Origin of the sequence: Halomonas icarae, from assembly GCF_009901955.1 — a bacterium.
Taxonomy (GTDB): Bacteria; Pseudomonadota; Gammaproteobacteria; order Pseudomonadales; family Halomonadaceae; genus Halomonas; species Halomonas icarae.
The window spans coordinates 2289530-2345890 of the sequence record NZ_WUTS01000001.1; the positions used below are offsets into that span (position 1 = coordinate 2289530).

The window sequence follows — 56361 nt, forward strand, 5'->3', positions numbered from 1 at the left end:
CAGCACCTGGCCGGCATGAAGGACTCCAAGGTGATCGTGGCGATCAACAAGGACGAGGAGGCGCCGATCTTCCAGGTAGCCGACTATGGCCTGGTGGCGGATCTCTTCGACGCCCTGCCGGAGCTCGAGCAGAAGCTATAATTGTCTGCTTTTTCAGGCTTGAAATCGGAAGCCGGCTCCTTGTGGAGCCGGCTTTCTGCTATTGGGCAGGGCTCCTGCTGGACGGCTTCGTATCGTCTAGAGTAGGGTGAGTCGACGCACTGGAGCTGCTGCTCAAGAAAAATCTGGCCGGGGTGGTTGAAGTTACCGACCGATGGCCGCACCTCTAGTCATTGCAGGACAAGAATTGCAGTGTCTGCAAAGCCACCAAAAGGAGATGATCAACATGGCACATACCCTCCCTGACCTTCCGTATGCCTACGATGCGCTCGAGCCGCATATCGATGCGCTGACCATGGAGATCCACCATTCCCGTCACCATCAGACCTACGTCAACAACCTGAACGCTGCCCTCGAAGGCACCGGCCTGGAAGATGTGCCGGTCGACGAGCTGCTTGCCGATCTGGACAAGGTGCCAGCCGAGAAGCGTCAGGCGGTCATCAACAACGGTGGCGGTCACTCGAACCACTCCATGTTCTGGCAGATGATGTCACCCAATGGTGGCGGTCAGCCCAAGGGCAAGGTGGGCGAGGCCATCGAGAGCGAGCTGGGTGGCTTCGAGGCGTTCAAGGATGCCTTTACCAAGGCCGCACTGGGTCGTTTCGGCAGCGGCTGGGCCTGGCTCAGCGTGACCCCCGAGAAGAAGCTGGTGGTGGAAAACTCCCTCAACCAGGACAGCCCGATCTCCAACGGCAACACGCCGGTGCTGGGGCTGGACGTGTGGGAGCATGCCTACTACCTGAAGTTCCAGAACAAGCGTCCGGACTATATCGCTGCGTTTTTCAACGTGGTGGATTGGGATGAAGTCGAGCGTCGCTACCAGGCTGCCACTGCCTGATCGACCACTTCCCGGTCTGACAAACAGCGCCGCGGCCCCTGGGGCCGCGGCGCTGTTGTATGGGTACCCCCCGGGCAGAATCGCATTGCCTCTCTGCTGTACTGCTTGCACCTCGCCCCTCGCACCTCGCGCCTTGCCCCTCGCTCTTCGCTACTCGCCCCAAAGGCGCTATCTAGGCTGTCAAACTCTTGTGTTTGAAGGGTCTATATAACACAACATGTGGTATTTCAAGGGTGACAGTTTCTATATATGGTGTATCCTTGCCTCCGTAGTCACCATATATAGTTTCTTTCCTCAGGGAGTATCGCCATGGAGATCAAGGTCTATACCCGTCCGGCCTGCCCGCAGTGCACGGCTACCTGTCGCACCCTGGAGCGCCAGGGGATCGATTACCGCCTGATCGACCTGGATCGTGATCCAGAGGCTCGAGATCGCGTCATGGCGCTGGGGCACCGCCAGCTGCCGGTCGTGGTAGCCGGTGATGAGCACTGGTCCGGTTTTCGCCCAGACCGACTCGGCGGCCTGACGCCGGCATGAGCGAGGCGCCGTTGAGGAGTGTGCCGCCGGAACTGATCTATTTTTCGACACGCTCCGGCAACACCCATCGCTTTATTCAGAAGCTGGAGCTGCCGGCCCGGCGTATTCCCCTTGAGCGTGGTGCTCGGGCTCTGTTGGCAACACGTCCCTTCGTGCTGGTGACGCCTACCTATGGCGGTGGTGGGGCGAAGGGGGCGGTGCCGGCGCCGGTGATCCGTTTTCTCAATGATTCCGACAATCGGGCGCTGCTGAAGGGCGTGATCGCCGCCGGCAATACCTGTTTTGGCGCCGCCTACGGCCTGGCAGGGCGCATCATCGCCAACAAGTGCGGTGTTCCCCTGCTCTATCGATTCGAGTTGCTGGGCACGGACGATGACGTGACCCGGGTTCGCAAGGGAGTGAGAGAGTTTTGGACACGACAATCCTGACCCAGCCGCCTCGCCAGGCGGAGAGTGATGCGGGGCGCAAGCTGGATTACCACGCCTTGAACGCCATGCTCAACCTGTATGACGATGAAGGACGGCTGCAGTTGGCGCGCGACCGCGAAGCGGTACGCGAGTACTTTCTTCAGCACGTCAATCAGAACACGGTGTTCTTCCACTCGCTGAAGGAGAAGCTCGACTACCTGGTGGAGAACCAGTACTACGAGCCTCAGGTGTTGGCGCAGTACGATGCCGACTTTATCAAGGCGCTTTTCGAGCAGGCCTATGCCTGGAAGTTTCGCTTCCCGAGCTTTCTCGGCGCCTTCAAGTACTACACCAGTTATACGCTGAAGACCTTCGACGGCCGCCGCTACCTGGAACGCTTCGAGGATCGGGTCTGCATGGTGGCCCTGGCCCTGGCTCGTGGTGATGAGACGCTGGCCCGGTCGCTGGTGGATGAGATCATCGCCGGTCGCTTCCAGCCGGCTACCCCGACCTTCCTCAACGCCGGCAAGCGTCAACGTGGTGAGCTGGTGTCGTGCTTCCTGCTGCGCATCGAGGACAATATGGAGTCCATCGGCCGGGCCATCAATTCGGCCCTGCAGCTCTCCAAGCGTGGGGGAGGGGTGGCGCTGCTGTTGAGCAATATCCGTGAGGCAGGCGCGCCGATCAAGCATATCGAGAACCAGTCGTCGGGCATTATCCCGATCATGAAGCTGCTCGAGGATGCGTTCTCCTATGCCAACCAGCTTGGTGCACGCCAGGGGGCCGGGGCGGTCTATCTCAATGCCCACCATCCCGATATCCTGCGTTTTCTCGACACCAAGCGCGAGAATGCCGATGAGAAGATCCGCATCAAGACGCTGTCATTGGGGGTGACGATTCCCGATATCACCTTCGAGTTGGCCAAGCGCAATGAGCCGATGTACCTCTTCTCGCCCTATGATGTGGAGCGGGTCTACGGCATGCCCTTCGGTGACATTTCTGTGACCGAGAAGTACCGCGAGATGGTCGACGATTCCCGTATTCGCAAGACCAAGATCAATGCCCGGGCTTTCTTCCAGACCCTGGCCGAGGTGCAGTTCGAATCCGGCTATCCCTACGTGATGTTCGAGGATAACGTCAACCGCGCCAACCCCATCGCCGGGCGCATCAATATGAGCAACCTCTGCTCGGAGATCCTGCAGGTCAATACGCCCAGCGAGTTCAACGACGACCTCGGCTACCGTCGGGTGGGGGAGGATATCTCATGCAACCTGGGGTCGCTGAATATTGCCCGGGTGATGGATTCAGGTGATATCGGCAGCAGTGTCGAGGTCGCCGTACGTGGCCTCACCGCGGTGGCCGAGATGACGGAGATCGCCTCGGTGCCCTCGATCGCCAACGGCAATGCTCTGTCCCGGGCGATTGGTCTTGGGCAGATGAACCTGCACGGCTTCCTGGCCAGGGAGCATGTCCACTACGGCTCGCCAGAGGCGCTGGATTTCACCAGCGTCTACTTCGCCTGTGTGGCCTATCACGCCCTGCGCGCATCCAACCGGCTTGCCATTGAGCGCGGTGAAAGTTTTTCCGGTTTCGCGGCGTCGGAATACGCCAGCGGAGTCTTCTTCGACAAGTACACCGAACGCGACTGGCTGCCGCGGACCGAGCGCGGCCAGGCACTCTTCGCGAGTGCCGGCATCGCGCTGCCGACACGCGACGACTGGGCGGCGCTCAAGGCGTCGGTCATGGCCCATGGGCTCTATAACCGCAACCTTCAGGCGGTGCCGCCCACCGGCTCGATCTCCTACATCAATCACGCCACCTCCAGCATTCACCCGGTGGCCTCGCCCATCGAGATTCGCAAGGAGGGCAAGCTCGGACGCGTCTACTACCCGGCCCCCTATCTCGATGACGACAATCTGGCCTACTACCGAGACGCCTACGAGATCGGCCCCGAGGCGATCATCGATACCTACGCCGCCGCCTCCGAGCACGTTGACCAGGGGTTGTCGCTGACGCTGTTCTTCCCCGATACCGCGACGACCCGGGATATCAACCGGGCCCAGATCACCGCCTGGCGCAAGGGTATCAAGACCCTCTACTACGTGCGCCTACGCCAGAGTGCCCTGGAGGGCACCGAGGTAGAAGGCTGTGTCTCCTGCACACTCTAAGGGATTGCTTAACATGTCGATGACTGCCAAACGACTCACCCGCGTGGATGCCATCAACTGGAACCGCCTGCAGGACGACAAGGACCTGGAGGTGTGGAACCGTCTGACCAGCAACTTCTGGTTGCCGGAAAAGGTGCCGCTCTCCAATGATATCCCGTCCTGGAACACCCTGAGCGAGCCCGAGCGTCGGCTTACCATCCGTGTCTTCACCGGCCTGACCCTGCTCGATACCATCCAGAGCAGCGTGGGCGCGCCGATGCTGATGCCTGACTCCCGCACCCCCCACGAGGAGGCGGTTTACGCCAATATCACCTTCATGGAGGCGGTTCATGCGCGCTCCTACAGCTCGATCTTCTCCACGCTTTGCACCACTCGGGAGGTAGACGATGCCTTCCGCTGGAGCGAGGAGAATTCGGCGCTGCAGCGCAAGGCCGAACTGGTGCTGGAGCGCTACTGGGCCGAGGACCCGCTGATGCGCAAGGTGGCCAGTGTCTTCCTGGAGTCGTTCCTGTTCTACTCGGGCTTCTACCTGCCGATGTACTGGTCCAGCCACGCCAAGCTGACCAATACCGCGGACCTGATTCGCCTCATCATTCGCGACGAGGCGGTGCACGGCTATTACATCGGTTACAAGTTCCAGCAGGCCATTGCCGAGGCGACGCCTGAGCGCCAGGAGGAGGTCAAGGCCTACGCCTATGAGCTGATGCTGGCCCTCTATGAGAACGAGGTGGCCTATACCGAGCTGCTCTACGACGAGGTCGGGCTTACCGAGGACGTCAAGAAGTTCCTTCACTACAACGCCAACAAGGCGCTGATGAACCTGGGCTTCGATGGGCTCTTTCCCCAGGAGGTGTGTGACGTCGACCCGACCATTCTCGCCGCACTCTCCCCGGGTGCCGACGAGAATCACGACTTCTTCTCCGGTTCGGGCTCCTCCTATGTGGTCGGCCGCACCGAGGCCACCGAAGACGAGGACTGGGCCTTCTAGCGCGACTGCCTCGCTCTTCCTGGGGTGGAGGGGTGGGGCTATCTCCCGCGGTTGGCCGGATAACGGAGTGCTTCGGATCTCTATTCGAGACGCGACTTACTCGGCGCTTAGCCAGTAGCGCAGCCGCTGCATGGGGCCTGGCTGTGAGCGGGCCTGGCGCCCCTCCAGCCTGGCAATTGTCTCCTGCAGTGGCGTTCGGATGGCCTGCAGGTGATGTAGACAGAGGCGTTTTCCGAGGGCGCCGGGGCATTGCGCCAACAGCAGTCCGGCATGATAGACCGCCGTGCCCAGTGACTCGGCCATCTCGGGTACCCCCTGGGCATCTCGGCGGCAGCGCTCCAGTTCGCTGGTGAGCAGGGTGAGGGTACGGGCATCCAGCCAGCAGGGCGTATCATCACCCTGTGTCTGCGCATTCACTCGTTCCTGGAGCTCCCGAAAGGAGACCTCGAGGAAGATGCAGTGGTAGCGGAGCTGGGGAGAGGATGACATGATGGGTAACTCTTATTTGATATTAATTATTATTCTCTTTGGGTGTGAGGGACCTGTCAAGGTAGCGTCAGGCTGGATTATCTCTTGTGCGCGACTCTCGCAGGTTCCAGCAAAGCCAGCGTTTGCCATGGAGGTCGGTCTAGCGAGGCGGCGCTACAGCCGTCGCAGCCCCCACATGAAGTAGGCGCCGCCGAGCAGCGAGGCGACGAGCCCCGCGGGGATCTCCTCCGGGAACAGCAGCTGGCGGCCCAGGGCATCGGCCAGCACCATCAGCAGGGCGCCGGTGAGGGCGGCCCCGAGAAGGTGCGCCCGGGCCCGGGCGAAGCCCAGCAGGCGGGCCATGTGCGGGGCCAGCAGGCCGACGAAGGAGAGCGGTCCCACCACCAGGGTGGCCCCGGCGGTGAGCAGCGCCACCATCAGCAGCAGCGCCAGTCGCGCGCGGGCCAGGGGCAGCCCCAGGGCCGCGGCGGTGGCGCCGCCCAGCGGCAGTATGTCGAGCCAGCGCGCCAGCGGCGCGGCGACCAGGACCAGCAGCAGGGCCGCGCCGGCCACCATCACTGCACTGATCGGGTCGACGTAGTAGGTGGAGCCGGAGAGCCAGGCGATCACCTGCTGGCCGCGGGGATCGCCGCCGGCCTGCACCACGCCCTTGACTGCCTCGAACAGGGCGGTGATCGCCACCCCGGTCAGCAGCAGCCGTTCCGGCTGGAAGCCGCTCTTTCGGTTGAGGCCCACCAGCACCGCCAGGCTGGCCAGCGCCCCCAGGGTGCCGGCGGCCACCAGGGTCAGGTTGCCGGGGGCGGGCAGCAGAAAGATGGCGCCCATCAGGGCGATGGCGCTGCCGCCGCTGATGCCCAGCACCTCGGGGCTGGCCATGGGGTTGGCGGTGAGCCGCTGGATCAGGGTGCCGGCCAAGGCCAGCATCACCCCGCAGCCGGCGGCGGCCAGCGCCCGGGGCGCGCGCCACTGCAGCACGCCCCAGTCGGTCGGCGCGGCCCACTGCCAGCCGTCGGGCCCCTGGCCGGCGAGCACCGCGACCGCCCCCACGCCCACTAGGGCGATGGCGAGCCCGCCGGCCAGCCGCCCGGGCGCCGGATGGCGATGGCCGAGGGCCCGCGCCTCGCGGGGAGGCGTCGCGCCGCCGAGGCGCAGTCGCGGGATCAGCCACAGCAGCAGCGGCGCCCCCAGGGCCGCGGTGGTGGCGCCGGTGGGGATCAGGGTCGGCAGGTGCCCCGAGACGCGCTGCAGCGCCAGGTCGGTGGCGGCCAGCAGCAGGGCGCCGAGCAGCGTCGACCAGGCGAGCCGCGCGCCCAGGCGTCGTGCGCCGGCCAGGCGCACGATATTGGGCGCGGCCAGGCCGATGAAGCCGACGATCCCCACCGCGCTCACCACGCAGCCGGTGAGAAAGACCGCGAGTCCGAGGCCGGCGAGACGCAGATGCTTGAGGGAGACGCCGAGGCTCCGGGCGCCTGCCTCGTCGAGGGCGAGGACCGCCAGGGGGCGCAGCAGCAGCCAGGCGAGCAGGGCGCCGACCGCCAGGCGCGGCGCCAGGAAGGCGACGTCCTGCCAGCCGTTCTGGTTAAGCGACCCCGCCCCCCAGATCAGCAGCCCCTTGAGCGCCTCCTGATGGAAGAGCAGCAGCACCATGGAGAGGGCCCCGAAGTAGAGGTTCACCACCAGTCCGCCGAGCACCACCACCACCGGCGCCAGGCCCCGCCGCCAGGCCAGGGCGAAGACCAGGCCCATGGCCAGGCCGCCGCCGGCCAGCGCCACCCACTCCCGCCCGAGCCCCAGCAGGCCCGGGGCCATCAGCGAGGCGGCCATCAGCGCCAGGTTGGCGCCGCTCGCCACGCCCAGGGTGGTGGGGGCGGCCAGCGGGTTGCGCAGCACCTGCTGCATCAGCACCCCGGCGAGCGCCAGGCCGCCGCCGGCGAGCAGCGCCATGGCGAGGCGCGGCCACCAGGCGTAGTGCAGCACCAGCGTCTCGGCCGTTTCAGCAGGCAGCGAGGCGCGGAGCAGCGCGGCGAACCCGGCGCCCAGGCCGGGGCCGGCGAGCAGGTGGTCGAGGGCGAGGGCCAGCACGCCGAGGGCCAGCGGCAGGCAGAGCCAGGCCGACGTCAGCCGGGGGCGGCAGGGAGGGCGAGAGGCGAGGGCATCAGGCGGCATCGTCGGGCTCCATGGCGTTCACCAGCTGCTCGGCGAAGCGCTCGGCCGAGGGCAGGGCGCCGAAGCTCCAGATCGGCGGCAGCACGATGGGCGACCCGCGGCTCGCCTCGACCAGGTGGCCCCAGAGGCCGCCGGCGTTCAGGCGCTCGCGGACCCCGGCGGGATAGGGCTTCACCACCACCAGGCGGGCGTCGAGGCCGGCCAACGCCTCGATGCCCACCAGCGAGAAGCCCCAGGCGTTGGTGGAGCCGGTCCAGGCGTTCTCCAGCCCCAGCCGATCGAGCACCGCCTGGTAGAGTCCGTTCTCGCCGAAGACCCGCACGTGGCGGCCATCCATAAACTGCACCACCAGCAAGGGAAGCGCCTCGTCATCCAGCCGTCCTTGCAGGGCGTCGAGCCGGGCCTCGGTGTCGGCGATCAGTCGCGTCGCCGCCACGGGGCGCTCGACCATCTCGCCGAGCGAGCGGGTTAGCTCGCGCATCTCCGACCAGGTGTCGCGTCCGGGACTGTAGAGCGGCAGCGACGTGACCGGGGCGATGTGCGCGAGACGCGGCGCGAGGTTGGCGAACATCGGCGAGATCAGGATGCGCTTCGGCGCGAGGCTCGCCAGAAGTTCCAGGTTGGGCTGGCTGCGTAGCCCCAGGTCGACGGTCGAGCTGGGCAGGGCCGGCTCGCCGACCCAGGCGTGGTAGGCCTCGACCTGGGCGACGGCGGCGGGGGGCGCGTCGAGCGCGACCAGCGTCTCGGCCAGGGTCCAGTCGAGGGTGGCGAGGCGCGGCGCATCGGCCGGGGTCGCGGCGGCGACCAGCGCGGCCATCAGGCCGGCGAGCCACGTCAGGGCGCGTCGAGGGCGGGGCACGGGCGTCTCCAGGGGGGGCAAGGGCGGTTTCCAGGGCGGTTTCAAGGGCAATGGAGAGCGGGGCTAGTGGGCGATGGCGACGCGGTGCTCGCCGGACGGGTGGGCCATGACGTGCATGGGGATGCCGTAGATGGCCTTCAGGGTCTCGCCGTTCATCATCTCCTCGGGCGTGCCCTGGGCCAGCAGGCGGCCGCCGTGCAGGGCCACCAGGCGGTCGCAGTAGCGCGAGGCCATGTTGATGTCGTGCAGCACGATGATCACGCCGAGGCCGAGCTCCCGACACAGCCGACGGGTCACTGCCAGCACCTCCACCTGATGGGCGACGTCCAGCGCCGCCAGGGGCTCGTCGAGGAGCAGGAAGCGGCTGCCCTGGGCGAGCAGCATGGCCAGCCAGACCCGCTGGCGCTCGCCGCCGGAGAGGGTGTCCACCTGGCGCTCGGCGAAGGGCTCGGTATGGGTCAGGGCCAGGGCCCGGTCGATGGCCGCCTCGTCCTCGCGGCCGCGGCGGCCCAGCAGCCCGCGCCAGGGGTAGCGGCCGAAGCCCACGAGCTCGCGGACGGTGAGGTTGTCGGCGGCGGGCAGATGCTGGGGCAGGTAGGCGACCCGTCGCGCGAAGGCGCGATGTCCCCAGGCGGTCATCGGCTCGCCGTTCAGACGAAGCTCGCCGCGAGTGGCGGCCTGCTGGCGGGCCAACAGCTTGAGCAGGGTCGACTTGCCCGAGCCGTTGTGGCCGATCAGGCCGTGGATACGACCCTCCGCGAAGCTCAGGTCGATGGGATGCAGCAGGCACTGGCCGTTGATCTCGAAGGAGGCGGCGCGCGTTTCGATCATGGGAACATCTCCTCCTCGTTTGGACCGGTGATCGTGAATGAGAGTCGCGGTGGCCGGGTCAGAAGTTGTAGCTGACCGTCGCCTTGACGCTGCGCTCGGCGCCGAAGTAGCAGAAGTCGAGGTCGCTGCAGCCGGCGACATACTCCTCGTCGAGCAGGTTGCTGACGTGGACTTGCGCGGAGACGCCTTCGAGGCCCAGGTCGTAGCCCAGGGTGGCGTCGACCAGGGTGTAGTCGGGCACCTTCTCGGTGTTGGCCTCGTCGGCGTAGATGTCGCCGTAGTAGCGAACCCCGAGCCCCGCCTCCAGGCCGGCGAGCATGCCCTGGCGGAAGGCGTACTGCCCCCACACCGAGGCCTGGTGGCGCGGCACCCAGTTGTCAGTATTGCCCTCGTTGGCATCGCCGGTCTTTTCGAGGGTCACGTTGGTGTAGCTGTAGCCGGCCTGCAGGCGCAGGTTATCGGTCAGCCGGCTATGCGCCTCCAGTTCGATGCCCTGGGATTCGATCTCCCCGGTGGCCCGGAAGAAGTTCTCGCTGGCGCGCTTGGTGGCCAGGTTCTCCTGGGTGATATGGAAGAGCGCCACGCTGTAGCGATCCTGCGAGTCGGCCGGCTGGTACTTCAGGCCCGTTTCCACCTGCTCGCCCTGGGAGGGTTCGATCAGGTCGCCGTTCCGGTCGACGGCGGCATTGGGGCTGAAGGAGGTGGTGTAGCTGGCGTAGGGCGCCAGGCCGTTGTCGAACAGGTAGAGCACTCCAGCGCGACCGCTGAACTGGGTGTCGTCCAGTTCACTCTCGGAGCCGCTATCGCGGTCGGTGTTGCTGACATCGACCCAGTCATGGCGGCCGCCCAGGTTCAGTCGCCAGTTCCCCAACGCCAGCTGGTCCTGGAGATAGACGCCGGTCTGCTCCAGCTCGCGTTTCTGGCGCACGTCCGGGTAGAAGGCGGTGGGTTCGGCGCCGTACTCAGGGGCGAAGGCATCGATGGTTGGGAACATGGCCGAGCCCCAGACGACGTCATTGTCGCGTTGCTGGTAGTCGACGCCGGCCAGCAGGGTGTGTTCGGCGGTCCCGGTGGTGAGATGGGCCTCGAGCTGGTTGTCCACCGCCAGGGCCTCGAGCGACTCGTCGCCGCTGGAGAAGTAGCGGTTGAGCTCGGTGTCGCTGGCCCAGCCGAAGGCATAGACCTGCTCCAGCTCGACATCGGACTCGGTGTAGCGCAGCGTCTGGCGGCCAGTCAGGGCGTCGTTGAAGCGGTGCTCCAGCTCGTAGCCCACCATGGTCTGCTCGCGCTCGAACGAATCGTAGTCTTCTTCGCCCTCGAAGAAGGTATTGGCGATGCGACGGCCATTGCGATCTTCCACCGTGCCCTCGAAGGGCAGCCCGGCGTGATAGCCGCCTTCCGGGTCCTTGTGCAGGTAGGCGTGCAGGGTGAGGCTGGTAGCGTCGGTGACGTCCCAGCTCAGCTGGGGAGCGAAGGCGTAGCGCTCCTCTTCCACCGGGCCGAACTGGGTGTCGGCGGCGCGGGCCAGGCCGGTCAGGCGGAAGGCGACGCGGCGCGCGTCATCCAGCGGGCCGGTGAGGTCGAAGGCGGCGCTGCGCTGGGCGTTGTTGCCCGCGCCCAGGCGCAGCTCGCCGCTCTCCTCGAATTCGGGGCGCTTGCTGGTCTGGGCCACCAGGCCGCCCGGGGAGGCGCGACCGTAGAGCACCGAGGCGGGGCCCTTGACCACCTCGATCCGTTCCAGGAACCAAGGATCGATGACCAGCGAGCTGAAGGAGCCGCCGTCGCTCATCACCTTGAGGCCGTCGAGGAAGGTGTTGCTGACGCTGCCGTCGGTGAAGCCACGCAGCACCAGATAGTCGTAGCGGTTGGAGGCGCCGATCTGATTGGTATAGACGCCTGGCGTGTAGTCGGCGGCGCGCTGCACGGTCTCGGCGCCGCGGGCCTCCCACTCCTCGTTCTCGATCACCGAGATCGACTGCGGCGTCTCGTTGAACGGCGTCTCGGTTTTGGTGGCGGCCTGGGCGGTGACGGTCAGGGTGGAGAGCAGCTCGGCCTCTTCGGCGTGGGCCGTCAGGGCAATGCTTGCGGCGGTGAGCGACACCGCCAGCACCAAGGGACGTGGAGTCGGCATGAAGGATTCCTGTGATAAGACCAAGTGACTTCAGGTAATGAGAATTATTACCTTTTGACTGGTGCCTGAGGTATGCGCGGTGATCACCCTGTTATGCGGGATGCTCAGCTCGTTTCGTGAAGGGAACTCGGCGGGTAGCCGAAGCGACGGCGGAAGGCGGTGGCGAAGTTGCTGGCGTGACGATAGCCGCAGAAGTGGGCCGCCTGCTGCACGCTGAAGCCTTGCTCCAGGTAGTCGTGGGCCAGCGCCAGCCGGCACTCGCGCAGGTAGTCGAACACCGAGCGGCCGTAGGCGGCGCGGAACTTTCGCCTGAGGCTTGCCGGGCTCATGGCGGCCAGCTCGGCCAGCGTCTCCAGACGATGTTCGCCGGCGGGGTCGTGACGCAGGGTGTCGCGGACCCGCTCCAGGCGCTGACGTTCCTGAGGTGACAGCGTGGGAGCGGGGGGCGGCGTCGGATCGTCGACGCGGCCTCCGTGGGCCAGCAGTTGCAGGCTCAGTCCCTCGAGCAGCAGACGCTGAGCCTCGCCCGGCAGCGGCGTGGTCAGCTCCTGCTCCAGGCCCTGGCGCAGTGGCTCGGGTAGTTGCCAGGCACGCAGGTGGGAAGCGGCAGGCGCCGGGGCGCTCATGCCCAGCCGCGCCAGGCAGGCGTCGTCGAGGCTCAGGGTCAGGGCACGCAGGCGCTGGCCGGCGGGCTGGGAGGCGGCCAGGCCACAGTCGGCCTCCAGCCGCAGGCTTAGTGCCATGCCGGCGGTCAGCGTCAGGGTGCGGTGCGCGAGGCTGACGTCGGCACGGCCCTCCAGCATGACCACGATCGACAGCGGCGAGGCTGCCCGGGAGTAGGATTCATAGCGGTGCAGCACCTCCACGTCGGAGGCGACCAGCTGCATGCCCGGGCGTGGCGCGAACTCGCGCACCACCCCACGCACCACCGGCGCCTCGGCTCGGGGGGAGAGGTCGGGGGTCCGATAGTCGAGCCCGTAGCGCCGGCCATAGGCCTGCAGGTCGCGCGCGGTGTGCTGGCGCACCTGAGATGTGATGACGCTCATCCGGCCGCCTTGGCGGCGCTGGCGGTGCGCCGGCATCCCAGCGGGCAGTTGGCGCAGTAGCCCAGCTCGTCGATCAGGTAGCGGATGCAGCACAGTCGGCGCACCCGGGCGGGCTGGTCCGATTTGGTCGGTGTGACGTAGCGCACCGGTCGATAGAGCGGGTTGCGGCGGCCGTCGGTCAGTGTTCGGCTCTCCATCAGCGCCCGGGCGGGCTTGGCCACCCCCGACGACGCCATGGGGTGATCGGCCAGGGCGCCGGCAAAGTACTCGAAGTAGTTGCCGGCGTTGCTCCAGAACACCCTGGGCGAGGCTCCGGTGGCTGAGGCCAGGGCATCGACCAGCGGCGTCAGATGGCCGTCAAGCAGGGTGGCGAAGCGGAAGCTGGGAGCCCGTGTGGTCAGGGGGCGGCCGGCATTGCGCAGAATCAGGCCGGTGGTCTGTCCCTCGGGCGACTGCTCGAGGTGCAAGTCATCCAGCCCCAGCGGCAGGTCGCGCTCCAGCAGCAGGTTGGCGGCCAGGCCGTGGGCCGCCAGGGCGCTGAAGTGCCACTTGGACCACAGCGAGGCCACCGCGCGGCGGTCGCCGTGACCGTACCGGGCGCCAAAACGCGTGAACAGCGCGTCCAGGTAGGCTGGGTCAAGCAGGTTACGGGCGGGCAGGGTGTCGGCCTCGGGAGCCATTGAGACCCGCGGAGGAGGAAAACTCCTCAACGGGCCAATATAGAGCGGCGAGAGGGTGTGAGGCATGGTGTCCATCGGAAAGGTTATCGACCATGTCAGGGGTGTCTCGACCCTGATAGTCGTAGCGAGGCAGTGATACATTTGAGACTTATTATCATTAATTTTTTAAGGGTTTTCAATGATTGATAACTATTATCACTTGTGAGAGCATCCGCTCGCCATTCGTCACGGAACCAGGGAGCCTGACGTGAAGAGGATTCGATCAACTCTGATAGGGGGGGCGGCCGCCCTGCTGCTTGTTACCCCCCCGTTGATGGGGCAGGAGCTGGTAGAGGAAGCCAGCGAGGCCCAGCGTGCTCAGGCCGAGTTGCAGGTGCGCATCGATGCCGCCGATGACGCCAGTCGCGAGATGCTGGTCGAGCTGCGTCGCCTGGAAGCCGAGACGCGACGCCTCCGGGCGGACAGCGAGAGCCTGGCGCCGCGTCTCGAGCGCCAGGCCGAGCGTCTGGCGACCCGCGAAGCGGCCCTGGACGCCCTGGCCGAGACGCGTGAAGCCTTGCCGGCGGTCGAGCAGGGGTTGTTGTCGCGGTTGAGGGCCTGGGTGGAGGCCGACCTGCCCTTCCTGAAACAGGAGCGTCTGGCTCGGGTCGAGGGGCTCGTGAATGGCATGGCAGACCCCGATCTCTCCACGGTGGAGCGCCTGGACCGCACCCTGGCCGCCTGGCGCGCCGAGCTGGACTATGGCCGCGAGCTCGATGCCTGGCGCGGCATCCTGAAGGAGGGGGAGGTGCGCCGAGAGGTGGACTTTTTCCGCCTGGGACGCGTAGGGCTCTATTATCTGACGCCCGATGGACATCAAGGCGCCGTCTGGCGCTCGGACGAGCAGCGCTGGCAACCGTTGGCTGAGGCCGAGCGTGTCGAACTGCGCCACGGGCTGCGTATCGCTCGCGAACAGCGGGCGCCGGAGCTGCTTACCCTGCCGGTCTCCCACCCGGTGACGCCGGTCGACGCGGAGCACGCCTTATGAACACCTGGAGCAAGAGCAAGACCAGCCTGAGGGGCGTCGCGGCACTGATTCTGGGAGCCATGCTGGTAACGACGGTGCTGCCCGCCGCGGCGCAGAGTGATCCTCTCGCTACCCTGCGCGCCGAGCGAGAAGCAGCAGAAGCCCGGGATGCCGCGCGGCTGGCCGAGCTGGTCGAGGACCGTGATGCACTGGAAGCGGCCCTGGAGGAGGCCCGACAGCTTCATGCCGAGGCCGAGTCGCGCCATGTCGAGCTCGAATCTCGTCAGGCCGAGTTGGAGTCTCGTCGAGAGGCCCTCGATAGCCGCCAGGCCGAGCAGGGCGACGACCTGACGGCGGTGTTGGCCGTACTGGCTCGCCATAGCGGAGAGCTGCGTGATGCCCTCGCCGAGAGCTGGCTTACCGTGGGCGGCGCCGAGCTGCCGCCGCGACTGAATGACGTCGAGGTGTTGCGCCCCGAGCACCTCGAGAGGCTTGCCGACTCCCTTATCGCCCTGACGGTCGAGACCGGCCGCATACGCGCCTTCGAGGCGCCGGTGGCCGCCAGCAGTGGTGAGATCGCACCCCGCGAGGTCGTGCGCCTGGGGAATCTGGCAGCCTTCGGCGCCGGGGAGCTGCTCGAACGCGGCGCCGAAGAGGGCGTATTGGCCACGGTGACGCGTACCCCCAATGAGGTGGCCCAGCAGCTTGTCGCCTTCCAGGCAGGCGAGGGCGAGCGCATTGCCCTGGACCCGACCGGCGGGCAGGTGATCGAGGCCCTGGCGCAGCGCCCCAGCCTGCAGGAGCGCTTCCAGCAGGGGGGCGTCGTCGGCTATGTGGTGGTGGGCCTGGGCGCCTTTGGCCTGCTGGTGGCGCTGTTGCAGTATGGCTACCTGCTCAGCGTCACCGTGGCACTACGTCGTCAACTGATGACGCTGGATGAACTGCGTGATGACAATCCCCTGGGCCGTGTTTTGCTGCGCTTCCGGGCGCTTTCCGATGCCCCCATGCCCGAAGCGCTGGAGGCACGTCTCGACGAGGCGGTGCTGGCCGAGCTGCCGCGGCTCGAGCGAGGACAGCCACTGGTCAAGCTGCTGGCCGCGGTGGCTCCTCTGCTGGGGTTGCTGGGCACCGTCACCGGGATGATCGTGACCTTCCAGGCCATCACCGTCTTCGGCACCGGCGACCCACAGCTGATGGCGGGCGGCATCAGTCAGGCACTGGTGACGACCGTGCTGGGGCTGATCACCGCGGTGCCCCTGCTGTTTGCCCACACCGCCCTGGCCGGCCGCAGTCGTCAGCTGGCCGGCGTGGTGGAGGGGCAGGCCAGTGCCGCCCTGGCCGAGCGACTGGAGCATCGCCGACCCGCCATTACCGCCAAGGAGAAAGGGTCGCATGCTGCCGCTATGGCTTGAGCCCCTGACACGGCTGATTGACGCCGGTGGCGTCGTGTTGGTGGGCATCGCCTCCGTGGCGGCGCTGCTGTTCAGCCTGGCGCTGGAGCGGGTGCTGTTCTTTCGATTCACCTATCGGCGTGCTCGGCGCAGGCTGGTTCGGCGCTGGGCGCAGCGCGCCGACCACCATAGCTGGAGTGCCCTGACCGTTCGCGAGGTGTGGGCCCGCGAACTGATCACCCGGCTGCGCCGGCCACTGCCCTGGCTCAAGTTGCTGGTGGCGCTCTGCCCGCTGTTGGGTCTGCTGGGCACCGTCACCGGGATGATTGCCGTCTTCGATAGCCTGGCGCTGAGTGATACCAGCCAGGCGCGCGCCATGGCCGACGGCGTGGCTCGGGCCACGCTGCCGACCCTGGCGGGCATGGCGGTGGCGGTGGTGGGGCTGCTGTTTACCACTCGGCTGGAACAGGTCATTCGGCGCGAGGATCAGCGGCTGCATGACCGACTGGCCCGTGCCGTGGAGGAGAACGATGCGTAGACGACGTACGCTTGCCGGTGATGCCGGGGATAGCGGTGAGATCAATCTGACCCCGATGCTCGACGTGGTCTTTATCATGTTGATCTTCTTTATCGTGACCACCAGCTTCATCAAGGAGAGCGGGGTGGAGATCGACCGCCCCGAGTCCAGCGCCGCCTCGCCCCGGCCGGATGCCCAGCTGATGGTGGCCATCACTCCCGAGGGGGCGGTGTGGGTCGATGGCGAGCCGGTAGATGTCCATCGCGTCGGCAACGCCGTGGCGGCGCTGGTCAGTGATGAAGGGGGCGTGGTGATCCAGGCCGACCGGGAGTCGACCACCGGGCTGCTGATCGAGGTGATGGATCGTATCCGTCAGGCCGGTGTGGACAATGTCGCCGTGGCGGCGACCAGAGGGGCGTCATGAGGCGAGCCTTACTCTCGGTGCTGGCCGGTGCCGGCATGGCGCTGTTGCTGTTCTGGCTGCTGGCGTTGCTGGTCTCGCCCCCTGAGCCGGATATCGAGGTACAGGAGATGCGCCTGACGATGACAGAGCTGGCACCGGCACCGGAGCCCGAAGCGGCTGAATCTGTCAGCGAGCCCCCTCCCGCGATGCCGCCTGCCGCCACGCCACCGCCACTGCCGGAGCCGTCCCCCTTGCCGAACACCGCACTGGCTCTGCCCGAACCGGAGCTGCCGGCCGAGGAGCCGGCGCCGGTCGAGCTGGACAGCTCACTTCCCGAGCTGGCCGAGGCCCCCCCCGATCCGGCGCCTGAACCGCCGCCGCCCGAGCCGCGCCAGCAGCCCCGAGCGGAGCCGACCCCGACACCGGCCCCCGCGCCTGCGCCCACTTCGTCCCCTTCCTCGGCGGCAAGGAGTCCCGCCGAGACGGTGGCCAAGCCCGTCAGCCGCGAGCCGGTCGACGTGGGCCAGATCGCCCCCACCAGTCGTGTGCCACCCGAGTATCCGTCTCGGGCCCAGCGCCGTGGTCTCGAGGGGTATGTCGAGCTGCAGTTCGTCATTCGTTCTGACGGCAGCGTGGATCCGGGCAGCATTCAGGTGCTCTCGGCGCGACCCACCAATGTCTTCGACAAGGCGGCGCGCCGGTCGGTGTCGCGCTGGCGCTTCGAGCCGGCCCAGGGGCTGCGGCGAGCGCGCCAGCGCCTGGAATTTCAGCTGAGATGAGTCGCGAGGAGTCTCCCATGCGCCACACCCTGCTCTCTGTTTCCGCTCTGCTGCTCTGTTGGCTGGTGGGCGTTTCGCTGGCTCAGGCTGCCCCTCCACTCAAGGCCAGCTTTATCGACGACCTCCAGCAGCTTGAGGCGGCACTCCAGGAGGGGGAGGCCGCGGCGGTGGAGGCGCGTGCCCTGGCGCAGGCGCGGCGTTTGGCCGGTGGCAATGCCGGCGACCGCTGGGCGCGGGCTCTCTATCTGCAGCTGGCCGCCGGCGCCGCGTCGCGGCAGGATGAGCCGGCCCGAGCGGCCGAGCTTCTCGCCGAGGCACGCGGTGTCGAGGGCATCGAGGCAGAGCACCATGATCGCTGGCTGCGCGACGAGGCACGTCTGCGGCTGGCCGCCGGCGATCGCGAGCGGGGGAGTGAGCTGCTGGCGGGGTGGCTGGGTCGTCATGCAGGCGAGCCTCGCGATCACTGGCAATTGGTGCGTTCCCTGGCACAGCTCGAGCGCTGGGAGGAGGCCGCCGAACGAGTGCAACAGGCGCGGAAGCTGGCGCCGCAGCTCGACGATCGCCAGCGTGCCCTGGCCGGTGCCGTGCTGCGACGCGCCGGCCGGGGCAAGGCGGCGCTCTCCCTGCTCGGAGCCGGGCTGACCGAAAGCCGCGACCCGGCGCACTGGCGCGAGGCGGCGGCTCTGGCTCAGCGGCTTGGGGAGGCCGGGGGAGCGGCCGCCATCTGGGAAGCGGGCTGGCGTGCCGGTGTGCTGAGCGGTGAAGAGGATCTGCGCCGATTGATCGAGTTGCACCTCGCCGGCGGCACCCCGGCGCGTGCCGCCGAACATCTCGAGGCGGCCCTGGCGTCGGACGAGCTGATGGATAACGAGGCGAATCGACGCCTGCTGGCCCAGGCCTGGGAGCGCGCTCGCGATCGCGGGCGCGCACTGAAAGCCTGGCGAGATGTGGCGCAGCGCAGTGGTAAGGCCGATGACTGGTCGCGGCTCGACCGGCTGGCTAATGCCTGGGGGCGTGACGAGGCGGCGGAAGAGTCCTTACGGCTCCTGCTGCACCCCGTCGATCTCGCGCACAAAGGGCGGTAGCGAGTCGAGCAGCGCCCGGCCGTAGCGGCGCGTCAGCACGCGTCGGTCGAGCAGGGTGATGCGGCCGTGGTCCGCCTCCTTGCGGATCAGGCGGCCACAGGCCTGTACCAGCTTGATGGAGGCGTCGGGCACGCTGATGCGCATGAAGGAGTTGCCGCCCCGGCTCTCGATCCACTCCGCCAGGGTGGCACCCACCGGATCATCGGGCACCGCGAAGGGCAGCCGGGTGATCACCACATGGGTAAGATAGTCCCCCGGTAGGTCGATGCCCTCGGCGAAGCTGGCCAGCCCGAAGATGATGCTGCCTTCACCGGCATCCACGCGCTTGCGATGACGGTTGATCAGTTCGCGCTTGGGGAGGCGGTCCTGGGCCAGTACCCGTTTGGCCAGATCCTTGGGCAGTGCCTTTTCCACGGCGCGGAGTTGGGCCCGGGACGAGAACAGCATCAGCACCGCCTCCTGGCGTTCGAGTCCGTTGACGAAGTCGACGATGGCCCGCTCGTGTCCCTCGCGGTCGGCCGGGTCGACGGCCTCCCTGGGGACGCTGAGCACCGCCTTCGAGTAGTCGAAGGGGCTTGGGAGTCGCTGGTAGCGGTAACGATTGGCGAGGCCGGCGCGCTCCTGCAGGCGCTCGAAACGCCCCAGGGCAGTAAGCGTCGCGGAGGTGACCACGGCGCCGAAGGTGGTGCCCCACAGGCTCTTGGCCAGGGTGTGGGCGGCCGAGACGGGACTCGCCGAGAAGGTCAGCTCGGGTTCGCCGCCGACATGCTCCAGGGTCAGCCAGCGGGCCCGTGGTGGCTCACCCTCGGGGTCCACCTCGGTAAAGGCCTGCCACAAGGCGTGGGCCTCCAGGGCGCGGCCATGCAGCAGCGCCACCAGCGGTAGCCACGCCTCGGCTGCCTCTCGCGGCAGCCCGGTGTGCTTGTCGGGGTCGAGGCTCTCGCGCAGGATATCGGCCATGCTCTCGAGGATGCGGGAGAGCTCGGCAAACAGCGTGACCAGTGCCGCGGCATGATCGCGCAATGCCTCGGGAGCTCGCCCCATCTCGAAACGGTGCTGGTGAATCTCCTCGCCGTCACCAAGCCCCTGAGGGCGTCCGGCGAGCTGGTGGCCCAGCGCGAAGGCCTCCCCCAGCCGGGGTTCGGCGGCATCCATCGCCTGGGGGAGGCTGGCCAGCAGCCGCGCCAGGGTGGCTTGCCCCCCCAGGGCGGCATTGAGCTCGGTGAGCGACTTCCTGAGATTGCGGAGCCAGCGCAGGCCCGCGTTCACGCCGAAGCGATAGGTAAAGTGGTTGAGGGCCTTGTCGGGCAGATGGTGGCCTTCGTCGAACACATGGATGCAGTCACCCGGGTCGGGCAGCACCACACCGCCCCCCAGGGAGAGGTCGGCCAGCACCAGGTCATGATTGGCGACGATGATGTCGGCCTGCTCCATATCGCGGCGGGCGCGGAAGAAGGCGCAGGCCCCGAAGTGGCCGCAGCGACGATTGGTGCATTGCCGGTGGTCCACGGTGAGGCGACGCCAGTGCTCGTCCTTGATCGCCTCGGGCCAGCTGTCGCGGTCACCCTCCCAGCGGCCATTGCCGTAGGCATCGCCCATCGCCTTGACCAGCGCCTGGAAGTCGTCGCCACCGCTGTCGAGCGCCTGCTCGAACATCGACAGGGTAGGGTTCTCCTCGCCGCCGTCGAGCGCCTGGTCGAGTCGTGCCACGCAGACATAGCGGCCACGCCCCTTGGCCAGGGCGTAGCGGAAGTCGATACCGCTATGGGCCTTGAGTGCCGGCAGATCCTGGTGCAATACCTGCTCCTGCAGCGCCACGGTGGCGGTGGAGAGCACCAGTCGCTTGCCGCGGGCCTTGGCCACCGGCAGGGCGGCCAGCAGGTAGGCGAGGGTCTTGCCGGTGCCGGTGCCGGCCTCGAGCACACAGACATGCTCATCGCTGACGCGCTTGCCGGTCTCATCGGCCTCGATGCCCCCCAGGGTGCGGGCGATCTCGGCGATCATCAGTCGCTGACCGTAGCGGGGCGTGAGACCCAGGCCCTCCAGCGCATGGCGGTAGGCGGTCTGAATCTCGCCTTTCAAGGCCTCGTCAAGCATATCTGTCCAAGCGTTTAAAGCAGCCCTTCGGGCGGATGCTCGCAGGGCAGCTTGTCGTCGATATAGCGCTCGATCTCGGGGAGCGAGAAGGCGTCCTCTTCGCCCACGAAGCTGATGGATACCCCCTTGGCGCCGGCGCGGCCGGTGCGACCGATGCGGTGGACGTAGTCCTCCGGGTCCTCCGGCAGGGTGTAGTTGATGACGTGGCTGACATCCTCGATATGGATGCCACGGCCGGCCACATCGGTGGCCACCAGTACCTGGATCTCACCGGCACGGAACTTCTCGAGGGTCTCGATGCGCTGATTCTGGGGAACATCGCCGGAGAGCATGGCCACGTCGATGCCTGCCTTGCGCAGCAGATCATCGAGCTTGCGAACCAGGTCGCGGCGGTTGCCGAACACCATCACCCGGTCAAAGCTCTCCTGCTGGAGCAACTTGACCAGCAGGCGTTGCTTCTCCGCATCGCCGACCATATAGACCCGCTGGTCGATGTCGGCGGCGTTGTCGACGGTGACGGCGATCTCGACATGGGCCGGCTCATGGGTCCACTGGCTGGCCAGCTGAAGGATATCCTCGGTGAAGGTGGCCGAGAACAGGAAGGTCTGGCGCTCCTCCTTCTTCGGCGTATGGCGGATGATCCGCTTGACGTCGGGGATGAAGCCCATGGAGAGCATGCGGTCGGCTTCATCGAGGACCAGCACCTCGACCTGGGTGAGGTCGACATCGCGCTTCTGATGGAAGTCGAGCAGACGACCCGGGGTGGCCACCAGGATATCGAGCTTGCCTTCGAGGGCCTCGCGCTGCTTCTGGTAGTCCATGCCACCCACGACGCTGGCCACCTTGAGGTCGGTAAAGCGTGCCAGGGCCTTGGCGTCCTTCTCGATCTGCAGGGCGAGCTCGCGGGTCGGGGCCACGACCAGCGCGCGGGGTGCGCCCGGCTTCTGGCCATTGGGGCGCTCCTCCTCGAGGAAGTAGGCCAGGATCGAGATCAGGAAGGCGGCGGTCTTGCCGGTGCCGGTCTGGGCCTTGCCGACGATATCACCGCCGAGCAGGGTGTGGTCGAGGGCCTCGGCCTGGATCGGGGTGCAGTACTCGAAGCCCAGCGCGTGGATGGCGCGCATCAGTGGCAGGGGCAGGTCGAAGTCGTGAAAGCGCCACTTGCCGGCCACCGGGGTGACCTGGAACTGGCGCAGATCCCAGTTCGACTGGCGACGGCGTGGCTTGCGACGACGACGCTTGGGCTTGTGGTTCTCGGCCGGGGCCGTGGTCTGTTCCGACTCGCTCATAGGCTTGCTGTCTTTCCGTGTCGATAGGGTAGTCATGTCATGCAAACGGGTATTGTACCAGTCTATGCGACGAAGGGCGCGTCTCACCGCGCAGGGCTGATAGAATGCGCGTCACAGCAGAGGAGTATGCCCATGACACGTCGCAAGAAGACCCGTTCGCTGGCCGACAAGGTGCAGATTCGTACCGGTCGGCGCAAGGACTACAAGAAGTGGCGCCACGAGAATCCCGACCAGGTCACCTCGTCGACGCGCTACACCCAGAAGAAACGTCAGCAGCGCAAGCTTCAGGCCGCCCGCAAGCAGGCTCGTCAGGAAACGGGGCAGGCCATTGATATCCATCCGCAACGCGATGCGCAGCAGGCGGACAGCGAAGAGTCCGAGCGGGGAGGCACGCCGAGCTGATGCGTCTGGTTTCATTCAATATCAATGGCATTCGTGCGCGACTTCATCAGCTGGAGGCGTTGGTCACGGCCCACCGGCCGGCGCTGATCGGCCTGCAGGAGACCAAGGTCCAGGACGCCGAGTTTCCCCGCGAGGCGGTGGAGGCGCTGGGCTATCGCGTCGTCTATCACGGCCAGAAGGGGCACTACGGCGTCGCGATGATGCTCGATACTGCCCAGTGTGGCGAGCCCGAGGCGGTCCACTACGGCTTTCCCGATGACGGGGATGAGGCTCAGCGGCGCATGATCGGCGTGACCCTGCGGCTGTCAGACGGTGAGCCGCTGACGGTATGGAATGGTTATTTCCCCCAGGGCGAGAGTGTCGAGCATCCGACGAAGTTTCCCCACAAGCGGGCGTTCTACGCCCAGCTGGGGTCGCTGCTCGAACTCCATCACCGCCCCGACGAGCGCCTGGCGGTGATGGGCGATTTCAATATTTCGCCCGAGGATATCGATATCGGTATCGGCGAGGCCAATCGCAAGCGCTGGCTGCGCGAAGGCAAGACCAGCTTCCAGCCGGTGGAGCGTGAGTGGCTGGCGGGTATCAAGGCCTGGGGTCTCACGGACAGCTACCGGCTGCATTATCCCGAGGTGGCCGACCGCTATAGTTGGTTCGACTATCGCTCCAGGGGGTTCGATCGCGAGCCGAAGCGGGGCCTGCGCATCGACCATATCCTGGTGACCGCACCGCTGGCGGAGAAGGTGGTCGACGCCGGCATCGATTATGAGCTGCGCGGTATGCAGAAGCCCTCCGACCATGCCCCCGTATGGACCGAGCTTTCGCTGCCGCAAGTGTGACGGCATAACATGAAAGCCCACGCCGCGGAGGAGCGTGGGCTTGCCGAGGAGGGGCGGGGGCTTGTGTGGTAGGTGCCTGTCGGCGCTATCGGTAGTGTCGATCAGCGCTCGATACGCTTGACCAGGACCGGTGCCAGCTTCTCGTTCATCTCCTTGAAGGCCTGCTCGGTAGTCTCCCAGTCGATGCAGGCATCGGTGATGGAAACGCCGTACTGAAGCTGGTCGAGATCCTCCGGCAACTTCTGGTTGCCCCAGCCGATATTGGACTCGACCATCAGGCCGATGATCGAACGGTTGCCGTCGAGCAGCTGGTTGGTGACGTTCTCCAGCACCAGCGGCTGCAGCGCCGCATCCTTGTTGGAGTTGGCGTGAGAGCAGTCGATCATGATGTTGGGCTTGATGCCGGCCTTGTTGAGCTCCTGCTCTGCCAGTGCCACGCTGACACTGTCATAGTTGGGCTTGCCGTTGCCGCCGCGCAGCACCACGTGCCCATAGACGTTGCCCCGGGTGCGAATGATGGCCACCCGCCCCTTGTAGTCGATGCCCAGGAAGTTGTGCGGATGGGCCACCGACTGCAGGGCATTGACCGCCACGTCCAGGCTGCCGTCGGTGCCGTTCTTGAAGCCGACCGGGCAGGAGAGCCCCGAGGACATCTCGCGGTGCGTCTGGGATTCGGTGGTGCGTGCACCGATGGCCGACCAGCTGATGCAGTCCTGAATGTACTGAGGCGAGATCGGGTCGAGTGCCTCGGTGGCCAACGGCAACCCCATCTCGGACAGCTCCACCAGCAGCTGGCGAGCCGTATGCAGACCCTTCTCGATCTCGAAGGAGCCGTTCAGGTTGGGGTCGTTGATCAGCCCCTTCCAGCCGACGGTGGTACGCGGTTTCTCGAAGTAGACGCGCATCACGATATACAGGCTGTCCTTCACCTCGTCGGCCAGGCGGCGCAGGCGGCGGGCATAGTCGAGGGCGGCATCCACGTCGTGGATGGAGCAGGGGCCCACCACCACCAGCAGACGCGGGTCTTCGCCGTCCAGGATGCGCTGGATGGTATGGCGCCCTTCGATCACGGTCTGCTCGGCGGCGTCGGTAAGCGGAATCTCCAGCTTGAGGGCTTCCGGGGTGATAAGCACGTCCTGGGAGAGGACGTTGAGGTTGCTGACCTGTTGATCTGTCATGCGATTTCCTGTGGGTCGTGTCTGCGCTGAAGGCCTGACGGCATGGTTGTTTTGGCTCTACTATACACCGGCCGGGGTAGGCCGGATCAATCGCGGGAACCTACGAAGGGCCGGCAGTGTCATAGCGGCCGCGCCCGATGAGGATCCGCGGCTTGATGGATGAACAGGAAAAGGGAACACTTGTGCGACTCTTGATGATGGTCTTTGACCCCCAATCGCCCAGGCTTCAGGTAGACGCTATGCAAGCACGCCATATTGTTGAAGTTTCCATGCCTTACGGACGACGCGCCCCTTCCCGTCGCCTGATGACGGGGAGGGGCTAGATGGGCGCCAGGGAAACCGATCAGCAGCTCGTCGAGCGGGCCCAGAAGGGTGATACACGCGCCTTCGACCTGCTGGTGAGGAAGTATCAGCACAAGATCATCGGCCTGATCGGGCGCTATGTGCATGACCATGCCGAGGTGCAGGATGTCGCCCAGGAGGCCTTCATCAAGGCCTATCGCGCCCTGGGAAAGTTTCGTGCCGAGAGCGCCTTCTACACCTGGATGTATCGAATCGCCATCAACACGGCCAAGAACCATCTGGTCTCCAGGGGGCGGCGCCCGCCCGGCAGCGACCTGGATATCGTCGATGCCGAGATCCTCGATCAGAGTGGCCGCCTCTCCGATACCGAGACCCCCGAGGCGGCCATGGCTCGCGACCAGCTGAAGGGGGCCATCTTCGAGGCGATCGAGGCCCTGCCCGATGACCTGCGTACCGCGATCACGCTGCGCGAGCTGGAGGGGCTCTCCTATGAGGATATCGCCACCATCATGGAGTGCCCGGTGGGTACCGTGCGCTCGCGGATCTTTCGGGCACGAGAGGCGGTCGACCAGCATATCCAGCCGCTGGTGACCACCTCGCGCAACCGCGAACCGGTGGGCGAGTGATGTCCAGCAGTAATTTGTCGATTTATTGTCGATTCGCTGAACTGACCGATGCTTTTGGCGTCTCAAGCAGTGTTCGATCCGCTAAAGGCGGTTCAGAGCGTCGGCATTCGTGGGGCGGCTATTGCGGATGTCGACATCTGGGTGATAACGGATGCAAGGCCGGGGCCTTGCCAGGCTGAGGTGTAAAGAATGAGTCAGAACGCACGGGAATCGCTTTCTGCCCTGATGGACAATGAGGGCGACGAGCTGGAGCTTCGCCGCGTGCTGAAATCGCTGAGTGATGAACCCGATGCCGCCGACGCGTGGCGACGCTACCATCTGATGCGCAGCCTGATGAGACAGGAGGCGGATGTGGATGTCAGCGTCGACCTGTCGGCGGGCATCCTGGCGCGCCTTGAGAGTGAGCCGGCCCCCGTACTCGACAAGGGTCTCCACGACGATAGAGCTCGGCCAGCTGCTGCACGCCGCTCACTTCCGCTGGCACGCAGCGCCGGAATCGCCGCCGCGGTGTCGTTGATGGTGATCACCGGTGTGCAGTTCTACAACGGCGGCGGCCTGCCCAGCGGGGGAGCCCCGTCGGCCGAGCTCGCCGGAGGCACCCCAGAGGGTGCCCCCCAGGCGTCGCCCGCCGGCCTGGCAGCCACCGCCGTGCAGCGACCGTCATTGGCGGATCTGCCACTCTTCCAGTTGCCCCAGGGGGGCGTCAGTGGCCTGATGACCGTTGGCGCCGGCATGCAGAGCACACCGATGTTCCTGGCGCCCAGCCAGCGGCAGTCGTTGATGGCCGATGAGGAGCAGGCGCGCCTGTTGCAATCCTATCTGGATCGTCACGCCGAAGGGACAGCCTACCGCAGCGGTGATGCCTGGATGCCGCTGCTGCGCGCCAGCGGTGGCGACAGCCTCGGTCAGCGCTGACGGGAGGTCGGCGATGTGCGTCTTTCGCAGTTGCGCTACGGTGTTTGTGCCGCTCCTGCTGGCGGCGGTTGCGCCTTCTGTCGTTGCCCTGGAGGCCACTCCCGATAATGACCGCTTCGACTGTCGTCTCCTAACCACGGAGCCGACCCCGCAGACCGCTCGCGACTGGTACGAGCTCAATCTCTGGGCCGGCCACTGCTACCGCTACGATGCCCACGCGGTGCGCATCGGTTTCGATGGGGTGCGCACCCTCGTGATCAGTCACGAGGTCAACGATGGGGTCGAGCGGGGCAGGGCGCGCTTTCTGGATGGTCCCCCCGAGGTGTTTGAGCGACGCAGTCGCATCGGGCGCCTGGGCTGGGCGGAGGGTGGCTCGGCTCCCACGATCCCGGCCGGCATTGCGGCGAAGATTTCGTCTCATTACCGTTTGAGTCTGGCAGGTGAGGAGCGTATCGCCAACCGGCGGGCCTATCGTCTGGATATCTCGCCGCTCGACAGCTTTCGCTACGGCAAGCGGCTGTGGCTCGATGCCGAGACCGGCTTGACCCTCAAGCAGAGTCTGCTCGATGAGACCGGTCGCGCGGTGGAGACCTTTCAGTTGACGGTGCTCGAGCGGCCACGGCTGCATCAGGGCGAGGTGAGCATCGACGCTCCCCGCGAGGCGCCTCGAGATGCCTGGCACATCGGCTGGCTGCCTGGCGGATTCAGCCCTCAGCCAGTGGAGACGCACAGTGGGCGTCATGGCAGCGACGTGACCCATCGTCTGTTCAGCGACGGCCTTTCCACCTTCAGCCTCTTCGTCGCGCCACTCGGCGAGATTGAGCCCCTGGCCCCCGGGCTGCATCGGCTCGGCGTCTCCCATGCCGTTGTGCGGCACCGTGACCTGGACGGTACCCCGTGTCAGGTGGTGGTCATGGGGGAGATGCCGCCGCGGGTGTTGCTGCGGGTTGCCGATGGCTTGAGCTGGGCCGCCGAGGACTCCTGATGCGGTGACGCCCCGATGCTGTCAATACTCTTTTTGCACTGCTCATTTCAACCTGGTTGATCCCATCCTGGTCAATTCAACCCGGTTCATTCCAAGCTACGCAGGAGCCAACATGATGCGAATGCTGCGACACTTCTCCCTATGGATGCTGCTGGCCGTGACCCTGATGGCCTGGCAGGGGGCCATGGCCCGTGAGCTGCCCGACTTCACCGAACTGGTGGAGGAGGCGGCACCCGGTGTGGTGAATATCTCGACGACCCGCATGGTGCAGAGTCGCAATCCCTTCCAGGGATTCGGTGGTGAGGAGGTCCCCGAGATCTTTCGCCACTTCTTCGGCGACCGCTTCCCGGTGCCGCCGGGGCACGGGGCTGGCAAACCCCATGAGCGTCAGTCGCTGGGCTCTGGCTTTATCATCAGCGACGACGGTTACATCATGACCAATGCCCATGTGGTCGATGGCGCCGATGAAATTCTGGTACGTCTCAATGATCGCCGGGAACTGCCCGCCGAGCTGGTAGGCAGCGACGAGCGCACCGATGTGGCGGTACTCAAGGTCAATAGCGATGACCTGCCGACACTGCGTCTCGGCGACTCCGATGACCTCAAGGTCGGTGAATGGGTGGCGGCCATTGGCTCACCCTTCGGCTTCGATCATTCCGTCACGGCGGGCATCGTCAGTGCCATCGACCGGACCCTGCCGCGCGATGCCTATGTGCCCTTTATCCAGACCGATGTGGCCATCAATCCGGGCAACTCCGGTGGCCCGCTGTTCAATCTCGAGGGTGAGGTGGTGGGGATCAACTCCCAGATCTTTACCCGCAGCGGTGGCTTCATGGGGCTATCATTTGCCATTCCCATCAATGTTGCCATGGATGTGGCCGATCAGCTGCGCAACGATGGTGAAGTGCGTCGCGGCTGGCTGGGTGTGATGATCCAGCCGGTATCGCGCGATCTGGCGGAGTCCTTCGGCATGGACGATCCTCGTGGCGCGCTGATCGCAGACCTGGACCCTGACGGGCCGGCGGCGGCAGGGGGCCTCCAGGCCGGTGACATCATCCTCGAGGTTGATGGCGCCCGGGTGGATGACTCCAGCACGCTGCCGCGGCTGATCGGACGTACCGCACCGGGGAGCGATGTCGAGCTTGAGCTGATGCGTGACGGAAAGCGTCGCAGCCTTGAGATAACATTGGGTGACTGGCCTGAAAGCGGCAGGGGTACTGCCGATAAGGGGCATGACAGTCAGCAGGCGCGCTTGGGGATTGCCGTGACCGAGCTTGATGTCGCCGAGCGCAAGCGACTCGGCATCGAGGGTGGTGTCCGCATTGCCTCGGTCGACCCCAGTGGAGCCGCCGCAGCCGCAGGGGTGCAGGCCGGTGATATTCTGGTCAGTATCGATCACCAGGCCATTACCGACGCTTCACAGCTGGTCTCCCTGGCGCGTGAACTGCCCACGGATCGTGCCGTTCCGGTGCGCCTCTACCGTGATGGTCGTTCGCTGTTTGTCGCGCTTCGCCTGACCGGCGATTGACCTCTTTTCCTGTCAGCTCTCCAGCAGCCCGACGGTCTTCCCGTCGGGCTGCTGTATCTGGCACGGGCATACCGGTACAATGCGCCCATCCTGGCCGCCGGCCGGCCTTGCCGTGCCCGCCGCCCCGAACTCTATTCAGGTAGAAGTCCACCGATGTCCCAAGACACCTCCCTCGACAAGCTCAAGCATATCCGGAATTTCTCGATCATCGCCCATATCGATCATGGCAAGTCCACGCTGGCCGACCGGTTGATCCAGACCTGCGGCGGCCTGACCGAGCGTGAGCTCAAGGAGCAGGTGCTGGACTCCATGGATCTGGAGCGCGAACGGGGCATCACCATCAAGGCGCAGTCGGTGACCCTCGACTATCACTCGCCGGACGGAAATATCTATCAGCTCAACTTCATCGACACCCCTGGGCACGTCGACTTCTCCTATGAGGTCTCGCGCTCCCTGTATGCCTGTGAGGGTGCCCTGCTGGTGGTGGATGCCGGTCAGGGCGTCGAGGCTCAGTCGGTTGCCAACTGCTACACCGCCATCGAGCAGGGGCTCGAAGTGTTGCCGGTGTTGAACAAGATGGACCTGCCCCAGGCCGACCCCGACAAGGTCTCCCACGAGATCGAGGAGATCATCGGCCTGGACGCCACCGATGCCTGTCAGGTATCGGCCAAGAGCGGGCTGGGCATTGATGCCCTGCTGGAGCGCCTGGTGCGCGATATTCCACCGCCCAAGGGGGACCCGGGTGGCCAGCTTCAGGCGCTGATCATCGACTCCTGGTTCGACAACTATCTGGGGGTGGTATCGCTGGTGCGGATCTTCGACGGCACCCTGAAGAAGGGCGAGAAGATCCGTATCAAGTCCACCGGTCGCGACTGGCAGGTCAACGAGGTGGGTATCTTCACCCCGCAGCGCCGCGAGACCGGTATCCTGCGTGCCGGTGAGGTGGGCTTCATCGTGGCCGGTATCAAGGAGATCCAGGGGGCGCCGGTGGGCGATACCATCACCCATACCAAGACCCCGGATGTGGCTCGCCTGCCCGGCTTCCAGAAGGTCAAGCCTCAGGTCTATGCCGGCATGTTCCCGGTCAGTGCCGACGACTATGAGGACTTCCGCGACGCCCTGGAGAAGCTGGCGCTCAACGATGCCTCGCTGGAGTATGAACCGGAGAATTCCGATGCGCTGGGGTTCGGTTTCCGGGTCGGGTTTCTTGGCACTCTGCATATGGAGATCATTCAGGAGCGTCTCGAGCGTGAATATGATCTCGATCTGTTGACCACCGCGCCCACCGTGGTCTATGAGCTTATGCTCAAGGATGGCGAGGTGATCTACGTCGCCAACCCTTCCAAGTTGCCTGATATGGCCGACGTCGAGGAGATGCGCGAGCCCATTGTGCGCGCCAGCATCCTGGTTCCCCAGGAGTTCGTCGGCAACGTGATCACCGAGTGTGAGCAGCGTCGTGGTACCCAGAAGGACATGCAGTTCCTGGGCAGTCAGATCCAGCTTACCTACGAGCTGCCGATGTCCGAAGTGGTGATGGACTTCTTCGATCGCCTGAAGTCGATCTCCAAGGGTTATGCCTCGCTGGAATACAACTTCGAGCGTTTCGAAGCCGCCAAGCTGGTGCGTCTGGATGTATTGATCAATGGTGACAAGGTCGATGCCCTGGCGGTAATCATTCACCGTGATCATGCCCATAGTCGCGGGCGACTGCTGGTGGAAAAGATGAAGGATCTGATCCCCCGGCAGATGTTCGACGTGGCGATTCAGGCGGCCATTGGCGGTCAGGTGGTGGCCCGCTCCACCGTCAAGGCGCTGCGCAAGAACGTGACCGCCAAGTGCTACGGCGGTGATGTATCCCGCAAGAAGAAGCTGCTCGAGAAACAGAAGGCAGGCAAGAAGCGCATGAAGCAGGTAGGGCGGGTGGAGATTCCCCAGGACGCCTTCCTTGCCGTGCTCAAGGTCAACGACTGATTTCACCAGCGAGGGATAACGAACCGCCATGGACTTCTCACTGCTGCTGGTGATTGCCGTTGCCGTCACCGGCGTGATTACCCTGCTCAACTATTTCTGGTGGCGGCCGGCTCGTCGCCAGTCACTGCAAACCGCCGAGGCTGGTACCACCGAAGGTCTGCCGAACAATGCCCGAGAACAGGTGTTGAAAGAGCCCTGGCCGGTTGACTACGCCCGCTCCTTCTTTCCGGTGCTGCTGGTGGTGCTGGTACTGAGAAGCTTCGTGGTGGAGCCGTTTCAGATCCCGTCGGGCTCCATGCGGCCGACTCTCGAGATCGGTGACTTCATCCTCGTCAGCAAGTTTGCCTACGGACTGCGCCTGCCGGTAGTGCATACCGAGATTCTCGATCTGGGTGAGCCCGAGCGTGGTGATGTCATGGTGTTTCGCTTTCCCAGCGAGCCGTCTGTCAATTTCATCAAGCGCGTCGTAGGCCTGCCGGGTGATCGCATCCGTTACGAAGGCAAGCAGCTTTATATCAATGGGAAGCCAGTGCCCAAGACACTGTTGGCCGAAGGGCCGGCAGAGGCGCCGGGAGAGCTGATGTACACCGAACAACTGGGCGAAGTGGAGCACCACATCTACAATAACCCGCGTGACTTCGGTCCCCAGATGCGTGAACTGATCGTACCGGAGGGGCACTACTTCACCATGGGCGATAATCGTGACCACTCCAACGATAGTCGCTACTGGGGCTTCGTGCCGGAAGCCAATGTGGTGGGACGTGCCTTTGCCGTCTGGATGCACTGGGATGGCGGCTTACCTAGCTTCACCAGCATGCGACTCATTCACTAACTGCCTCGTTGTACTTTCAGAAGCTGTACGACCAGAATCAGACGACAGAATCAGATAACAGGATTTTCGTGAGCCAAACCCTCAACGCCTTCAGCCGACGTCTCGGCCACGACTTCGGCGACCACTCGCTGCTCGAGCTTGCCATGACCCACCGAAGCTATGGTGGCCAGAACAATGAGCGCCTCGAGTTTCTGGGTGACTCCATCGTCAACTTCGTCATTGCCGAGGCCCTGTTCCGCCGCTTCCCCGAGGCGCGAGAAGGTCAGTTGTCCCGCCTGCGCGCGCGCCTGGTCAAGGGACAGACACTGGCGGAGTTGGCCCGCGAGATGGAGTTTGGAGAACATCTCAGGCTGGGTTCCGGAGAGATGAAGAGCGGTGGACATCGCCGTGACTCCATCCTCGCCGATGCCGTCGAGGCGGTGATCGGCGCCATCTATCTCGATGCCGGCATGGAAGCCGTGCGTGCCCGGATACTCTCCTGGTATGCGGGGCGTTTGGAAGACACCAGTCTGCAGCATACCCAGAAGGATCCCAAGACACGCCTTCAGGAGTTCCTGCAGTCGCGTCAGGAGCCCTTGCCCCGCTACGAGGTGGTCAGTGTCGAGGGCGAGGCCCATGCCCAGACCTTTACCGTGGAGTGCCATGTGGAACTGCTGCAGGATCATACCACCGGCATTGGCTCCAGCCGCCGTCATGCCGAGCAGCAGGCCGCCGAGATGGCCCTGAAGCAGCTTGAGCCAAGAGGAGTTCGGTCATGACCCAGACCTGTGGTTTCGTGGCCATCGTCGGCCGCCCCAACGTCGGCAAGTCCACGCTGATGAACCGTATCCTCGGCCAGAAGGTGTCGATCACCTCGCGGCGGCCCCAGACGACCCGCCATCAGGTGATGGGCATCAAGACCGAGGAGGAGACTCAGTTCATCTACGTCGACACGCCCGGCATCCATATCATGGCCAAGGATCGCAACAAGGCGATCAACCGCTTCATGAATCAGGCGGCCGTGCAGGCGCTGCGCGATGTGGACTGTGTGGTGTTCATCATCGACCGCACTCGCTGGAGCGACGAGGACCAGGTCGTTCTGCAGCGCCTCGAGCATGTCAACGCGCCGGTGATTCTGGCCGTCAACAAGGTTGATCGCCTGCAGGACAAGTCCGAGCTGCTGCCCTGGCTGGAGTCGGTCGGTGCGCGCCGGGATTTTGCCGCCATCGTGCCGATCTCCGCCAAGCACGGCACCAACGTGCCGGAGCTAGAGGCCGAAGTGGCCAAGCACCTGCCGGAGAGTGTGCACTTCTTCCCCGAGGATCAGATCACCGACAAGAGCCAGCGATTCCTGGCGGCCGAGCTGGTGCGTGAAAAGGTCATGCGTCAGCTTGGCGATGAGCTGCCCTACCAGATGACCGTGGAGATCGAGGAGTTCCGCGACGAGGGCAGGGTGGTGCATATCAGCGCCCTGATCCTGGTGGAGCGCCAGGGCCAGAAGAAGATCCTGATCGGCGAGAACGGCGAGCGCATCAAGAGCATCGGCCGCGAGGCGCGTCTCGATATGGAGCGTGCCCTGGGAGCCAAGGTGATGCTGAATCTGTGGGTCAAGGTCAAGCGTGGCTGGTCCGATGACGAGCGAGCGCTCAAGAGCCTGGGTTACGACCTCGACTAATGATGCTGCGCCAGTCGTCCTATGGGGTCAGACCCCGACGTGGCCAGGGTCTGACACCAAACAATCCCAAACAGGCGGCACGAGGCTGGCGTCTCGTATGACCCCCGAGCCGGCTTTCCTGCTGCACAAGCGCCCCTATCGCGAGACCAGTGCGCTGGTAGAGCTGTTGACGCTTCACCATGGCCGGGTACGTGCGGTCGCTCAGGGCGTGCAGCGACCCGGATCTCGGTCGCGTGGCGGGCTGCAGCCCTTCGCCCCGCTGCATGTGACCTGGATCGGGAAAGGTGAGCTCAAACGACTGAGACTAATGGAGAGTCGTGGTGGGGTGGCGCTGCTGGCGGGCGAAGGGCTGCTGTGCGGGCTTTATGCCAACGAGCTGCTGACACGCACCCTCCCGGTGGAGTTTCCGGTAGCGGAGGTGTTTGCCTTCTATACCGCGCTGCTCGAGGCCCTTCCCAGCCCTGGCTCACGCGCCGGAGCCCTTCGACGCCTGGAGTTTACCCTGCTCGAGTCACTGGATGCTGCCCCACGCTTCGTTACGAGCGAAGGTGGCGAGCTCGACCCCCAGGCTCGCTATGTCTTCGACGCTGCCAGCCGCGCCTTCCGCCTCGGCCGGCCAGGGCTCGATGGCCGTACCCTTCGCCTGCTCGCCGCCGAAGACTGGAGTGCGCCGGGGCTTGCCGGTCCTGCCAAAATGGTGGCTCGCGCCGCCCTGGCGCCACTGCTGGGCAGCCGTCCGTTGCATTCCCGGGAGCTGATGCGTGAGCTTGCCGAGGCCCGGCGCGCCGGACTTCGTTCGGAGCTGGGCCCATCTTCGTCGGAAGCTATAAGTTATAAGCTATAAGCCTTAAGCTGTAACCAAAACCCCTGCCGCTAGGCCTGGCGCCGATATCCTGGCTTACGGCTTACGGCTTACGGCTTACGGCTTACGGCTTACGGCTTACGGCTTATTTTAAGGAGACCCATATGCATCCCCCCCGTATCCTGCTTGGCGTCAATATCGATCATATCGCCACCCTGCGTCAGTCTCGTGGTACGCGCTACCCCGACCCGCTCCAGGCAGCGCTGCTTGCCGAGGAGGCCGGCGCCGATGGTATTACCATCCACCTTCGCGAGGATCGCCGGCATATTCAGGAACGCGATGTACGGCTGTTGGCCGAGGTGCTGAATACCCGCATGAACCTCGAGATCGCGGTGACCGAGGAGATGATGGCCCTGGCCGAGGAGGTGCGCCCGGCCCACGTCTGTCTGGTGCCTGAGAAGCGCGAAGAGCTGACTACCGAGGGGGGGCTCGATGTAGTCGGTGGTTTTGAGACGATTCGCGATGCCTGCCAACGCCTGACCGCGGCGGGCTGTGAGGTCTCGCTGTTCGTCGACCCCGAGCCCGAGCAGATCGCGGCCGCCGCCAGGGCCGGCGCACCAGTCATCGAACTGCATACCGGTAGTTATGCCGAAGCCACAGGAGACGAGGCCGTCCGTGAGCATGCGCGACTCGCCGCGGCCACCGAAATGGCCCTCGAGTTGGGGCTGACCGTCAATGCCGGTCATGGCCTGCACTACCATAACGTCGAGGCGGTGGCCGCCATTCCGGGGCTGCATGAACTCAACATCGGTCATGCGATCATCGCACGGGCGTTGTTCGTGGGCCTCAAGGAAGCGGTATCCGAGATGAAGCGCCTGGCAATTGCGGGGCAGGAGGCTGGCTTCGTCGCCGCCCTCGAGGAACATGATCACGATCATGACCATGATGACCATGTCCATTAAGTCATGATTCTGGGGATCGGTACTGATATTGCCAGGGTGGCGCGTTTCGAGGCCGCGCTCTCACGCAGGGGAGAACGCTTTACCCGTCGTCTGCTGGGGGAGGTAGAGCGCGAGCGTATCCAGAGGCATGCCAGGCCGGCGGCCTTCCTGGCCAAGCGCTTTGCGGCCAAGGAGGCCTTCGTCAAGGCGCTGGGCACCGGTCTGCGTCACGGCATGCGCTGGACCGAGATCCAGGTGATCAATGACAGCCTCGGTCGGCCATCGCTGCTGTTGGCCGGCAAGGCCCATGAGCTGGCACGCAGTGTCGGTGTACGTGTCGCTCATCTGACGCTATCCGATGAGGAGGAGTTCGCGGTCGCCTTCGTGATACTGGAGGGGTGAGCTCCCTCGGACTGGGCCTTGCGCCATTGGCGAAGTTCCTCCATGGCGTCGGCCAGGTCCTCTATCAGTGGGGCCATGGCCACGCGTCCGCGGCTACGCAGGCGTGTTTCCATCGTTTCGGCAAGCAGCCCCAGGCGTGGTGCCCCGCAGTAACGGCAGGCACCATTGAGGGCGTGTATGGCATCCAGCAGCGCTTCGTCGTTCCGACTCTCATAGGCCTGGTGTATTGCCTCCTCGCTTGCATCGAGAGAGTCGGCGAGCTGAAGAAGCAGTTGATGTGCCAACTCTTCTCGCCCACCAGCCAATCGCGTACCCAGAGTGAGATCCACAGTGGCAAGTACCGATGACGGTGTTTTCTCCGATGATGCGCCGGTTGTCAGGAGGTGGTGGGGAGCGCTCCCCAGGTGACGACTCAGCAGGTCAGCCAGGTCTCTGGCGTCCAGCGGTTTTATGAGCACATCATCAAGGCCGCTGGCCATCAGCCGACGGCGCTCCTCCTCCAATGCATGGGCGGTTACGGCGATGATCGGAGTGCACCGCCACCTGTCGTCTAGGCGGCGTAGTGCACGAGTTGCCTCGAGTCCATCCATGCCCGGCATGCGGATATCCATCAACACCAGGTCAAAATGTTGTTCACGCCCCAGCGAGACGGCCTGCTCACCGCCTTCGGCGATCGTGATCTCCACGCCAGGGCCGGTCAGCAGTTCACACAGCAGACGGCGATTGGTGTTGTTGTCGTCGACGGCGAGCAGTCGTAAGGTCGTGTCGGCCATGCCAGCCGATCTGTCGACGATGGTCAGTGCAGCAGGCTGCCTGCTTGTCAGGATGCGTTGGATGGCATCGGCGAGCGCGCGCCGCGTAAACGGCTTGGCCAGCATCTCGCTTCTGGTGGGCAGCATGATGTCGGGAAACTCGAGTGGACTGGCGGTACACAGCACGAGTGCGGGGCATTGCAGCTCGCTGATCCGTTCTTGCCAGTGCTGAAGAAGTTCGGGAGTGTAGGGTGGTGCGCCCAGGCTCACGATCAGCAGGCTCGGGCTAGATGGCGATGTGATGTCGGCCGGCCGTGGCGTGGCTCCCCAGCGGCGTAACAGGTGCAGCAGAGCGTATCGACTGGGAGAGTGCGGCTCCTCCAGCAGGATAGACTCTCCGGCCAGGTTAAGCTCCGGCGGTCGTTCCGACTCGAGATCGCCAGTCAACGGCAGGGTAAATGAAAAGCAGCTGCCGCGGCCCGGTTCGCTCTCCACTCCGATTTCACCGCCCATCTGCTCCACCAGTTGGCGGCAGATTGATAGGCCAAGCCCACTGCCGCCGAACTCACGAGGGTGGCTTGGAGAGGTCTGATGGAAGGCATCGAAGAGGCGTTGTCTATGCTCATCCGAAAGCCCTATGCCGGTGTCCGTCACGCTGATCCGCAGGATGACGCGACTCTCCTCGCTCTCCTCTACCATCACACGGACCAGAATGTCTCCGTGTTCAGTAAATTTTACGGCATTGCTGACCAGGTTGGTCAGCACCTGGCGGATGCGCATCGGGTCGCCCTGTAGCACCGCAGGCACGTCATCGTAGACCATGCCAAGCAGTTCAAGCCCCTTCTGCTGGGCCAGGGGCGCCTGTAATGCCAGTACCTCATCGATCAGCTCCACCATTTCCATCGGCATTCGCTCGAGTTCCAGCCTACCGGCTTCGAGCCTCGAGTAGTCCAGGATATCGTTGACCAGCATCAGCAGATTGCTACAGGCGCGATCGACGTGCTCCAGCCACTCCTGTTGGCGGCTATCCAGGGACGAGCGCCCCAGTAGTCGACAGAAGCCGATGATGCCGTTGAGCGGGGTGCGGATCTCGTGACTCATATTGGCGAGAAATTCTGACTTAACCCGGTTGGCCTCCACGGCGCGACGATGTGCCATATCCAGCTGCATGTTCTGGATCTCGACCGTCTCCATCGATTCCTCCAGCTCCCTGGTGGCCTGGGCGATCTGGCGCTGCATCTCTTCACGAGTCTCCTGAAGGCGCCAGGCCAGCATATTGATATGATCATCCAGTGGGGGCAGCTCAGGAGGCGAAGGGGGCAGTGGCTGGGTAGTCTCCTCCTGGGCCAGTCTCGCCAGCGTGGCAGCGATCTGCTCAAGTGGGCGCTGCAGGCGCCGATAGGTATTGGCGGTGGCAAGCCCCAGGATGGCGGCACCAAGGATAAGCAGCAGGCCGCTGGCACCCAGTTGTCGATAATGGCCCAACAGCAGTCCGCTGGCATCGATATCCATCACCAGGCGCGTATTAGCGTTGTCCTCAAGAGGATGGATCAAACGCCAGTGGCCGTCGCCCAGTCGCACGATGCCCCTGGTATCCTCGTCAGGAGCCCCCGGCGTCAGACGACCGACCTCCACCTGTGGCGTGCCGTCGGTGTCGATGATGGCCGCAGCCGTGACTTCCGGCAGGTCGAGCAGGTTGGCGGTATGTGCCTCCAGAGCTGAAAGGTCCTTCGCTCGCAGTGCAGTCAATAGGCTGGGTTCGATCAGAGCCGTGGCCTGATTCAGCCTGGCCTCGAGCTGCCCCTCATGATCATCACGGTGCAGGGACAGGGTAATGACCGCCACGGCGAGCATCAGCAGCAAGGGGAGAACCAGTGCGGTCAGCAGCAGTCGCAGCTTTAGTGACATGGAGAATCTCGACGGTGAGTGAGATGGGGCCCGCAGCCGGCGGAGGTGTCTGTCCACCCTGCATTCACGCGGATATAATGGTGAAAATACCTTTAGAGAAGGATGCTTGCATGCACTTTCCGACCATCGAGGACGTCGTCGGTCATACGCCGCTGGTGCGCCTCAAGCGTATCGCGGCCGGTCGCAACAATGTGCTGCTGGCCAAGCTTGAGGGTAACAACCCTGCGGGTTCGGTAAAGGACCGGCCAGCCCTGGCCATGCTGGAGCAGGCCGAGGCCCGGGGAGAGATCGTCCCGGGCGATACGTTGATCGAGGCAACCTCGGGCAATACCGGCATCGCCCTCGCCATGGCGGCGGCCATCAAGGGCTATCGCATGGTGCTGATCATGCCCGACAACGCCTCGGAGGAGCGCAAGCAGTGCATGGCGGCCTACGGCGCCAGGCTGATCACCGTGAGCCAGGAGGGCGGCATGGAGGAGGCACGTGATCTGGCGGAGGCCATGCTCGCGCGCGGTGAAGGCAAGCGTCTGGATCAGTTTGCCAACCCCGACAACCCGCTCTCCCACTATCGTGGCACCGGCCCGGAGATCTGGGAACAGACCGCCGGCAGCGTGACCCACTTCATCAGCTCGATGGGGACCACCGGTACCATCATGGGGGTTTCCCAGGCTCTCAAGGAGCGCAACTCCGGCATCGAGATCATCGGCCTGCAGCCCGAGGATGGCGCCAGTATCGCCGGTATTCGCCGCTGGCCCGAGGCGTATCTACCGAGCATCTTCGATGCCAGTCGCGTCGATCGGGTGCTCGATATCGGCCAACGTGAGGCCGAGGAACATATGCGACGCCTGGCTCGGGAGGAGGGCATCCTGGCCGGCGTCAGCTCCGGTGGGGCATTGGCCGGCGCCCTGCGAGTCGCCGAGCAGGTCGAGAATGCGGTGATCGTGTTTATCGTCTGCGACCGCGGCGACCGTTATCTTTCCACCGGTCTCTACGCCCCGGAGGAGTGAGTCATGGCGATGCTGGGCAAGCGGCGACCGCGTCGCGAGCGGTCGGGTGTTTCCGGCCTGCAGGGCCGACAGCCACACTCGCCGGCATACACGAGTAGCAGGGGGGATGCGCCCTCGAGGGAGTGCGAGGCGCAGGGCCTGGTGATCGAGCGGTTGGCCCATGATGGCCGTGGCGTGACCCATGATGCCGAGGGCAAGACGCTGTTCGTCGACGGCGCGCTGCCCGGAGAGCGGGTCGAGGTGGCGATCCACCTTACCCGTAAGCGTTTCGACGAGGCTCATGTGCGTGAGGTGCTTGAGGCCTCGCCCGAGCGCGTCACCCCCCCCTGCAACCATTATCAGCGCTGTGGCGGCTGTGATCTTCAGCATCTGGCAGTGCCTGCTCAGCGTCGCCACAAGCAGGCAGTTCTCGTTGATCTGCTGGCGCGCCAGGGGATCGAGCTTGCCGCTGAGCCAGAGCTGCTGGCCGGTGCCAGCCAGGGCTATCGACGCCGCGCACGACTGGGGGTCAAGCTGGATGCCGAGGGCCGCCTGCATCTGGGGTTCCGCGCACGCCATAGTCACCGCCTGGTGGATATCGCTCATTGCACCATCCTGATGCCTGAACTCGATGCCCTGCTGGCCCCCCTGCATCGTCAGTTGATATCGCTGCAGGCGCCACGCCAGGTGGGGCATCTGGAGCTACTGGCCAGCGATCAGGGCAGCACCCTGGTGATCCGTCAGCTCAAGGAACACGTCGCGGATCGTGAAGCCTGGCGAGCCTTTGCCACAGAACACGGGATCCATCTGGGCTGGCTGGTAGGGCGTGAGGCTCCCGCCCTGGAGTGGCTGACACCCGCTCCGCTGCTGAGCTGCCGAGTGCCGGGTGTCGAAAGAGAGCTCGAGCTGCGTTTTGCTCCCGGCGACTTCCTGCAGGTCAATGCCGAGGTCAACCGACAGATGGTGAAGACCGCCCTGAACTGGCTAGGTGATCTTGACGGTGAAACGCTGCTTGATCTGTTTGCCGGTGTTGGCAACTTCAGCCTGCCGTTGGCTTCCGCGGGAGCACGAGTCGTGGCGGTCGAGGGGAGCCCGTCGATGGTCGAGCGCCTGGATGCCAATGCGCGTGACAACTCCCTGGGCGGTGAGCTGCAGCTGTCGGCACAACAGGCCGACCTGGCAAAGCAGAAGACAGTGGCAGCGCTGCTGCAGAACATCGGCCCCGAGGTGGTGGTGCTCGATCCGCCACGCGAGGGTGCCGAAGCCGCCGCCCAGGCCCTGGCGTCGGCGCCAGGGCCGCGTGTGCTCTATATCGCCTGTGATCCGGCGACCCTGGCACGGGATGCCGCACACCTGGTGCAGGGAGGGTATCGGATCACGCGCATCGCCGTGGCCGATATGTTCGTGCATACCTCTCACCTGGAATCTATGCTGCTGTTTGAACATTCACGGACAGAGAAACGGCGGCAAGGAGCCTTGGTCGATGGTTAAAGTACGTGAGGATCAGCCACTTACCCAGGCGGGGTGCGTGGATATCGAACGCTGGGTCGAGCGCCTGCAGGAGGATGTGAAGCTGCGCGACCCTGCCGAGATGATCGCGGCCTGTCGGCTCGCCGAGAGGCTGGAGGGCGAGTCGGACCGGCCCCACCGGGCCTGGATGGCGGAAGGGTCCAGTTTTCGCATGGGCCTGGAGATGGCCGATATCCTGGGTGAGCTCAAGCTCGACCAGGCGGCGCTGGTTGCCGCGGTACTCTATCGCGCGGTGCGTGAAGGGCTGGTCGGCCTCGAGGCCGTCGGCAAGCAGTTTGGCAAGGAGGTCGCCGGACTGATCGATGGCGTGTTGCAGATGGCGGCGATCAGTGCGACGCAGCTGCCCAGCCATGACATGGGCCAGCATGACCAGCAGGACAATCTGCGCAAGATGCTGGTCAATATGATCGACGACGTTCGTGTGGCACTGATCAAGATCGCCGAGCGCACCTGTGCGCTGCGCCAGGTCCGGGAAGCGCCCCGCGACAAACAGTTGCGCGTAGCCCGCGAGGTGTTCGATATCTATGCGCCCCTGGCGCATCGGCTGGGGATCGGTCACCTCAAGTGGGAGCTCGAGGACCTCTCCTTCCGCTATCTCCATGAGGATGACTACAAGGCCATCGCGCGCCAGCTGGCCGAAAAGCGCCTGGATCGCGACCGCTACATCACCGAGATTGTGAATACTCTCAATGGCCTGCTGGATGCTCAAGGTATCCAGCGCTACGATGTCGATGGCCGCGCCAAGCATATCTACTCGATCTGGCGGAAGATGAAGCGCAAGCGCATCGACTTCTCCCAGGTCCATGATATTCGGGCGGTGCGCATTCTGGTGCCCGAAGTCGCCGACTGCTATACCGTGCTGGGCCTGGTGCACTCGCGCTGGCACCACGTACCCAACGAGTTCGACGACTATATTGCCAACCCCAAGCAGAATGGCTATCAGTCGTTGCACACCGCGGTCCTCGGCCCCGAGCACAAGGTCGTGGAGATCCAGATACGTACCTTCGCCATGCATGAGGAGGCGGAGCTGGGGGTCTGTGCTCACTGGCGCTACAAGGGACATGATACCCGGGCCAAGAGCACCAGCTACGAGGACAAGATCGCCTGGCTGCGTCAGGTGCTCGAATGGCAGGAGGAGGTCGGTGATCTCGGCGATCTGCGCGAGGGCCTCAACAGCGATGTGGCCCCGGATCGCATCTACGTCTTCACCCCGGATGGTCATATCATCGACCTGCCGCGTGTCGCGACCCCCATCGACTTCGCCTACCGGGTGCACACCGAGGTGGGACACCGCTGCCGTGGGGCCAAGGTCAATGGCCGCATCGTGCCCCTTACCTATACGCTGAAGACCGGCCAGCAGGTGGAGATCCTCACCGCCAGCAAGGGGGGGCCGAGTCGCGACTGGCTCAACCCCAGCCTGGCCTATGTACGCACCTCCCGGGCACGTTCCAAGATTCAGGCCTGGTTCAAGTACCAGGCCCGTGATCAGAACATCCTCGAGGGGCGTACCCTGTTCGAGCGCGAGATGAAGCGCCTCGACCTCGAAGACATGGCCCTCGATACCCTGGCGCGCAAGGTCAACTATGCAACACCCGATGACATGTACGCCGCTCTGGGGGCGGGGGATCTGCGCATCGGTCAGGTGTTGAACCAGGCTCAGCAGCTGTTCGGTGAGAACGACGACCAGGAGCAGCTCGACCGCCTGTTGGCCAAGCCCAGGCGTACCACCGGAAAGGGCGAGAAGAGTGATATCACCGTGCTGGGCGTGGGTAACCTCAAGACCAGCATGGCCAACTGCTGTCATCCGGTACCGGGTGAGCCGATCGTCGGCTTTATTACCCAGGGTCGCGGAGTGACGGTGCACCGCGAGGACTGCCCCAATATTCTGCAGTTGAGTGTGGACGAGCCCCAGCGCATCATCGAGGTGGAGTGGGGCGAGCGGGCGCGAACCCAGTACCCGGTCAATATCGAGGTGCAGGCGTGGGATCGCTCCGGCCTGCTGCGCGACGTCACCGGTGTGCTGGGCAACGAGAAGGTCAACGTGTTGGCGGTCAATACCCTCACCGATACCGATGATGGCATCGCCCGGCTGACCATTACCGTCGAAGTGGATGGCCTGGAGTCGCTGGGGCGGCTCTTCTCTCGCATCCAGCAGCTGCCCAACGTTATCGAGGTGAGGCGCCTGCGCAGCGGCGGCAAGCCCGGCAAGCGCAAGGGCAAGGAGAAGAAGGCATGAGCCAGCACCACGGTCTGGACGATCTGCTGACCCTGATGGCGGTGCTGCGCGACCCGGACCGGGGATGCCCCTGGGACCTCAGGCAGAACTGGGACACCATCGTGCCCCACACCCTGGAGGAGGCCTACGAGGTCGCCGATGCCATCGAGCGCCGCGCCTGGGAGGAGCTGCCCGGAGAGCTGGGGGATCTGCTCTTCCAGGTGGTCTACTACGCCCAGTTCGCGAGTGAAGAGGGACGTTTCGATTTCCACACGGTGGTGGATACCCTGACCGCCAAGATGCTGCGTCGCCACCCCCATGTCTTCCCCGATGGCAGCCTGGCCTCACGGCGTTCCCCCGGCGTTGGTGTGGCGGATATCGGGCTACGCCAGGCCCCCGAACTCGAAAGCATCAATCGCCGCTGGGAGGCCCTCAAGGCCGAAGAGCGTGTGCAGCGGAGGCGTGAAACGCACGACACCTCTGATGCCCCAGGGGTCGACGGTGTTGCGTTCTCGGCTCTGGATGATGTGCCGCGCACCCTGCCGGCGCTGTCGCGAGCCGCCAAGCTCTCGAAGCGTGCCGCCCGGGTAGGGTTCGACTGGCCCGACTCCCAAGGGGTGATCGCCAAGATTCGCGAGGAGCTCGATGAGGTCGAGGAGGCGCTGGCCGAGGGGAGTCGGGAACATGCCATCGAGGAGGTGGGAGACCTGCTGTTTGCGGTGACCAATCTCGCCCGCACCCTCAAGGCCGACCCCGAGCAGTGCCTGCGGGCCACCAACACCAAGTTCGAGCGCCGCTTCCGTCACGTGGAGGCGGCCCTGGCGGCCACGGGCACTAGCCCCGCCGATGCCGATCTTGCGACCATGGAGCGTCACTGGCAGGCCGCCAAGCGTAATGAATACAACGATGCTGCCACTTGATCCGGAGACTCAGTTTCATGAGCCATGACCTTCACGAATCCCTGCGTGACAATGTTCGTATCCTTGGCGATAGCCTGGGGCGCACCATCGCCGATGACCTGGGGGCCGACTTCGTCGACAAGATCGAGGCCATCCGCGATTTCGCCAAGCGAGGTCGTCAGGGCGATGAGCAGGCTCAGCGTGAACTGATCGAGTACCTGCGCCGCTTGCCTGATCGCGACCTGCTGCCGGTAACCCGCGCCTTCAACCAGTTTCTCAACCTGGCCAATATCGCCGAACAGCACTACCGGGCCCGCTTTCGTCGCGTCGAGGATTACCGGCCGGGAACGCAACCGGTGCTCTCCGAGCTGGTGGAGCGGGCGCGCCGTGCCGGCCACTCACCACGCAAGCTGGTCGAGAGCCTGGCCGGCATGCGTGTCGAATTGGTACTGACCGCCCACCCCACCGAGGTCATCCGACGCACCCTGATCCAGAAGTACGATGCCATCGACGATTGCCTGACCGCCATCGAGTCATCGGGTGATTATCCCGAGCGCGGTGCGCGGGCCAAGGGGCGTCTCGAGGAGCTGATCAGTCAGGCCTGGCATACCGACGAGATCCGTCACGAACGACCGTCTCCGGTGGATGAGGCGAAATGGGGCTTCGCGGTGATCGAAAACTCGCTGTGGCAGGCGGTTCCCGACTTTCACCGCGACCTGGACAATCTGCTGCTGGATACGGCCGGCGAGCGACTGCCTCTGGATGCCGCGCCGATCAGTTTCTCGTCGTGGATGGGGGGCGATCGCGATGGCAACCCCAACGTGACCTCCCGGGTGACTCGCGAGGTGTTGCTGCTGGGGCGCTGGATGGCCGCGGATCTTTATCTGCGCGATCTGGAACAGCTCAAGGCCGAGCTCTCCATGTGGAAGGCCAACAGCGCGCTCAAGGCCGAGGTTGGCGACGCACCGGAGCCCTATCGCGAGTTGTTGCGCCAGCTGCTGGCGCGAGTCGAGGCTACCCGTGACTGGGCCAAGGCGAGTCTCGATGGCAAGCCCTATGATGGGGGGCCGATCATCGAGAGCCGTGATCAGCTCTATTCACCGCTGCTTGCCTGCTACCGCTCGCTTTGCGATGTGGGCCTCGACACCATCGCCAATGGTGCGCTGCTGGATACCCTGCGGCGGGTGGCGGTGTTCGGTGTCACCCTGACCCAGCTCGATATCCGCCAGGAGGCGAGTCGCCATGCCCAGGTGATGGAGGAGCTCACCGCCGGTCTGGGCCTGGGGCACTATCGTGACTGGAGCGAAGAGCAGCGTCAGGCCTTTCTGCTCGAGGAACTCGAGTCACGCCGACCATTGATACCGCGGCGCTGGGAGTGCTCGACGGAGTCGCGGGAGGTGATCGATACCTTCAGAGTCATCGCCAGTGAGCAGGCCGAAGCACTCGGGACCTATGTCATCTCCATGGCGGCAGAGCCGTCCGACGTGTTGACCGTGGCACTACTGATGAAGGAGGTGGGGGGCGAGGTCAAGCTGCCGATCGCACCGCTGTTCGAGACCCTCAACGATCTCAATCATGCCGGCGAGGCGATCGACCGCCTGCTCTCGCTGCCCGGCTATCGTCGTCTGATCGACGGCCGGCAGGAGGTGATGATTGGCTACTCGGACTCGGCCAAGGATGCCGGCCAGCTGGCCGCCGCCTGGGCCCAGTACCGTGCCCAGGAGAGCCTGGTGACGGTGTGCCGTCGTCACGCCGTGGACTTGACGCTGTTCCATGGACGCGGTGGTACCGTGGGGCGCGGTGGTGGCCCGGCTCATGCGGCGATTCTCTCTCAACCGCCTGGCTCGGTGAATGGCAGCCTCAGGGTGACCGAGCAGGGCGAGATGATCCGCTTCAAGTTCGGTCAGCCGGAGATCGCCCTGCGCTCCATGGAGATCTACGCCTGCGCGGTGCTGGAGGCAACGCTGCTGCCGCCACCCGACCCGGAACCCCACTGGCGCGATGAGATGGATCGCCTGGCCGAGATTGCCCATGGGGCCTACGTGGGGGTGGTGCGTGAGGATGACGATTTCGTGCCGTACTTCCGTGCGGTGACACCGGAGGGTTCGCTAGGGCGTCTGCCTCTGGGCTCGCGGCCTACCAAGCGGCGCCAGGATGGTGGAGTGGAGACACTGCGGGCGATTCCCTGGATCTTTGCCTGGACCCAGGTACGCCTGATGCTGCCCGCCTGGCTGGGGAGTGGCGAGGCCTTCGCCACCCGCCTCGAAGAGGAGGGGGGGCGCGAGGTGCTTCAGGAGATGCGTGACCGCTGGCCCTTCTTCGGCACCTACCTGGACATGCTGGAAATGCTGCTGTCCAAGGCCGATGTGGGCATCTCTGCCTACTATGAGCATCGCCTCGTCGACGAGCCGAGTCTCAAGGCGCTGGGGCAGCGCCTTCGGCAGCGTTTCGAGCGGCTCAATGGAGTGCTGCTGGAGATTCTCGAGCAGCAGGAACTGCTGGAGAAGACGCCGTTGATCCACCAGGCGATAGCCGTGCGTAATCCCTATATCGACCCGCTACATGGGCTGCAGGCGGAGCTGCTGCAGCGTAATCGTGACGCCGACGGGGCGATCAGCGCCGATCTGTCGCGGGCGCTGATGGTCACCATGGCGGGTATCGCCGCGGGGCTGCGAAATACGGGATAGGGCCTGCGGTCAGGGGCGAGGAACAAGGTACGAGGAACAAGGTGCGAGGAAGCTTTTGCACTCCTGGGGGTGAAGCGATGAAATTCCCTTGCGCCTTGCGCCTTGCGCCCTGAAGCGGTGTAGTCGCGCTCTTTAGAAGGGAATATGAATCGAGGCGGTCAACAGGTTGAGATGCGCCATGTCGGGCGAATCGTACTCCTCGAGCTCGAGGCGGCTGGTAAAGCCCGGGAGCTGCAGGCGGGCGCCGAAGCCCCGAACCCGCGTGGTGCCGGTTTCATCGCTGTCTCCACGTGGAATCACGGCGTCGCCCTCCCAGCCGACCAGGCCCGACTTGGCATAGAGGCCTAAGCGGCCCAGACGCACGCCGGCCACCAGGCTGCCGCCGAGGCTGACGGTATTGACCAGTAGCTGCTGATTATCGAGGCGGGTCGGCATCTCGTCACTATGGTGGTAGCGGAACTCGGCACCGAGATCCAGCTTGGGGAGCTGAAATGGACTGAAGCCGGCAATCAGCCGAAAACCGGAGGTATAGCCGTCGGGACTCTCGATGTCATGGCCGTCGATGACAACACCGTTTTCCAGGCGCATCAGGTTGTCTGGCTGGCTGGCATAAGCGGGGCTATGCTGATCGGCCTGTCTGACGACCTCTTCGGCGAGGGAGCTCCCTTCGGCGCCGACAGCGCCAAGGGATGTCCCGAAGGCAAGAGCAGCCAGTAGCGCGGTAATAGTATGACGGGGTGCGGTATGACGGGATGCGGTATGACGGGATGACATGGGTCCCTGTCCTTGCGCTGAGGCCTGATTCATTCGTACCAGGCCGCAGGGCGAGTAGCGATGAGATCCATATAGGCTAGCAAGCCCATCCCCGGTTCGCCAGCCAACTGGTCCGACGATAGCAGGGACACTCTCCGACAGTGTCGACGCTGCAGGCGCAATGCATCAAGGCTGGCATGGCAGCTCGTCCGGGGAATGTCTCTCGTGCTAGGCGGAATCACCGGCCAGGGACTCCAGCAACGAATCCAGCCTGGGTGTCGCCAGGCCGTGGCGCCTGGCGGTCTCGCTAAGAGGGCCGAGAATGGCGACATGCTCCGTGGGACGTCCCGCCAACACGTCCTGGAGCATCGAGGCGCGATTGCTGGCGGTGGCCTCCACCACCCTCCAGACCAGGGTGCGCCAGCCATCGAGCCCGCTGCCTTCGGGCGGTGCGATGCCTTCGGCTTCCATTACCCTCGCCACCTCACCGATCACCGCCTCTACTTCCTCACGAAACGGCGTGTCGCGAAGCTCGCCATTGCGAATCCTGTGGTGGGCAACCAGGGGATTGATGGCGGCGTTGATGGCCAGCTTGTGCCATAGCCGTCGCCGAATGTCCGGCACCGCCTGGGCCGACAGGCCGCTTGTGCTCAGCAGGCTGGCCACTGTTCTCGCCAGGTCGTCATGACCATCCTCCAGCGAGCCGATCAGGGTGTTGCCCCGGCCGGCGTGGACGACGCGATCATCCGCGGCAACATAGGCCCCTTCGGTGGTGGTGGCGCACAGCACAGGGCCCAAGTGACGTGTCGCGAGTCGTGGCTGGGTGTGAAAGCCGTTCTGCCACAGTACCAGCGGGAGGTCGGCGGGAAGTCGGGAAGCGAGCTCAAGATAGGCCCCCTCGGCGGCGTAGGCCTTGGTGGTCAGGTGGAGGAGATCGGGAACCCCGTCGGGTGGGCGAGTCCGCGTGACCACCTCCATGTCGAGAGTTTCACCCCGGGGGGTGACCAGTGTCTGAAGGCCGGGAAGGGGGCGGCGGCCGATCAGCGTTATCCGCTGGCCCTGTTGGGCCAGACGCAGGGCGAGCAGCCGGCCGATGGCGCCTGGCCCGACGATCCAGTGTGTCTGAAGGGCCATCAACGGCTCTCCTTGCGGCGTTGGGGAGTGCGACGCTTGCCGCTCCTGGCCGAGCGGCCGGAACTGCGGCGCCCGCTGGTGCGACGGGGCGCCTTGGCCTCGGCGCCCTCGGCACTATGTAGTGCCTGACGCAGGCGGCCGGCATCGGCGGCGGCGAGCAGGGTGCGCAGGTCGGCCACCAGTGACTCGAGGAAGGGGGCGGGGGCGGCGTCCTCTTCGGCGATGGCCCCCAGGCGCTGCTCCCATAACGCGGTGCGCTCGGGGCGACTCACCGCTTCGGGCAGGGACGCGATCAGTGCACTGCCCAGGCGGGTGGCACGCAGGGCCTTGCCCTCCCGGACCAGATACCCGCGCTCCACCAGCGTCTCGATGATGCCGGCGCGGGTCGCTTCGGTGCCCAGGCCATCGTGTTCGCGCAGGGTGCGTCTCACGGCGGGATCGTCCACGTAACGGCCGATGTTCATCATCGCCTTGATCAGGCTGGCGTCATTGAACGGCTCCGGTGGCCGGGTCTCGCGATCCTCCACGTCGCTGTTCTGGACGCGACCCCCCTCACCCTCGCTGAGCGGCGGCAGCGGTGGTGCCTCGTCGCGGGTGGTGAACAGCGGCTTCCAGCCGGGATCGAGGATCTCCTGGCCCCGGGCACGGAAGGTCTCCCCGAGGATCGAGAACTCCGCCTTCACGTCGCGGGTGGAGAGCGGCGGATAGAACTGGGCGATCACGTTGCGGGCGATCAGTCGGAAGACGTTCGCCTCGGTGGTCGTGAGGCGTGCCATGTCCGCCGGTCGTCCGGTGGGCGCCAGGGCATGGTGTGCGCCCACCTTGCTGTCATTCCAGGCTCGCGATCGGCGCGTGAAATCGGCCCCGTCCAACCAGCCGCGCAGGGTGTCATCTTCACGGCAGGCACCTTCCAGGGTGCCTCGGGCGGCGGCGAAATGCTCCTCGGGAAGATAGCGACAGTCGGAGCGCGGGTAGGTGATCAGCTGATGGCGCTCATAGAGCGACTGGCAGGTGTCCAGCACGACCTTGGCGGAGATGCCATGGCGCCTGGCGGCATCGACCTGCAGCGCCGACAGCGAGTAGGGCAGGGGGGCGGGCTGGCGCTTCTGCTGGGTCTCCAGCGTTACCAGTCGCCCCTCGGCCCCGGGCAGGCGTTCGGCAAGGCTGGCCGCGGGTTCCCGGGCCAGCAGGCGCCCCTGGTCGTCGAGCGGGTGGTGTTCCCCGGGGGACCACCAGGCGCGTAGCTCACCGCGGCTCACCGCAAGATCGGCCCATAGCACGAAGAAGGGCCTGGGCGTGAAGCCGCGAATTTCGGCGTCCCGGCGTACCACAAGGCCGAGCACCGGGGTCTGTACGCGACCTACCGAGAGCACCCCGTCATGACCGGCCTGACGGCCCGTCAGCGTCCAGGCCCGGGTCAGGTTGATGCCATAAAGCCAGTCGGCGCGGGAGCGTGATTCGGCGGCCCGGTAGAGCGGCTGATAGCGACGGTTGTCCTCCAGTCGCGACAGCGCCCGCTGCACGGCGGGACGGTTGAGGTCGCTGACCAGCAGTCGTGAGACCCTGCCCTTCCAGCCGAGGTATTCGATCACCTCCTGGACCAGCAGCTGGCCTTCGCGGTCGGGGTCGCCGGCATGCACCACCTCATTGGCGGCCTTGAGCAGCTTGCGAATCGCCGCCAGTTGGCCGCGAGCCTTGGGGCGTGGGGTGAGCTTCCAGTGCTCGGGCAGGATCGGCAGGGTGTCCAGCCGCCACTGCTTGTGGGCCGGGTCATAGGCGTCGGGAGGCGCCTGCTCCAGCAGATGGCCGAGGCACCAGGTCACGGTGGTGTCGCCCACGACGATCGCCCCCTCCTGCTTGCGGGGGGAGCCGGGCAGGGCGTCGGCGATGGCCCGGGCCAGGCTGGGCTTCTCGGCGATGATCAGGCGCATGGCGTCCTCGCTTGCGGTGAGAGTTGAGGATTCTTCCAGTGTTACCGACGCTTGGCTAGGTGTTGCATTGCGATTATGGTGTACAATTGTTGTATCAATATTTTCATGGAGTCCGGGCGATGCGCGAGCGAGGCAGAACACGCCGGCTAATGGGGCTGGGAGCGCGTACCGGTGGTGCGCTGTTGCGGACTCGCCTGGGCGGGCAGGCCGACTGGCGGGCCCTGGGTGAGGCGCTGTTCGAGGGGCTCTCCGAACTCAAGGGGCCAGCCATGAAACTGGCCCAGATCATGTCCCAGTGGGACGATCTGCTGCCTGCGGACCTTGCCGAGGAGTTGGCCAGGTTGCAGCGCCAGGCCGAACCGATGCCCTGGGAGTCGATCCGCCACACCCTGGATGATCACTATGGGGATATCGACAGGGTATTTCGCGAGGTCGAGACACGCCCCTTCGCCAGCGCCTCCATGGGCCAGGTGCATCGCGCCGTGACGCATGAGGGGGAGACGCTGGTGCTCAAGGTGCAGTACCCGGGGCTGGCCGAGGTGCTGGAGGGAGATCTCGCACAGGTCCGCCGCCTGATGCGCCTCGGGCGCTGGTTCAAGGTGCCTCAGGCGCGCCTCGATGCGCTGTTCGAGGAGCTGGCGGCGAGCCTGCGCGGAGAGCTTGACTACTGCGCCGAGGCCGAGGCGCTGGCGCGCTATCGACAGCGCTATGCCGACTGGCCGGGCGTGGTGATTCCCGAGCCGCTACCGGCCTACTCCGGTGAGCGCGTGCTGGCCATGCGCCATGTGCCGGGGACCCCGCTTCGTGACCTGGAGACAGCGGATGACGCCACGCGTCAGCGCATCGCCGCCACCCTCGCCGACTGGCTCACCGAGGAGCTCTTCACTCATGGCGAGCTGCATGCCGACCCCCATGCCGGCAACTTCGCCGCCGATGACCAGGCTCGGCTGGTGGTCTACGACCTGGGGGCGGTGATCCCGGTGCCTGACGAGCGTCTCAAGGCGATGATGCATCTGCTCGACGCCACCTTGCAGGGGGATGCCATGGCCATGGATAGCGCCCTGCTCGAGCTGGGTGGCCGTCAGGGGCAGGGCGCACCGCTGTCGCTTTACCGAGAGGCGGCGGAGGCCGTCTCGGCGCTCTTCGCTCCCGGCGAGCAGGACCTTGGCGATGTGCGCGTCCATCGTCGCCTGCGTGAGCTCTCACCCAAGGTGTGGGCGGCCATGGATCGCCTGCAGCCGCCCGCAGACACCCTGCTGCTGTCGCGAACCCTCAACGGCCACTACTGGAACCTGGTGCGCCTCGGCGCCCGGCTCGATATGCAGGCCCGCACCGCACCGCTGCTGGAGTGGGCGAGGTAGCAAGCGGCTGCCAAGCCCCCCGGCGGGCTGGTAGACTGTGCCGTTTTCCGGACGGTGGAGTGCGCAATGCTGGCGGTATGGGTGGAACAGCTGCTGGGATTTGCCTCGGGGGCGCTCAAGGCGATTCGCCAGGATGAGCGTTATCCGGCGCTGATGGCCTGGGCGCGGGAAGAGGGGCCTCGACTGGTGGGCGGCGATCTGTCACTGGCCCAGGCGCTGGCGCCGGAGCTGTGGTCACAGACGCCCCTGGCGCGCCTGGAGTTCCGCTGCGAAGCGCTGGCGCGCCCCGGGCGAAACGAGCCCTGCTGGTGTGACTCCGGTCGCAAGACCAAGCACTGCTGTGGCGCGGTGTCGCTGCCCGGCTCGGTGCCCGAACACCTGATGTGGATGCTCTCGCTGCGCGACTGGAAGGGCGACACGCTCAAGGCGGCGCTGGCCAGCGGCCGTGCCCCCGCCCAGGCGCTGCTCGAGGCGGGGTTGATCGCGGCCGAGACCGGCCAACGCGGCCGCGCCCAGCAGATTCTCGAGTCACTCTTCGAGTCCAGTGACTGGTCTCGACTACCGGAGCAAGCCGAGCCCGCCTTCGAGATCCTGATCGACCTCTTCCAGGAGCGCGGCTTTCATCGCAAGCGCGAGGCGCTTCTCGATACGGTGCTCGAGCATGGCCCACTGTTCCTGCGCGGAGTGGCGCTGGAGCGCCTGTGTCTGATGCATCTCGACAACGACGATCTGGACAGTGCCCGGGCGGCCTTCGTGCGTGCCCAGCAGGCGCTGCCGGACTCGCCGACCCTGGCCTATATCGAGGCCATGCTGCTGCTGCACGAGGGGCACGAGCAGGAGGCCGCCGAGCGAGCGAGTTTCTGGTTTCGTCGTCTGGCACGCCAGGGGGATCTGGCGCCGGAGCAGCTGCAGTTCCTCGCCGACCTGGCCGAGAACCCCGGTGCCACCCTGGCCGAGCAGCTGCTCAATGCCGAGGAAGACCTGGCCGAGCCGCTGGCGTCGCTGCAGGCGCTTCTCGAGGAGCTCCCGATCGCTCCGCGCCTGGCCGTGTCATGCACCGGGGAGGGGCGGCTCCTGTATCACACCACCGCCCGCGAGGACACCCTGCACGCCGCCTGGCGACGGGTCTTCCCGATATCGGGTGTTTCCGACTCCCCACTGGGACTCGATGATGATCCCTGGCCCGCTGCCGCGGAGTGGTTGCCCGAGCTTTGCCGCCATCCGGAGTGGCTGGATGCACCGGCAGTCGTCCAGGAACTGACTCTGGCGCTGACCTCGCGCTTCGGCAGCCTGCCCTGGATGGCGCCGAGCCTGTTCGTGCCGCTTGCCCTCCGGCTGGAGCGCTGGCTGGAGCAGGTGGCGGCCGAGGGGCCGGGCACCCTGGCCTGGGAAGATGCCGACAACACGCTGCTGTTGCGGACGGGGCTGGCGTTGGTGGTCGGCATGGAGCGCGGGGCGCGGGAGCGTTCACGAAGGCTCGCCGAAAGCCTGCTGGCCCTGGATCGCCATGACAGCCTGGGGCTTCGCGAGCTGGTGCTCGACCAGCTGTTGCGGGACGGACGCGACAGCGAGGCGTTGGCGCTCAGTGAGCAGCCACCGGAAGCCGAGGCCGAGGGGCCGGTGCTGGGCGTGCTGATGGGACGTGTTTTGGCGCTCTATCGCCTCGACCGGCTCGACGAGGCGGCCCAGGCGCTGGAGGAGACTCATGCCCACAATGCTCACGCGGTGAAGCTGATGTGTGGTGACAGCTCGGCGCCGCCGACGCCGGTGGGCGAGGATGGCGCGGTCGAGCCGGGCAGCCGGGCCGAGGCTTGGCAGTATCGCACCCTGATGCGCGATCAGTGGCGGGCCACACCGGGGGGCCTGGCGTGGCTGCAGGAGTGGCTCAGCCGGCGCTGAGCCATTGTGCCATGTAGGAGGCCGGCTCTGCCGGGCGAATGGCGCCGCCAGGCGCCCGGTATTCATGCTCTCGATGCTTCAGGGACGGGCATCAGCTCACGGTCGCGGCTGATCCAGAGTGCCAGCAGCACCGCCGGAATCCCCATGACGGCGGAGATCAGGAAGAAGGTGGCATAGCCCTCGACCTCGACGACCAGCCCGCCGAAGCCGCTCAGGAACTTGCCTGGCAGGGTCATCAGCGACGAGAACAGCGCGTACTGCGTCGCGGTGTAGGCCCTCGAGGTCAGGCTGGAGAGAAAGGCGATAAAGACCGCACTGGCCAGGCCATTGGCCAGGTTGTCGCCGACGATGGCCATGACCAGCATGGGCAGGCTCTGGCCGGTCAGCGCCAGGGCGCTGAACAGCAGGTTGGTCAGTGCGGCGGCCGTGGCGCCGAGCACCAGGAGCGGCCCGATGCCGTAGCGTGCCACCAGCAGCCCCCCCAGCATGCCCCCACCGATGCTCATGGCGATACCGAACGCATTGGTGACGTTGGCGATCTCCTGGAGTGAGAAGCCCAGGTCGATATAGAGCGGGTTGGCCATGGACGCCATGGCCAGGTCGCTGATGCGAAATACCGCCACGAAGAGCAGCAGCCACAGGGCCTTGTGCCGATAGCGGGTAAAGAAGTCGGTGAAGGGGCAGACGATGGCGCCGATCACCCAGGCGCCCAGGCGCCGCAGGGGCTTGGGTCTTCCGCGACTGGACCGCAGGAAGGCGCGCACGCGTGGCTCGTGGATCAACTGCGTGCTCAGCGAGAGCCGCTCGGGTTCCGGGCGCACCAGCACCGTGATGATGCCGATGCCCACCAGTGCCGCCATGGTCAGATAGGCGGCCTCCCAGGAGAGCCAGGAGGCGACGTAGAGCGCCCCCGCACCGGCCGCCAGCAGGCCGCCCCGGTAGCCGATGATATAGGTGGAGGCCATGGCCGCCTGGATGTCCTCAGGCGCCGACTCGATGCGGAAGGCATCGATGGCGATATCCTGGGTGGCGCTGCCGAAGGCGACCAGCAGGGCGAAGGCGGCCACCAGGGGCAGCTGCCCGAGCGGGTCGATTCCGGCGAGCCCCACCAGCCCGGCGACGATCATTGCCTGAGCCAGCAGCATCCAGCCGCGGCGCTGGCCGAGGCGGCGAGTCAGCAACGGCAGTGGCAGGCGGTCCACCACCGGCGCCCAGAAGAACTTGATCGAATAGAGCATGCCGATCCAGGCGAAGAAGCCGATCGCCGCCACCTCGACACCGTCGCTGCGCAGCCAGGCCGACAGCGTGGAGAACACCAGCAGGAAGGGCAGGCCGGCGGAGAAGCCCAGGAACAGCATGGTGATGACAGGCGCACGCAGATAGATCGCCAGGGCATCTTGCCAGCTTCTCTGCACGGGTGGCGTCGGCATGGGGCTCTCCTTGCAACGGTGTTAGAATCCTCGCCTCTTTCGCCGGGCGCCCGGCCCGCAAGCGGGGCGCACAAGCAACGAGCGATTGTTGCAGAGCCCCGGCAGTGATACCAGCATCCAGAGCGACGGGAGACCCCATGAAGGAGAGCGATACGATCCGCCAGGAAGACGATGCGGCCGTGCCGCGCTGGTATGTGATCCAGTGCAAGGGGGGCGAATCCTTTCGCGCCACCGAGAATCTGCTCAACCAGGGCTTCGAGGTCTTCCATCCGGTACTCGACGTTCAGAAGAAGCGCCGCGGCAAGCTGACCTGGGTCACCGAGCCGCTGTTTCCCTACTATCTGTTTATTCGCCTCGACCGACTGGTCAGCAACTGGCGGCCGATCCGCTCCACCCGGGGCGTGTTGAAACTGGTCACCTTCGGCGATACGCCGGTCGCCGTGGATGACAGCCTGGTGGCGACCCTGCGCGACAAGGGTAACGAGCGCGACCAGGATGCCAACTTCTATTTCCAGGCCGGCGAGGTGGTGCAGATCACCGAAGGGCCCTTCAAGGAGCTGCAGGCGGTGTTCGAGAGCCACAAGGGGGAAGAGCGCGCCATCGTGCTGCTCAACATGCTGCAGCGTCAGCAGCGTCTGGAGATGCCGGTCGCCAATCTACGGCGCGGCTAGGTCGCCCCCGCCCTGTCACGTTATCCCCTCCCACTCAGGAGAAGCCCATGACCATCGCTCCCCAGTGTGTCGTCACGCTGCACTATGTGCTGATTGATGCCGACGGCCGGGTCCTCGATGACTCCCGCGCCCGCCAGCAGCCCCTCGAATACCTGCACGGCCACCACAACATCGTCGCCGGCCTGGAGCGTGCCCTGGACGGCCAGGCCGAGGGGGCCGAACTGACCGTGACCCTGATGCCCGCCGAGGCCTATGGCCTGCGTAATGAGGCCCTCAAGCGCGAGGTGGGGCGGGACGCCTTTCCGGTTCCCGAGCTCTCGCCTGGCATGCGTTTCCAGACCCCTGGCGATGATGGCCCCCAGATCGTCACCGTCCTGGAGGTACATGACGACAGCGTGCTGATCGACACCAACCATCCCCTGGCCGGTCAAATCCTGCGCTATGAGCTCGAGGTGCTGACGGTTCGTGAGGCCTCCCGTGCCGAGCTCGCCAAGGGCCACCCGCTGCCCCCCGACACGGACCACACCCAGGTTGAAGACAAGAAGCTGTTCTGAAAACTGATCTGAATCAATTGGCTGATGGCTCCCGGCAGGCGCCGGAGCGTAACTTGATTCAGATCAGAATTCCCCCCGCCGTTCCGGCTTACAGTGGATTCAACACATCAGGGCGGGGAGGAGATCAACATGTATCTGGATGACGCTGTAGTCTTTGGGCTAGTCACCGTCGCGATGATGGTCGCTTTCATGGGTGGCTGGATCACCTTCATCGTGCGGGATCACCGCAAGAAGCGCTGAAGTCAGTCACGGCACGAGTCGTCAGGGGAGGGGGGAGTCATCCCCCCAGTGGGCCGACCTTCACGGGTCGGCCTTTTTTTGCTTATTCGATTTTGGCTCTTCGCCGATCAGCGCGTGATCGCCAGGCGCTCCTCGGCGGGGCGCCAGTGGCGCTGCCAGGCGCGCATCAC

50 protein-coding genes and 1 pseudogene (1 of these 51 running past the window's edge) are annotated in these 56361 nt (G+C 65.4%); 35 read left to right on the forward strand and 16 right to left on the reverse strand.

Translation table 11 applies throughout. The features are described 5' to 3' along the window. From GRB80_RS10360 to nrdF, 6 genes and pseudogenes are all read left to right on the forward strand, one after another. Nucleotides 1-141: pseudogene (locus GRB80_RS10360) on the forward strand (electron transfer flavoprotein subunit alpha/FixB family protein); the annotation flags it as partial. Nucleotides 142-385: 244 nt separating this feature from the next. Further along, on the forward strand, nt 386-997 hold the full coding sequence (locus GRB80_RS10365; protein ID WP_161423538.1) for a superoxide dismutase: 612 nt from the start codon (nt 386-388) through the stop codon (nt 995-997). A gap of 309 nt (nt 998-1306) precedes the next feature. Beyond that, the gene (gene nrdH / locus GRB80_RS10370) at nt 1307-1534 is read left to right on the forward strand and encodes a glutaredoxin-like protein NrdH (protein ID WP_132044037.1); all 228 of its coding nucleotides are present in this window, start codon (nt 1307-1309) and stop codon (nt 1532-1534) included. After that, nucleotides 1531-1962 (forward strand): class Ib ribonucleoside-diphosphate reductase assembly flavoprotein NrdI, encoded by a 432-nt coding sequence (gene nrdI, locus GRB80_RS10375; protein ID WP_161423539.1) that lies wholly within the window; start codon nt 1531-1533, stop codon nt 1960-1962. The genes nrdH and nrdI overlap by 4 nt, the downstream gene beginning before the upstream one ends. Beyond that, on the forward strand, nt 1944-4109 hold the full coding sequence (gene nrdE / locus GRB80_RS10380) for a class 1b ribonucleoside-diphosphate reductase subunit alpha (RefSeq protein ID WP_132044033.1): 2166 nt from the start codon (nt 1944-1946) through the stop codon (nt 4107-4109). The genes nrdI and nrdE overlap by 19 nt, the downstream gene beginning before the upstream one ends. Nucleotides 4110-4122: 13 nt before the next feature. Beyond that, nucleotides 4123-5097 (forward strand): class 1b ribonucleoside-diphosphate reductase subunit beta, encoded by a 975-nt coding sequence (gene nrdF, locus GRB80_RS10385; RefSeq protein WP_374708654.1) that lies wholly within the window; start codon nt 4123-4125, stop codon nt 5095-5097. Nucleotides 5098-5193: 96 nt separating this feature from the next. Here the strand turns inward: nrdF and GRB80_RS10390 are convergent, their stop codons facing one another. The 7 genes from GRB80_RS10390 to fhuF form a co-directional block, all read right to left on the reverse strand. Next, the gene (locus tag GRB80_RS10390; RefSeq protein ID WP_132044031.1) at nt 5194-5586 is read right to left on the reverse strand and encodes a hypothetical protein; all 393 of its coding nucleotides are present in this window, start codon (nt 5584-5586) and stop codon (nt 5194-5196) included. 153 nt (nt 5587-5739) lie between these two features. Further along, entirely contained in the window at nt 5740-7752 is a 2013-nt protein-coding gene (gene fhuB, locus GRB80_RS10395; RefSeq protein WP_161423540.1) for a Fe(3+)-hydroxamate ABC transporter permease FhuB, read from the reverse strand. Beyond that, complete coding sequence (locus GRB80_RS10400) at nt 7742-8569, reverse strand: ABC transporter substrate-binding protein (RefSeq protein WP_161424313.1); 828 nt, start codon at nt 8567-8569, stop codon at nt 7742-7744. The genes fhuB and GRB80_RS10400 overlap by 11 nt, the downstream gene beginning before the upstream one ends. Before the next feature lie 105 nt (nt 8570-8674). Beyond that, complete coding sequence (locus tag GRB80_RS10405; RefSeq protein WP_161423541.1) at nt 8675-9442, reverse strand: ATP-binding cassette domain-containing protein; 768 nt, start codon at nt 9440-9442, stop codon at nt 8675-8677. 58 nt (nt 9443-9500) lie between these two features. Further along, nucleotides 9501-11573 (reverse strand): TonB-dependent siderophore receptor, encoded by a 2073-nt coding sequence (locus GRB80_RS10410; RefSeq protein ID WP_161423542.1) that lies wholly within the window; start codon nt 11571-11573, stop codon nt 9501-9503. Between the two features lie 104 nt (nt 11574-11677). After that, a complete protein-coding gene (locus tag GRB80_RS10415) occupies nt 11678-12619 on the reverse strand; it encodes a helix-turn-helix transcriptional regulator (RefSeq protein ID WP_161423543.1) in 942 nt (313 codons plus the stop codon). Then, nucleotides 12616-13374: a siderophore-iron reductase FhuF gene (gene fhuF, locus GRB80_RS10420; RefSeq protein ID WP_237561966.1), complete on the reverse strand. Its 759-nt coding sequence runs from the start codon at nt 13372-13374 to the stop codon at nt 12616-12618. The genes GRB80_RS10415 and fhuF overlap by 4 nt, the downstream gene beginning before the upstream one ends. 172 nt (nt 13375-13546) lie before the next feature. Here fhuF and GRB80_RS10425 point away from each other — a divergent pair, with 172 nt between their 5' ends. From GRB80_RS10425 to GRB80_RS10450, 6 genes are read left to right on the forward strand one after another with little or no spacing between them, the layout of a single operon-like run. Next, nucleotides 13547-14326 (forward strand): DUF3450 domain-containing protein, encoded by a 780-nt coding sequence (locus GRB80_RS10425; protein WP_309663567.1) that lies wholly within the window; start codon nt 13547-13549, stop codon nt 14324-14326. Continuing rightward, nucleotides 14323-15717, forward strand: coding sequence for a MotA/TolQ/ExbB proton channel family protein (locus GRB80_RS10430; protein WP_161423544.1), 1395 nt, complete (start codon nt 14323-14325; stop codon nt 15715-15717). The genes GRB80_RS10425 and GRB80_RS10430 overlap by 4 nt, the downstream gene beginning before the upstream one ends. Next, nucleotides 15698-16234, forward strand: a complete 537-nt coding sequence (locus tag GRB80_RS10435) for a MotA/TolQ/ExbB proton channel family protein (RefSeq protein WP_161423545.1) — start codon at nt 15698-15700, stop codon at nt 16232-16234. Before GRB80_RS10430 ends, GRB80_RS10435 begins: the two co-directional genes overlap by 20 nt. Then, entirely contained in the window at nt 16227-16637 is a 411-nt protein-coding gene (locus GRB80_RS10440) for an ExbD/TolR family protein (RefSeq protein WP_132044016.1), read from the forward strand. Before GRB80_RS10435 ends, GRB80_RS10440 begins: the two co-directional genes overlap by 8 nt. Beyond that, complete coding sequence (locus GRB80_RS10445) at nt 16634-17395, forward strand: energy transducer TonB (protein ID WP_161423546.1); 762 nt, start codon at nt 16634-16636, stop codon at nt 17393-17395. Before GRB80_RS10440 ends, GRB80_RS10445 begins: the two co-directional genes overlap by 4 nt. A gap of 17 nt (nt 17396-17412) precedes the next feature. Next, nucleotides 17413-18480 (forward strand): tetratricopeptide repeat protein, encoded by a 1068-nt coding sequence (locus tag GRB80_RS10450; protein WP_161423547.1) that lies wholly within the window; start codon nt 17413-17415, stop codon nt 18478-18480. Here GRB80_RS10450 and dinG read toward each other — a convergent pair. Together dinG and rhlB are read right to left on the reverse strand one after the other, a co-directional pair. Next, nucleotides 18433-20577 carry an ATP-dependent DNA helicase DinG gene (gene dinG / locus GRB80_RS10455; protein WP_132044010.1) on the reverse strand — a complete coding sequence of 715 codons (2145 nt, stop codon included), beginning with the start codon at nt 20575-20577 and terminating at the stop codon, nt 18433-18435. The two genes, GRB80_RS10450 and dinG, sit on opposite strands and share 48 nt — an antisense overlap. A 14-nt stretch (nt 20578-20591) precedes the next feature. Then, nucleotides 20592-21866, reverse strand: a complete 1275-nt coding sequence (gene rhlB, locus GRB80_RS10460) for an ATP-dependent RNA helicase RhlB (protein WP_237561967.1) — start codon at nt 21864-21866, stop codon at nt 20592-20594. A gap of 132 nt (nt 21867-21998) precedes the next feature. On the opposite strand from rhlB, the gene GRB80_RS10465 reads away from it, so the two are divergent. Beyond that, the gene (locus GRB80_RS10465) at nt 21999-22268 is read left to right on the forward strand and encodes a hypothetical protein (RefSeq protein ID WP_132044006.1); all 270 of its coding nucleotides are present in this window, start codon (nt 21999-22001) and stop codon (nt 22266-22268) included. Continuing rightward, nucleotides 22268-23104 (forward strand): exodeoxyribonuclease III, encoded by an 837-nt coding sequence (xthA, locus tag GRB80_RS10470; protein WP_161423548.1) that lies wholly within the window; start codon nt 22268-22270, stop codon nt 23102-23104. Before GRB80_RS10465 ends, xthA begins: the two co-directional genes overlap by 1 nt. Nucleotides 23105-23205: 101 nt before the next feature. On the opposite strand, the gene GRB80_RS10475 is transcribed toward xthA, so the two are convergent. Continuing rightward, entirely contained in the window at nt 23206-24282 is a 1077-nt protein-coding gene (locus GRB80_RS10475) for a 3-deoxy-7-phosphoheptulonate synthase (protein ID WP_132044002.1), read from the reverse strand. Nucleotides 24283-24605: 323 nt separating this feature from the next. On the opposite strand from GRB80_RS10475, the gene rpoE reads away from it, so the two are divergent. The 11 genes from rpoE (at nt 24606) to acpS (ending at nt 35241) form a co-directional block, all read left to right on the forward strand. Continuing rightward, nucleotides 24606-25211, forward strand: a complete 606-nt coding sequence (gene rpoE, locus GRB80_RS10480; RefSeq protein WP_132044000.1) for an RNA polymerase sigma factor RpoE — start codon at nt 24606-24608, stop codon at nt 25209-25211. A gap of 189 nt (nt 25212-25400) precedes the next feature. Continuing rightward, nucleotides 25401-26126 (forward strand): sigma-E factor negative regulatory protein, encoded by a 726-nt coding sequence (locus GRB80_RS10485; protein WP_161423549.1) that lies wholly within the window; start codon nt 25401-25403, stop codon nt 26124-26126. A gap of 13 nt (nt 26127-26139) precedes the next feature. Then, nucleotides 26140-27111, forward strand: a complete 972-nt coding sequence (locus GRB80_RS10490) for a MucB/RseB C-terminal domain-containing protein (RefSeq protein WP_161423550.1) — start codon at nt 26140-26142, stop codon at nt 27109-27111. A gap of 112 nt (nt 27112-27223) precedes the next feature. Beyond that, nucleotides 27224-28639, forward strand: coding sequence for a DegQ family serine endoprotease (locus tag GRB80_RS10495; RefSeq protein ID WP_132043994.1), 1416 nt, complete (start codon nt 27224-27226; stop codon nt 28637-28639). Nucleotides 28640-28792: 153 nt separating this feature from the next. After that, nucleotides 28793-30610 carry a translation elongation factor 4 gene (gene lepA, locus GRB80_RS10500; protein ID WP_132043992.1) on the forward strand — a complete coding sequence of 606 codons (1818 nt, stop codon included), beginning with the start codon at nt 28793-28795 and terminating at the stop codon, nt 30608-30610. A 28-nt stretch (nt 30611-30638) separates the two neighbouring features. Beyond that, nucleotides 30639-31442: a signal peptidase I gene (gene lepB, locus GRB80_RS10505; protein WP_132043990.1), complete on the forward strand. Its 804-nt coding sequence runs from the start codon at nt 30639-30641 to the stop codon at nt 31440-31442. 68 nt (nt 31443-31510) lie between these two features. Then, complete coding sequence (gene rnc / locus GRB80_RS10510) at nt 31511-32200, forward strand: ribonuclease III (protein WP_161423551.1); 690 nt, start codon at nt 31511-31513, stop codon at nt 32198-32200. Further along, a complete protein-coding gene (gene era / locus GRB80_RS10515) occupies nt 32197-33096 on the forward strand; it encodes a GTPase Era (RefSeq protein WP_132043986.1) in 900 nt (299 codons plus the stop codon). The genes rnc and era overlap by 4 nt, the downstream gene beginning before the upstream one ends. 97 nt (nt 33097-33193) lie before the next feature. Continuing rightward, a complete protein-coding gene (gene recO / locus GRB80_RS10520; RefSeq protein WP_132043984.1) occupies nt 33194-33940 on the forward strand; it encodes a DNA repair protein RecO in 747 nt (248 codons plus the stop codon). A 122-nt stretch (nt 33941-34062) separates the two neighbouring features. Further along, nucleotides 34063-34860: a pyridoxine 5'-phosphate synthase gene (pdxJ, locus tag GRB80_RS10525; protein WP_161423552.1), complete on the forward strand. Its 798-nt coding sequence runs from the start codon at nt 34063-34065 to the stop codon at nt 34858-34860. A 3-nt stretch (nt 34861-34863) separates the two neighbouring features. Next, complete coding sequence (acpS, locus tag GRB80_RS10530) at nt 34864-35241, forward strand: holo-ACP synthase (protein WP_132043980.1); 378 nt, start codon at nt 34864-34866, stop codon at nt 35239-35241. Here acpS and GRB80_RS10535 read toward each other — a convergent pair. After that, nucleotides 35181-37901: an ATP-binding protein gene (locus GRB80_RS10535; protein WP_161423553.1), complete on the reverse strand. Its 2721-nt coding sequence runs from the start codon at nt 37899-37901 to the stop codon at nt 35181-35183. The two genes, acpS and GRB80_RS10535, sit on opposite strands and share 61 nt — an antisense overlap. Before the next feature lie 110 nt (nt 37902-38011). On the opposite strand from GRB80_RS10535, the gene cysM reads away from it, so the two are divergent. From cysM to ppc, 5 genes are read left to right on the forward strand one after another with little or no spacing between them, the layout of a single operon-like run. Then, the gene (gene cysM / locus GRB80_RS10540; RefSeq protein ID WP_132043976.1) at nt 38012-38908 is read left to right on the forward strand and encodes a cysteine synthase CysM; all 897 of its coding nucleotides are present in this window, start codon (nt 38012-38014) and stop codon (nt 38906-38908) included. Nucleotides 38909-38911: 3 nt separating this feature from the next. Beyond that, nucleotides 38912-40378, forward strand: coding sequence for an RsmD family RNA methyltransferase (locus tag GRB80_RS10545; protein WP_161423554.1), 1467 nt, complete (start codon nt 38912-38914; stop codon nt 40376-40378). Beyond that, nucleotides 40371-42653: a GTP diphosphokinase gene (gene relA, locus GRB80_RS10550; RefSeq protein WP_132043972.1), complete on the forward strand. Its 2283-nt coding sequence runs from the start codon at nt 40371-40373 to the stop codon at nt 42651-42653. The genes GRB80_RS10545 and relA overlap by 8 nt, the downstream gene beginning before the upstream one ends. After that, entirely contained in the window at nt 42650-43552 is a 903-nt protein-coding gene (gene mazG / locus GRB80_RS10555; protein WP_132043970.1) for a nucleoside triphosphate pyrophosphohydrolase, read from the forward strand. Before relA ends, mazG begins: the two co-directional genes overlap by 4 nt. Before the next feature lie 17 nt (nt 43553-43569). Further along, the gene (gene ppc, locus GRB80_RS10560) at nt 43570-46218 is read left to right on the forward strand and encodes a phosphoenolpyruvate carboxylase (protein ID WP_132043968.1); all 2649 of its coding nucleotides are present in this window, start codon (nt 43570-43572) and stop codon (nt 46216-46218) included. A 132-nt stretch (nt 46219-46350) separates the two neighbouring features. Here ppc and GRB80_RS10565 read toward each other — a convergent pair whose 3' ends face one another. From GRB80_RS10565 to GRB80_RS10575, 3 genes are all read right to left on the reverse strand, one after another. Further along, nucleotides 46351-46992: a hypothetical protein gene (locus GRB80_RS10565; RefSeq protein ID WP_237561968.1), complete on the reverse strand. Its 642-nt coding sequence runs from the start codon at nt 46990-46992 to the stop codon at nt 46351-46353. A gap of 207 nt (nt 46993-47199) precedes the next feature. Then, nucleotides 47200-48105: a ketopantoate reductase family protein gene (locus GRB80_RS10570; protein WP_132043966.1), complete on the reverse strand. Its 906-nt coding sequence runs from the start codon at nt 48103-48105 to the stop codon at nt 47200-47202. Then, nucleotides 48105-50036 carry a DNA topoisomerase III gene (locus GRB80_RS10575; protein WP_161423555.1) on the reverse strand — a complete coding sequence of 644 codons (1932 nt, stop codon included), beginning with the start codon at nt 50034-50036 and terminating at the stop codon, nt 48105-48107. The genes GRB80_RS10570 and GRB80_RS10575 overlap by 1 nt, the downstream gene beginning before the upstream one ends. Before the next feature lie 119 nt (nt 50037-50155). Here GRB80_RS10575 and GRB80_RS10580 point away from each other — a divergent pair, with 119 nt between their 5' ends. Continuing rightward, nucleotides 50156-51397, forward strand: a complete 1242-nt coding sequence (locus tag GRB80_RS10580; RefSeq protein ID WP_161423556.1) for an ABC1 kinase family protein — start codon at nt 50156-50158, stop codon at nt 51395-51397. A 66-nt stretch (nt 51398-51463) separates the two neighbouring features. Next, the gene (locus tag GRB80_RS10585; RefSeq protein WP_161423557.1) at nt 51464-53296 is read left to right on the forward strand and encodes an SEC-C domain-containing protein; all 1833 of its coding nucleotides are present in this window, start codon (nt 51464-51466) and stop codon (nt 53294-53296) included. Nucleotides 53297-53358: 62 nt separating this feature from the next. Here GRB80_RS10585 and GRB80_RS10590 read toward each other — a convergent pair whose 3' ends face one another. After that, nucleotides 53359-54726, reverse strand: a complete 1368-nt coding sequence (locus tag GRB80_RS10590; protein ID WP_161423558.1) for an AmpG family muropeptide MFS transporter — start codon at nt 54724-54726, stop codon at nt 53359-53361. A gap of 137 nt (nt 54727-54863) precedes the next feature. Here GRB80_RS10590 and rfaH point away from each other — a divergent pair, with 137 nt between their 5' ends. The 3 genes from rfaH (at nt 54864) to ccoM (ending at nt 56191) form a co-directional block, all read left to right on the forward strand. Further along, nucleotides 54864-55397: a transcription/translation regulatory transformer protein RfaH gene (gene rfaH / locus GRB80_RS10595; protein ID WP_161423559.1), complete on the forward strand. Its 534-nt coding sequence runs from the start codon at nt 54864-54866 to the stop codon at nt 55395-55397. 47 nt (nt 55398-55444) lie between these two features. After that, nucleotides 55445-55951: an FKBP-type peptidyl-prolyl cis-trans isomerase gene (locus GRB80_RS10600; protein ID WP_161423560.1), complete on the forward strand. Its 507-nt coding sequence runs from the start codon at nt 55445-55447 to the stop codon at nt 55949-55951. 129 nt (nt 55952-56080) lie between these two features. Beyond that, complete coding sequence (ccoM, locus tag GRB80_RS16545; RefSeq protein ID WP_306766913.1) at nt 56081-56191, forward strand: cytochrome c oxidase subunit CcoM; 111 nt, start codon at nt 56081-56083, stop codon at nt 56189-56191. Nucleotides 56192-56298: 107 nt separating this feature from the next. Here ccoM and GRB80_RS10605 read toward each other — a convergent pair whose 3' ends face one another. After that, nucleotides 56299-56361, reverse strand: partial view of a lytic transglycosylase domain-containing protein gene (locus GRB80_RS10605; protein WP_374708656.1) — the final stretch only. The gene runs 585 nt beyond the window's last position; 63 of the gene's 648 nt are visible here — the last part of the coding sequence; its start codon lies off the right edge, out of view; its stop codon occupies nt 56299-56301.

What these genes read in the sequence shown, in the direction of transcription:
- GRB80_RS10365 (WP_161423538.1), top strand. Translation starts at nt 386, where the DNA reads ATGGCACATACCCTCCCTGACCTTCCGTATGCCTACGATGCGCTCGAG.
- nrdH (WP_132044037.1), top strand. Translation starts at nt 1,307, where the DNA reads ATGGAGATCAAGGTCTATACCCGTCCGGCCTGCCCGCAGTGCACGGCT.
- nrdI (WP_161423539.1), top strand. Translation starts at nt 1,531, where the DNA reads ATGAGCGAGGCGCCGTTGAGGAGTGTGCCGCCGGAACTGATCTATTTT.
- nrdF (WP_374708654.1), top strand. Translation starts at nt 4,123, where the DNA reads ATGTCGATGACTGCCAAACGACTCACCCGCGTGGATGCCATCAACTGG.
- GRB80_RS10390 (WP_132044031.1), bottom strand. Translation starts at nt 5,586, where the DNA reads ATGTCATCCTCTCCCCAGCTCCGCTACCACTGCATCTTCCTCGAGGTC.
- fhuB (WP_161423540.1), bottom strand. Translation starts at nt 7,752, where the DNA reads ATGCCGCCTGATGCCCTCGCCTCTCGCCCTCCCTGCCGCCCCCGGCTG.
- GRB80_RS10400 (WP_161424313.1), bottom strand. Translation starts at nt 8,569, where the DNA reads ATGGCCGCGCTGGTCGCCGCCGCGACCCCGGCCGATGCGCCGCGCCTC.
- GRB80_RS10405 (WP_161423541.1), bottom strand. Translation starts at nt 9,442, where the DNA reads ATGATCGAAACGCGCGCCGCCTCCTTCGAGATCAACGGCCAGTGCCTG.
- GRB80_RS10410 (WP_161423542.1), bottom strand. Translation starts at nt 11,573, where the DNA reads ATGCCGACTCCACGTCCCTTGGTGCTGGCGGTGTCGCTCACCGCCGCA.
- GRB80_RS10415 (WP_161423543.1), bottom strand. Translation starts at nt 12,619, where the DNA reads ATGAGCGTCATCACATCTCAGGTGCGCCAGCACACCGCGCGCGACCTG.
- fhuF (WP_237561966.1), bottom strand. Translation starts at nt 13,374, where the DNA reads ATGGACACCATGCCTCACACCCTCTCGCCGCTCTATATTGGCCCGTTG.
- GRB80_RS10430 (WP_161423544.1), top strand. Translation starts at nt 14,323, where the DNA reads ATGAACACCTGGAGCAAGAGCAAGACCAGCCTGAGGGGCGTCGCGGCA.
- GRB80_RS10435 (WP_161423545.1), top strand. Translation starts at nt 15,698, where the DNA reads ATGCTGCCGCTATGGCTTGAGCCCCTGACACGGCTGATTGACGCCGGT.
- GRB80_RS10440 (WP_132044016.1), top strand. Translation starts at nt 16,227, where the DNA reads ATGCGTAGACGACGTACGCTTGCCGGTGATGCCGGGGATAGCGGTGAG.
- GRB80_RS10445 (WP_161423546.1), top strand. Translation starts at nt 16,634, where the DNA reads ATGAGGCGAGCCTTACTCTCGGTGCTGGCCGGTGCCGGCATGGCGCTG.
- GRB80_RS10450 (WP_161423547.1), top strand. Translation starts at nt 17,413, where the DNA reads ATGCGCCACACCCTGCTCTCTGTTTCCGCTCTGCTGCTCTGTTGGCTG.
- dinG (WP_132044010.1), bottom strand. Translation starts at nt 20,577, where the DNA reads ATGCTTGACGAGGCCTTGAAAGGCGAGATTCAGACCGCCTACCGCCAT.
- rhlB (WP_237561967.1), bottom strand. Translation starts at nt 21,866, where the DNA reads ATGAGCGAGTCGGAACAGACCACGGCCCCGGCCGAGAACCACAAGCCC.
- GRB80_RS10465 (WP_132044006.1), top strand. Translation starts at nt 21,999, where the DNA reads ATGACACGTCGCAAGAAGACCCGTTCGCTGGCCGACAAGGTGCAGATT.
- xthA (WP_161423548.1), top strand. Translation starts at nt 22,268, where the DNA reads ATGCGTCTGGTTTCATTCAATATCAATGGCATTCGTGCGCGACTTCAT.
- GRB80_RS10475 (WP_132044002.1), bottom strand. Translation starts at nt 24,282, where the DNA reads ATGACAGATCAACAGGTCAGCAACCTCAACGTCCTCTCCCAGGACGTG.
- rpoE (WP_132044000.1), top strand. Translation starts at nt 24,606, where the DNA reads ATGGGCGCCAGGGAAACCGATCAGCAGCTCGTCGAGCGGGCCCAGAAG.
- GRB80_RS10485 (WP_161423549.1), top strand. Translation starts at nt 25,401, where the DNA reads ATGAGTCAGAACGCACGGGAATCGCTTTCTGCCCTGATGGACAATGAG.
- GRB80_RS10490 (WP_161423550.1), top strand. Translation starts at nt 26,140, where the DNA reads ATGTGCGTCTTTCGCAGTTGCGCTACGGTGTTTGTGCCGCTCCTGCTG.
- GRB80_RS10495 (WP_132043994.1), top strand. Translation starts at nt 27,224, where the DNA reads ATGATGCGAATGCTGCGACACTTCTCCCTATGGATGCTGCTGGCCGTG.
- lepA (WP_132043992.1), top strand. Translation starts at nt 28,793, where the DNA reads ATGTCCCAAGACACCTCCCTCGACAAGCTCAAGCATATCCGGAATTTC.
- lepB (WP_132043990.1), top strand. Translation starts at nt 30,639, where the DNA reads ATGGACTTCTCACTGCTGCTGGTGATTGCCGTTGCCGTCACCGGCGTG.
- era (WP_132043986.1), top strand. Translation starts at nt 32,197, where the DNA reads ATGACCCAGACCTGTGGTTTCGTGGCCATCGTCGGCCGCCCCAACGTC.
- recO (WP_132043984.1), top strand. Translation starts at nt 33,194, where the DNA reads ATGACCCCCGAGCCGGCTTTCCTGCTGCACAAGCGCCCCTATCGCGAG.
- pdxJ (WP_161423552.1), top strand. Translation starts at nt 34,063, where the DNA reads ATGCATCCCCCCCGTATCCTGCTTGGCGTCAATATCGATCATATCGCC.
- acpS (WP_132043980.1), top strand. Translation starts at nt 34,864, where the DNA reads ATGATTCTGGGGATCGGTACTGATATTGCCAGGGTGGCGCGTTTCGAG.
- GRB80_RS10535 (WP_161423553.1), bottom strand. Translation starts at nt 37,901, where the DNA reads ATGTCACTAAAGCTGCGACTGCTGCTGACCGCACTGGTTCTCCCCTTG.
- cysM (WP_132043976.1), top strand. Translation starts at nt 38,012, where the DNA reads ATGCACTTTCCGACCATCGAGGACGTCGTCGGTCATACGCCGCTGGTG.
- GRB80_RS10545 (WP_161423554.1), top strand. Translation starts at nt 38,912, where the DNA reads ATGGCGATGCTGGGCAAGCGGCGACCGCGTCGCGAGCGGTCGGGTGTT.
- relA (WP_132043972.1), top strand. Translation starts at nt 40,371, where the DNA reads ATGGTTAAAGTACGTGAGGATCAGCCACTTACCCAGGCGGGGTGCGTG.
- mazG (WP_132043970.1), top strand. Translation starts at nt 42,650, where the DNA reads ATGAGCCAGCACCACGGTCTGGACGATCTGCTGACCCTGATGGCGGTG.
- ppc (WP_132043968.1), top strand. Translation starts at nt 43,570, where the DNA reads ATGAGCCATGACCTTCACGAATCCCTGCGTGACAATGTTCGTATCCTT.
- GRB80_RS10565 (WP_237561968.1), bottom strand. Translation starts at nt 46,992, where the DNA reads ATGTCATCCCGTCATACCGCATCCCGTCATACCGCACCCCGTCATACT.
- GRB80_RS10570 (WP_132043966.1), bottom strand. Translation starts at nt 48,105, where the DNA reads ATGGCCCTTCAGACACACTGGATCGTCGGGCCAGGCGCCATCGGCCGG.
- GRB80_RS10575 (WP_161423555.1), bottom strand. Translation starts at nt 50,036, where the DNA reads ATGCGCCTGATCATCGCCGAGAAGCCCAGCCTGGCCCGGGCCATCGCC.
- GRB80_RS10580 (WP_161423556.1), top strand. Translation starts at nt 50,156, where the DNA reads ATGCGCGAGCGAGGCAGAACACGCCGGCTAATGGGGCTGGGAGCGCGT.
- GRB80_RS10585 (WP_161423557.1), top strand. Translation starts at nt 51,464, where the DNA reads ATGCTGGCGGTATGGGTGGAACAGCTGCTGGGATTTGCCTCGGGGGCG.
- GRB80_RS10590 (WP_161423558.1), bottom strand. Translation starts at nt 54,726, where the DNA reads ATGCCGACGCCACCCGTGCAGAGAAGCTGGCAAGATGCCCTGGCGATC.
- rfaH (WP_161423559.1), top strand. Translation starts at nt 54,864, where the DNA reads ATGAAGGAGAGCGATACGATCCGCCAGGAAGACGATGCGGCCGTGCCG.
- GRB80_RS10600 (WP_161423560.1), top strand. Translation starts at nt 55,445, where the DNA reads ATGACCATCGCTCCCCAGTGTGTCGTCACGCTGCACTATGTGCTGATT.
- ccoM (WP_306766913.1), top strand. Translation starts at nt 56,081, where the DNA reads ATGTATCTGGATGACGCTGTAGTCTTTGGGCTAGTCACCGTCGCGATG.